This is a genomic window from Alteromonas sp. G4i13 (assembly GCF_054960505.1).
The window spans coordinates 1-57,671 of record NZ_JBHNYX010000007.1 but is presented as its reverse complement, the minus strand read 5'-3'; the positions used below and the strand labels follow the sequence as shown (position 1 = coordinate 57,671).

Sequence of the window (57,671 nt, the reverse complement as noted above, 5' to 3'; positions counted from 1 at the left end):
GGTCCAAAAACTCTCCGTCATAGCGGGTGTTTCTGTGCTTTTTCATTTCTAGTTTGGCATCGCGAGGGCTCATTTCGATACCGCTCATTCTGCCGGTTACTAAGCGCCAGTAATCTCGGGCTATGGCCAAAATACGCGCGCCAGCAGGAATTTCTTTTGCAACTTTGTTATACAAGCCTGAGCCATTATAGTGCTCGAACTGAAATTCAATAATGTCAGAAACTTGATGTAGTTCGTGCGCCGGAGCAAGTATTAACGCAGCCTGCTTGGTTTGCGATAGATAGTTTTGCTGCTGTTGATATTTAAGCTTTGAAAATGGCGCCTTAAAATCTTCGCTTTCAAGCCCTAGTAACCCAAGCTCGCAGATAAGGCCCGCATAACGCACCTGTTTGATTTCTTCTTTCTCTAACCGAGCAATACGCGCTAGTTTTGATGCCAACTCGCTAACCTCAATGGCAAACTTACCATTAATGTCAGGGTTAATGCTTATCACGTTGAACAGCACTTGCTCCATTGCAAGGTTGTGTTTTTCGATTTTATTTAGCGCCGCTTTTATCTGGCGCGTGCGCTTTTGAACCACTTGTTCTAGTGAGGCATTTACGTCGCGTAGCTTTTTATTTTGCAGTCGTGTTAGTTTTTGTAGACGAAGGTTTTCCGCCTTTAACTTAACGCGTTCTAAGCCTTCTTCTACAACAGCAATAAGCTCTTGGTTGTCCCATGGCTTTTGCAGGTAACGGTGTATCTTGCCTTGGTTTACAGCTTTAATTGTGGACTCAATGTCGGCATAGCCAGTGAGCACAACTCTAAATGTCTCGGGATAATTGATAGCGACCTGTTCGAGTAATTCCGCACCTGACATCTGCGGCATTTTCATGTCAGAAATAACTACGTGAACATCGTGTTTACTCATTAAATCTAACGCTTTGGCGCCACTATCAGCAAGCAGTAAGGTGATGTCCATAGTGAACAGCGCACGCTTAATAGCGCGAAGGATATTCGGCTCGTCGTCGACAAATAGAACCGTGTAGGTCGTGGCTTGTTCCGTAGTAGGCTCTGTCATAAATTATTATCCTTATAAGCGACGTTACAACTATTACACGCAATGCTGCTTGATAACACTATTAGTTGATTCATCCTTCGCTCTCTAATGTTTTATCTGAGTGTGAAACAAGGGGGAGCGCTAACGTAAATATGCTTCCTTCTCCCTCTTTACTGGTGGCTGAGAGCGTGCCGCCATGCTCTTGAGCAATGCCAAACGAAATTGAAAGACCTAAGCCAGTGCCTTGCCCTTCAGGTTTAGTTGTAAAAAATGGATTGAAGAGTTTGTCTAAATGACTTGATGGAATACCGCAGCCAGTGTCTTCTACACGAAGCTCGACAAACTTGCCCGCAGTACAGGTGGTAATAGTTATCTTACCGTTCTTACCCGTGCTCTCTATCGCTTGACCCGCGTTAATGAGTAAGTTGGTAACAACCTGAGAAACCTTGCCTACATTCATGGCAACGTCAGGGACTTTGCCTAAATGCGTTTCAACAGTACAAATATACTTTAATTGGTTGTTCACCATGGCAAGGGTAGTGCGTACACAATCGTTAATGTTGTGCTGCTGCATGTGGTCACTGTCTACCCGAGAGAATAGCTTTAACCCTTTTACAATTTCAGCAACCCGACTTAAACCGTCTCTCGAATCGCTGAGAAGGTCGGTGATATCTTCATTGATAAAGGCCATATCCTGATTAGCTAACATTTTTTCTAGTTCTGATAAGGCAGAAGCACGCTTACCCTCGTCTTGCTCATTAAGTACCGCGTTAATTTGTGAGAATATCATTTGGTAGGTAGCAACGTACTCGCTTAAGGTGGATATGTTGCTGCTGACAAAACCGACAGGGTTGTTAATTTCATGGGCGACCCCCGCTGCTAGCTGGCCAACTGACGCCATTTTCTCAGCTTGAAGTAGCTGTACCTGGGTCTCTTTTAGATCTTTATTGGCCTCTTGGAGTTGATAGTTTTTCTGATGCAGCAATGCGGTTCTATCCTGAACCTTTTCTTCAAGTAGCGTGTTAAGCTCTTTAAGCTCATCTTGCGCGTATTGACGCTGCGCATGTTCTTCTTTTAAACGCTCAACCAGTTGATTAAATGCCTCTGCCAGTTCGCTTAACTCATCAGTGCCGCGCACGGGAACAAAAACATCTTGATAGCTGTTGTTTTTCACTGCATCACCTAAACGTTTAGCGCCTTCGTGTAATTGATGAAGTTGCGACATCAGGTAAGAGCCAAGTAAGTAAGAGCACAATCCGACCAAAATAAATTCTAGAAAAGCCAGTGTAACTGTCCAGTTTCTCACCCTCGATACTGATTCAGTTACTGAAGCAATGTTAAGCCCAATCTCTACATAGCCGTACAAAGTCCTGTTCACCATGATGGGGGCTCGGGTGTCGTAAATACCATCATCAGCGTCCGAAACACTTGTGTCGGCAGTAAAAGGGCGGTTTAGTGCGTTGGTGTTCCCCTTTTCTACGAAAACTCTGCCTAATTTGTCTTTAACTTTGACGTAAGCAATATTGGGGTTGGTAAGAATTTCTGAGACGTCGGCATCTAGAGCTGCAAGGTCGTAGCTTAAAAAGGCATTTTTTGTCGTCGAAACAAAAAGGGCAACCGTGGTGTCGGCTGACTTCTTTATGTTACTATCGACAAGGTCATTAAGTAGCTGAAACACCGTCACAATGAGCACTAGCAGCAAAAGCGCTGCTATTGATGCGATGCCTGTTATTGTTTTTATACGCAACGACAGTTTCATACGAGTCTACTCATAAATGCGGCCTCGATAGCGACGCTATTCCCAATGCTCTCACGTCGTCCCAATCACTGTCGTTTGACGCTATAAAGCCGTTAAACCCAATACCTTTTAAAATCCAAGACTTACTTGTGTCATTCGACAAAGCAAGTAATGCATTAAGAATAGCTTGTCTGTCAGCGAGTGCCATATTTGGATGGGTTGCGATAGCATGAGGCGTATAACCTTTGCTCTTCCAAAGGACACGTAATTCTTGTTTAACGTCGTCAGGTGAACTGTTAAGCGTACGGACAATGCCACCCCCAGCATTGAAAAAGCCCCGTTGTACTGCGAGGTACACAGAGTCATGAGAATTGACGTAGCGCGGTACAAAAGCAATGCTTTTCATCCGCAAGTGAGCGCTTGTGATAATTGTGGCAGCAAACGCAGCTGGCGCTGGGAAGGCTACTTCGGTACCGCTTAAGTCATCCAGAGATCGTATGGGGCTGTCTTTATGTACAACAAGTAAGCCGCGAATTTCTTTATCGCGTTGGCGCGCAAGCGCGCGGTATCCCGCAGATTCATTAAAGACCACAAAGTGGTAGGGGTTCATGTAGGCAATATCATATTTGCCGTCGGCGAGATTCGCCTCGAAGGTGGGAATGTCTTTTGCAGTTTTAAAATCAATCTCAAAACCGGTGTAATTGCTCACATAGTCGATTAAGGGTTGCCATGTTTCAGCCATTTTCTTGGCAGACTGCTGAGGTACAACAGCAAAAGTAAGGGGTTTAGCATTTGTCGGTAATGCGCAAACACCTACAAGCAAACTTAAAAGAGCGAATCGCGATAACCAAGCCATAATGTCACTCCCTTTAAATCGATTTACATCGACATAAACTGCTCAAGGACCATTGTTAAGTCATGATTTGAGAACGGCTTTTGTAAGGTGGCATCAGCCCCTATCTCAAGCGCGCGCTCCAGGCTAATTTCATCGAGTGCCGATATGACCACAATTTTGAGATCTTTATATTTACTTTGATCTCGCGTGAATTCGATAACGCTGTAACCGTCCATGCCTGGCATACTTAAATCAAGGGTCATGACTTTGGGCTCGTATTGGCTCAGCATAATCCCCGCTTGGAAGCCGCCTGTAGCGATATACGACTCATAACCCGCCCGTCTGGCCACGCGCTGAATAGACTTGGCAACTGGCATTTCATCGTCAACAATTAATATTGAGGGCGTGGCAATGCCTTTCAATGAATCGGGAATTGGCATGTCGTGTCGTTCAAGAAAGGCGACAAAATCTTCTACTAATACTCTGTTGTTTCCACGCCCAGGAAGTTTGAAGCCTTTCAGCTTACCGCTTTCGATCCATCGAATTACGGTGCGCAGATTTACATCGCAATACGAGGCTATTTCGCCTGAGGTCAACGTTTTCATATCTATGCCTTGTAGATTTATTAATCGAAATTATAGACGCTGAACAGCGAAGGGACAAAGTAGACAAAAGGATGAAATGTGACATTTGTGACAGCGCTTAGTAGAGGTGGCTGTGTTGTTCAGTTTTTATGAGGGGCATCAAGAAAAACGGTGCAGCGGCATTCATTGAATTCGTAAATATAGGCAATAATCATGATCCATGCACGTTAACGGCAAGTAAGTTCAAAATAGGTCAACAGTGGCTAAAACAATAGCTTGCTTTTAATCAGCGAAGCCCCATCATTATTCTATCAACGTGTTAAGAGTGAAAAAGATTATGACAACCCCTGCAATTGAAATGGTAGATGGTCTACCAATTTTTTCTGCTATTGAACCTGCCTCTATCAAGCCTGCAATTGAAAAAGCCATTGCGGCGTGCAAAAGCGAAATAGATGAGGTCGTGGCGTCGAAAGATTACTCTTACCAGAATTTAGTGCTGCGCCTTGAAGAGGCCGATGATCGTTTAAGTAAAATATTTTCACCCGTTTCTCATATGAATAGCGTGGTGAGCAGCGATGAATTGCGTGAAGCCCACGATGCGTGTTTACCATTATTATCTGAATACGGAACTTGGGTAGGCCAGCACGAAGGCCTTTACAATGCTTACGCTTCCCTCAAAGCGTCTGACGAATTTGCGACTCTAAGCGAAGAGCAGCAGAAAGTGATTGAAAACGCCGTTCGCGATTTCACATTGTCAGGTGTAGCGCTTCCCGCAGAGCAAAAGAAGCGTTTTGCAGAGATTCAGGCAAAGCTTAGCGAGCTATCATCAACCTTTTCCAATAATGTGATGGACGCCACTATGGGCTGGACTAAACACATTACCGATGAAGCTGAACTTGCCGGTATGCCAGAGTCAGCCCTTGAAGCAGCGGCGCAAGCTGCGCACCAAAAAGACTTACAAGGCTGGTTGTTTACGTTAGACATTCCGTCTTATTTGCCAGTCATGCTTTACGCCGATAATCGCGAACTTCGCGAAGAAATGTATCGCGCCTATGCAACAAAAGCGTCTGATCAAGGCCCTAATGCGGGTAAGTGGGATAACACCGATATAATCAAAGAAACCTTAACGCTGCGTACTGAACTGGCTGAATTGTTAGGTTTTTCAAGTTATGCAGAGCGTTCACTAGCGACTAAAATGGCAGACTCTACCGATCAGGTCATCGGTTTCTTACGTGATTTGGCGGCTAAGTCTAAGCCTCAGGCAGAGAAAGAGCTTGAAGAAGTACGAGCGTACGCGAAAGACAAGCATGGTGTCAGCGAGCTAGCGGCATGGGATTTACCGTATTACAGCGAGAAACTGAAACAGGAAAAGTACACGATTTCTGATGAAATGCTTCGGCCTTATTTCCCTGAAGATAAAGTGCTGTCTGGTTTATTCGAAGTTGTACATCGCCTGTACGGCTTAAAAATTATTGAGCAGCCTGGCATTGATACGTGGCATAAAGATGTACGTTACTTCACCATTACTGACGATGCTGATGTGATGCGCGGCAGCTTTTACCTAGACTTATACGCACGAGCTAAAAAGCGTGGCGGCGCGTGGATGGATGAATGTCGCGTACGTCGTGAAAAAATGAATGGCGAATTGCAGCTACCCGTTGCGTACCTTACCTGTAATTTCAACGCACCTGTAGGGGATAAGCCAGCGCTATTTACCCACGATGAAGTGGTGACCATGTTCCATGAGTTTGGTCATGGGATCCATCACATGCTTACTAAAATGCGCGTAGCGGGTGTGTCCGGTATTAACGGTGTGCCATGGGATGCGGTTGAACTGCCAAGTCAGTTTTTAGAAAACTGGTGCTGGGAAGAAGACGCACTTAACTTTATCTCTGGTCACTATGAAACTGGCGAACCGCTTCCTGCTGATTTACTGGAGCGTATGCTTGCTGCACGGGATTACCAGTCAGCGATGCAGATGGTACGCCAGCTTGAATTCAGTCTTTTCGACTTCTTACTGCATAGCGAAAAGGGCAGTGAGGTAGACGTACAGGGCACATTGGATAAAGTGCGTGAAGAGGTGGCCGTGGTCATTCCTCCATCGTTTAACCGTTTCCAAAACGGCTTTGGTCATATATTTGCAGGTGGATACGCAGCGGGCTACTACAGCTACAAGTGGGCTGAGGTGCTTTCTGCCGACGCGTACAGCAAGTTTGAAGAGGATGGCATCTTTAACCGCGATACGGGCAAAGCGTTCTTAGAAAACATTTTAGAAATGGGCGGTAGTAAGCCTCCTATGGACTTGTTTGTTGCTTTTAGAGGGCGCGAGCCGCAAGTTGACGCTTTGCTTCGTCACAGCGGTATTAAAGGCTAGGCACACATGAAAGAGTCTAAGCTAGAGTCTTTTCAATCTATCTACCGCCGAGCGTGCGAGCGCAAAGGCGGTGAAAGGGTGCTTGAAGCCATGCTCCAAGCACCACTTTCTAAAGCGCAAATTGAAGCAATTCCTGACGACCGCTTTTTAGCGGCGATGACCAAAAAAGTGTTCCAGTCGGGCTTCGTTTGGCGAGTTATTGAGCAAAAGTGGCCCGACTTTGAAACCGTATTTTTCGGGTTCGACATTGATAAAGTGTTGTTGATGCCCGATGAAATGCTAGAGCAAAAAGCGTCAGATAAGCGCATTGTTCGCAACTACAAAAAAGTGATGACAGTGCGTGACAATGCCATGATGATCAAAGACGTAGCCCTAGAGCACGGTAGCTTTGGTAAGTTCGTAGCAGGCTTTGAAAAAGACAATATCACTGAGCTTTGGGCGTTTTTGAAAAAACGCGGTGCGCGATTGGGTGGCAACACCGGCCCCTACATGCTTCGTGCACTCGGCATAGACACGTTTTTATTCTCTCGTGACGTGGAAGATTACTTGCGAAAGAATGAAATTATCGACGGTGGCTTAACCTCGAAAAAGTCGCTGTCGGCGGCCAATGCGGCATTTGCGCAATGGCATGAGGAAAGCGGCCGTTCTTTGCAAGAGATCAGTGCCATTGTTGCCTATAGTTGGGGCACAAACAATCAGGTAGCGTAGAGCAAGCTGCTCTAGTCTTCTAAACAAGCGAGCTTGTGCCTTGCAGGCTCCGCTTTTGTGAAGGTCAAAGGCTTGATTTACATCAGGAGACAGTCAGGCATAAAGCTTTTGCTTGAGCACACAATCCTATACACTTCGGCATTAATAAAAATATTCAAATTACAGGACTGTCATGAGCGACAATCAAACTCCCGCTACGCAAGCAGACTCTGCAATCGACAATGCTACTGAGCATACAACGCACTTTGGTTTCAAACAGGTGGATAAAGGGCAAAAAGCCTCTTTAGTTGCTAATGTTTTTGACTCTGTTGCAGCAAAGTACGACGTAATGAACGACCTTATGTCGATGGGAGTGCATCGTTTATGGAAGCGTTTTACAATAGACTGCAGCGGTGTCCGCGCGGGCAATAAAGTATTGGATATTGCCGGTGGTACTGGCGATTTAACTGCTAAGTTCTCTCGCTTGGTAGGCCCTACAGGGCGTGTAACCCTTGCCGATATCAACTTGTCTATGCTGAAAGTAGGCCGCGATAAGCTTCGCGATCGCGGCTTGGTAAGCAACATCGATTATGTGCAAGCTGACGCGGAAGCACTGCCTTTCCCCGACAACCATTTTGATGTGGTGACCATGGCATTCGGTCTTAGAAACGTAACGGAAAAGCAAAACGCGCTAAATTCTATTTTTCGCGTGTTAAAACCAGGCGGCCGTTTACTGGTATTAGAATTTTCTAAGCCTACGTCAGAGCAGCTCAGCAAACTTTACGATATGTACTCGTTTCACATTTTGCCAAAAATGGGTCAGCTAGTGGCGAACGATGCAGAAAGCTACCAATACCTTGCGGAAAGCATACGTATGCACCCAGATCAAGAAACCTTGAAGGGGATGTTCGAGCAGGCTGGCTTTGAGCAATGTGATTACCAAAACCTGACTGGCGGTATTGTAGCGCTACATAGAGGTTATAAGTTTTAATGCCTACTTCTGCGCTGGTTACCGCAACGGCTGAATCGGTTTTAAACAAGTTGCTGTCTTTAGACGAAGACAGCGAAGTAAGGCTAAAAGCGCTTGCTGGCGCCAGGCTTACCGCGTTCATTTCGCCGCTTCCTTATGGTATTACGCTGTCGTTTTCTGACCGTATTGACGTACTCAGCGCACAAGGCTCGTTTGAAGACGCCGTCGCGTCCCTTGGGCCGAAAGACTGTTGTATTAAAACGTCGCTACAAACCTTGCCAGAGTTAAAAGAAACCAGCCAGTTGACTCGTCTTATTCAGCAAAAAGCCCTCTTTTTGGAAGGAGAGCTAAATGTTGCTCAGCAAGTCAGTGCATTGTTTCAGCAGCTCGATATCGACATTGAAGAGTTATTAGCACAAAAGACTAACGATGTTATTGCCCATCAGACCGTGAAAACGGTGAAAACCGTGCATGAGAAGTCGATGTCAGCGCTAGCGTCCATGGCAAAGGTATTCGGTAACGCCGTAGTAGAAGAAAAGCAGCTTGCTGCACACAAGCTGGCGGTTATGCACTTTAGTGACGAAGTTAATGCGCTTCGCGATCGAGCAGAAAGTGCCGATGCGAGACTGCGCCGCCTAGAAGAAAAATTTAAGTAAGATTGAGAGAAACAGGCTCATAAATGCGTATTGTTAGGTTATACCGAATTAACAAGGTATTGTTGGAACACGGCTTAGACGAACTTATTCCAGCAAAGTGGTTACCCTGGTACGCGCGGGCTATGCGTCATACCATTTTTGGGGTGCGAAACAAGCACAAGGGCAAGTCAGCCGGCGAGCGTATTACCCTTGCACTACAAAACCTTGGGCCTGTTTTTATTAAATTCGGCCAGATGCTCTCTACCCGCCGAGACTTGCTTCCCCCTGCCATTGCTAATGAACTTGCCCGTTTACAAGACAAAGTTCCGCCGTTTTCATCTGACGCTGCACAAGACATTATCAAGCAAGCGTTGGGACTTTCTGACTTAAGCGAATTATTCAGTGAATTTGAAAAGGCGCCACTGGCGTCTGCCTCTATCGCCCAAGTTCATGCGGCAAAGTTAAAGCATAACAATGAAGACGTTGTGGTAAAGGTGTTGCGCCCAGATATTCGCGATACCATCGTGGCGGACATGGAGCTATTGTTTAGCTTGGCTAACGTGCTTCAACGCTGGCTTCCTGACGGCAGACGGCTGCGTCCTGTCGAAGTGGTTGTGGAATACCGCAAGACCATTGTTGATGAGCTTGATTTACTGCGTGAATCTGCAAACGGTATTCAGTTAGGGCGTAATTTTGAAGGTTCTGACGCGCTTTATGTACCTAAAATTTACAGTGACTATTGCCGCAGTAATGTGTTGGTTATGGAGCGTATTTACGGTCTGCCAATCTCAAATATAGACGCATTACTTACCCAAAATACCAATATGAAAAAATTGGCCGAGCGCGGTGTGGAAGTATTCTTCACTCAGGTATTTCGCGACAGTTTTTTCCATGCAGACATGCACCCGGGCAATATATTTGTATCTACCGAACACCCTGAAAACCCTAAATATATCGCCATCGATTTTGGCATTGTGGGTACGCTCAATCGTGAAGATAAACGTTATTTGGCGGAAAACTTTATTGCCTTCTTCAACCGCGACTATCGCAAAGTCGCGCAGCTTCACGCCGACTCAGGCTGGGTACCGCAAGATACCAATATCGATGAGTTCGAGATGGCCATCCGCACGGTATGTGAACCTATATTCCAAAAGCCACTGGCTGAAATATCTTTTGGTAACGTGCTGCTGCAGCTATTTAATACGGCACGACGTTTCAATATGGTTGTGCAGCCACAGCTTGTGCTACTGCAAAAAACACTGCTGTATATCGAAGGCTTAGGACGTCAGTTGTATCCTCAGCTCGACCTTTGGAAAACCGCTAAGCCGTTTCTTGAAAACTGGATGAAAGAGCAGATTGGCTTTACCGCCATGATGGGGAAGGTGAAAGACAACTTACCTTTCTGGTCTGAAAAACTACCTGAAATGCCAGACCTGCTGTACGACAGTTTACAGCAAATGAAGCGCTTGCCATTGCAACAACAAAGGGCACATTTGGCACTGCTCCAAGAGCAAAAGAAAACAACTCAGACCACTCATTTAAGCGTAGTGGGCGCCACCTTTGTGTTAATGACAGCAATACTACCAATGTACGATTTATCTTGGTATTTCCCTGCAAGTACAGGCGTAATTGGCGCAATTTGCTGGTATTTAGCCTGGCGGAAAGGGCATTAATTTTTGTTACGCTGCGGTGAAATATTTATGAAATCCGTAGTTTATCAATTAATTTGTATATTAATCGTCCCGAAGAGTGTTATAGTGGCTTTGGCTTTTAGCCAAAGTCTTTAAAGAGACGCGATTTTGTATTATTTGCTATATGTTAAACCACTCGAGTTACCCGGTAATTTGTTGTAAGTTGTTTGTCCATTCGTAAGTAAGACCCAATACTCCGCCAATTTAAAGACTCTAAAGAACTTAGTTACACGCGCTTATGCGCAATTTAATACGATATTTGAGGTCTATACGACATGTCTAAAGTTACAGGCACAGTTAAGTGGTTCAACGCTGATAAAGGTTACGGTTTTCTAACTCAAGATAACGGCGGTAAGGACGTATTCGTTCATTTCCGTGCGATCATCTCTGACGGTTACAAAACGCTTCCAGAAGGTCAGCGAGTAGAATTTGAAGTTGAAGAAGGTCAAAAAGGTCTTCAAGCTGCTAACGTGCAAGCTATCTAAGAATTCAAAAACGGCGGTCATTTGACCGCCGTTTTTCTTTCTAATGTCTGTATTTCCACACCCACGCTAAACGCGCGACAAAGCTTTTAGTCCATACCGCTTTTGGTATATATCATTTTTAACGAATAACGCTTTCATCAATAGCTAGTCTACTGCGTCGCTATCGTCATCCTCTCTCGACTACACCACATAAGCACTCGTTCACCCCAATAAATTTGAAGCTCGCAGCATATTCCTAATATCAGTACGCCACGGTATTGCGTAGTCATAGCGTTTAATGCTTTACTCATTACAACGCCCATTTGGGTAATACCAGTCCGCACAGTTAATTACCCACTCAGCGAGACTCAAAGTGTTCGTAATCGCGGCGATAAATACGTCTACAGGGAGTGCTTAATGCGCATGACATCAACTATTCGATCTTCATTGGCCACCGCGCTACTTATTCTAAGTTCAAACCTTGCTTATGCTGCTCAGGCAAATGGACAAGTCGATGATCAGGGTGTTTTAGCAATGGTGCTTAATACCGAAATCCGTATGGCAGACGTCGTGCCTAGCGAAGAAGAACGTAAAAACTTGAAGCAGCAAGCGAAAGACAATTACGCAGGTATGCTTGATTATGTGGTCCGTGTAAATGCGTCTAACAGAATTTATGAGCTTGTTTTAGAGGACTATGCAAAACAAAAAGGCATAACTGTTAATCAAACACTGGTAAGCAAGTTTATCGAGAAGTTTGAAGGTCAGGTTTCAAGTGAAACGGCCACGAAACCCATTAAAGAGATAGCGACCAAGCAGGTTATACAGTTTCAAACAGAAAAAGCGATGTATGAAGAGTTTGGAGGGCGTGTTATCTTTCGCCAGTCTAACCCGCAAATGCCGATTGACGCTTACAATACACTGTTATCTCGTTATCGCGATGCAGGTAAACTTAGCATAATAGACGAGGACTTGCGGGATGCATTTTGGGATGTATTCACGCCTCCCTTTCAATACGAAATTGCACCAGAAAATGTCGACTTTAATCAGCCTTGGTGGCTTTAAATAGCCTCCATAAAAGTAAAGCGCCTGACGTAATTCGCTGAAAAACTAAGAACATGGAAATAAAGGGCAACATCTCACTATGCGTAGTGAAAAAACAAGCGGTATAGACACAATAGATAAAGCCATTTTGGCCATGCTACAGAATAACGCTGACACGCCTGTCGCAGAAATCGCTGAGCAAGTTGGGCTTACGGTAACGCCCTGCTGGCGGCGTATTCAAAAGCTAGAAGAGAAGGGCATAATCTCTAGGCGAGTAGCGCTGTTGCAAGCAAAACACCTGGGCCTTGCGATGACAGTATTCGTTCAGGTAAAAGCGGGCAGACATGATGGTAAGTGGCTGGCAAGTTTCGCCAAGCACGCCGCGTCATTTGATGAAGTTGTTGAATGTTATCGTATGTCTGGCGAATACGATTACCTGCTAAAAGTTCTCGTTACCGATATGGATTGCTTTGATCATTTTTATAAGCGATTGGTTAACGGTATAGAATTTTCCGACGTCACTTCAAGCTTTGCAATGGAGCAGATTAAGTACACAACCTCGGTACCGCTTAACCATATTTAACGCTTAAAAAAATGGGGCCGGTTTGACGGGCCCCATATAAATTAATGATTTTGGTCTTCAACGTGCTGGTCGGCGAATATCTTGGATTTCTTTTTGATTTTACATCCTAAGATACGCTGCGCATTTTTACGGCCGATATAGTGAGCGACTGTGTAGGGGTGCGCGCGCTTGAAGAACCGTGAGAACGAATGGAATACATTTTCCATGGTATTGGCTCCTTCTATTAAAAATTGCCCCAAATAAAATATAGTAATATTACAGTTTGATGTCAACAAAATATTTAACGGTAAGTAACGTTTAAATTTTGATCACACCTTAAGGGTAGACTAGCTAACGCTAAACATCCTTTAGTTATTGGTATACATTGTTCGAGGGAAAGGATCATATTTTGATCGCAGGTTTTCAGATCGAGTTCGTGGGTAGGTGATACTGGTCGCCGCAAATGTCCCACGCATAGAAAAGGCGACGGGAACCGCAAGAAACTCGCAACGTATAGCGTTTAGTATAGCGCTGAATAGAAAGTGAACACCATTGACTTTCAATGATGTTCACTATTGTTTTAAGTAATTGGGATCTGCTGCGATCCCATCAACGAATGCTAGTAGTAAGAAAGCTTCTCTGATTTACCGGAGAATATCTTATATACCATGGCCGTATAAGCCAAAATAATAGGTACAACAATAACTACGCCAACAAGCAAGAAGCGCAGAGAGCTTGCATCACTAAGCGCATCCATCACTGTCATCTGTCCAGGAATGATAAACGGATAGTAGCTTATGCCGAATGCGGTGAAACAAAGTAAAAATACTAGAAGGGCAATAAAGAACGGAAGCCATTCGCCTTTCCCTTGTGCATCAGGCAGTTTTTTAAGCAACACACCACATAGTGCTAGAAGCGCAAAACACGCTACTGGAATAGCGAAAAGCACATAACCCCAAGGAGCAGACAACCATAAATCTCGTACGTCATCGTGTAAGGTTAGGTTTGCGATACTTACCGCGACAATCCCTACCGCCAGTACCCCTAAACCTTTTCTGGCCCAGTAATACGCTTTTTGTTGAAGCTCACCTTCGCCTTTAAGTATTAACCAGCACGAGCCAATAAACGCATAGGCAGCCGTAACACCAAATGCAGCGAGAAGTGCAAAGCCTTGCGCCCAAATATCTGTGCGAAGCCCCGTCACGTATATACCCAACATGTACCCTTGAGCTAATGTGGTTAAAAGCGAACCGTATTTGAATACCATGTCCCACTTACGCTTTTTCACCTGCACAACCTTGGCGCGAAAATCGAACGCTACGCCGCGCAAAATAAGCCCTAATAACATGAAGGTGGCAGGCAAGTACAAGGTTTGTAAAAACTCACTATGGGCTTCAGGGAAAGCAATAAGCAGTAGACCTATGGCGAGCACAAGCCACGTCTCATTAGCATCCCAGTAAGGTCCTATGGAGGCTATCATGTCATCGCGAAACGCTTCTGTTCTTGGCGGAATAAGTACACCCACACCCAAGTCGTAGCCATCTAAAATGGCGTACAGCAATACAGATAGACCAAGTAAACCCACATAAATATTTCCGAGCATTTCTGCTGATACATTTTCAAACATGTTTGCTCTCCTTAAACCGTGCTTGGGTCTGGGTCAGTAGGTTGCATTTTTGCCTTGGCAACTTCGCGCTCTTCCGTAGTTATCTCTTCAATTTCAACGGCTCTTCTGCACATCAACATAAGTGTTCCCATGTATGCAATTAGAAGTACCGTATAGATAACAAGGTAGAGCGTGAACGACAGAGCAATATTCGCCGGTGGCAATTGGGTAACGGCATCAGCGGTTCTTAATACACCGCTTACCAAATAGGGCTGACGGCCTATTTCCGTTACGTACCAGCCTGCTAAGGTAGCAATCCAGCCGCTAAACGCCATACCTGCAAACGTGCGTTTAAGCCAAATTGGGAAGTCTTTGTTACGCATAAGATAAAGACTGCCAAGCCATGACACAGCGAGCATCAACATGCCCATACCCACCATAACCCTAAAACCGAAGAAAACAGGGGCAACGGGCGGATGCTCTCCTTCAAACTCATTTAACCCTTTAATCTCGCCCTTAAGTTCGTGAGTAAGAATTAAACTTGCGCCATAGGGAATGGGAATTTCAAAATGATTCTCTTTGCTTTCTTCGTCAGGAATTGCAAAAAGTAACAAAGGTGCACCTTCAGTGGTCTCCCAAAGTCCTTCCATCGCCGCTACTTTCTGAGGCTGATGCTCAAGCGTATTTAAACCATGCATGTCGCCAGCAAAAATTTGTAGCGGGATTAACACGGCCGCCGTATAGGTGGCGGTTTTAAGCGCGAGCTTAGGCGCAAGCTTGTCGTCGCCTTTAAGCATGCGGTAGGCTGAAAGCCCAGCTATCAGGAAGCTGGCCGTCAGTCCAGACGCTAACATCATATGTACAAAGCGGTAAGGGAAAGATGGGTTAAAGATAATTTCTTTCCAGTTTGTGGCATACACAACGCCGTCGACCACTTCAAAACCCTGTGGGGTTTGCATCCAGCTATTTAAAGCTAGTATCCAGAACGCAGAAGTAGTGGTGCCAAGTGCAACAATAAGGGTTGAAGCCGTATGCAGCCAGTTCGGAACACGGTGTATGCCAAACAGCATGATGCCTAAAAACGTGGCTTCTAAGAAAAAGGCGGTAAGTACCTCATAACCGAGTAGTGGCCCCGCCACATTACCTACTTTCTCCATAAATCCAGGCCAGTTAGTACCAAACTGAAATGACATAGTGACGCCGCTTACTACACCCAAGGCGAAGCTTAGGGCAAAGACACGTACCCAAAAGCGATACATACGCATCCACACAGGGTGACCTGAAATATTAGAGCGCAGCTTAAAGTAAAATAGAAACCAGCCCATCGCCATGGTGATGGTTGGAAACAAAATATGAAAACTAATATTTAACGCAAATTGTAAACGAGACAGCAAGAATGCATCCACAGAAGGCCCCCTTAGTTAACGCTGTTTTTCCCCGGAAGTAGCTTGTCCTTAAGCTCAAGCATACGGCCCACGCCAGAACCCAACTTCATCAACGTGTTTAACTTTTCAGGCCCAAGATTTTGAAGCTCTTCAGACCATGCCGTAATTGATTCGAGTAAATCGTGAATTTCGTTCAGTTTATGTTGTGCATTTGCCTCTTTTTCATTGGCAGGTGCGTCAAGCAACAAATCACGCAGTAGACTCATGGTTGGGTCTATCTCGCGCTTTCTTCGTTCTTCAAATACTCTATTGGCCAATGTCCAAATATCGCCAGCCGGAATAAAGAACTCTTTTCTCTCACCAGGAACAAGATGCTGTTTAACTAAGCGCCATGACTGAAGCTCTTTTAAACCCATGCTGGTATTGCCTCTGGATATGTTGAGTGCATCCGCAATTTCCTGCGCCGAAATGGGCTCTTCGTTTAAAACAATAAGCGCTAGAATTTGCCCAACTGTTCTGTTGAAACCCCAACGACTTCCCATTTCGCCAAAGTGCATTACCGCAGATGTAATTAAAGGCGTCATTTTCATTTTTACCTTCCAGAAGTTTCAGAAATTACTGAAAGTTTAGTTATTAGTTTGATCAAGATCAATAGAAAGAGAATAAAAATAAGAAAAATTTAATGGCGAGGAGCTAATTACCCGAATTTAGGATGACCCAAAATAACGCAACGAATGCTTGATGTATTTGAGTAAAAAAACGTTTCAAATCCAAAAGAGTGCTAAGTGATAACGTCTGATGGAGGTTTGTTTTCTTTCCATCTTTATGTTTTGTTCGTGATGAGGGAGCACGGCCTTTAATAGGAACTGAGTTTACTCAAAACATGGATTTTTGACCTCTTGGTTAATTATAAAGCTTAACTCTGAGATGTGGTTCAATACGTGAGTATTGATTTTTATACCAATATGAAGGTGTGGGTTTTAAATAATATCGCTCGATAATAAATCTAATGATTCATACAGCTAACTAAATTTGGGGGTTTAGTAATTGCTATAGGGGTTTACCCCTATCCTTGTTGTCTTATCCTTATGTCTACTGTCTTTACACTTTTCAACGCGTTATGGTCTGCTTTGCTCAGTAACTCTATATAAAATAAAGAGATATTAGTTTTTGTTTATTAATAGTTACTGCTTTCTATCTGGCGAGAAGTTAAATCTTGTACTAGTTTTCAGGTTTTATCATTTGAATGTATTCAATGGTTTTTTACGTTGAGTTCGATGAAAACAAGCATGAAGTGATTACAACTGAACCCGATAGCTAACTGTTTTAAAAAGAAAAAAACGAATGAAAGGAAAGGCATGATCCGCACATTGTCCAAAGCCATCATCGGTACTTCATTGCTCTTAGGCGCATTGCAAAGCGCGCAAGCAGCAACCCCTGTCATCACAAACTCACCGCCGCAAAGCGCGTTTATAGGGGAGTCATTTTGTTACGACATACCGTTAATTAACTCAGGTACAACAGGGTATGGCCCTTATCTTCGCGTTATTCATGATGCTGACTTAACATTTAACGGTGCGACGTTTATAGGAAGTAACAGCGCTACGGTTAATGTAGGCACGTTTGACACCGTTGCGAACAACAATGAGCTCGAAGATCCTATCATTGCGCAAACCGTTGCGGGCACTGAAGGGTTCAGTTTTTCAACGGTAGATATCCCAGTGGGCTCGGTTGTAACCAATGGCCCTGATCTAACTACAAATGTTTGTTTCACTATAGACAGCAATGCAACGCCAGCGGAAGCGTTTGCTATCGAGGTAACGCCTGTTTATGAATTTGGTGACACAGCAACAGGTGATAACGGCCCAATAGTAGGAACAACGCAAAGTGCGTCGGTTGAGGCAGCCCTCTACCAAGTAACTACGCAAAGCTCTGCTGCGGAAAACGAGCTTGCTGCGGGCCCTAGTTTTTCAGCAACCGTTACACATACGGTAGATGTTGCAAATGGCCCTACGATAGACAGCTTACAGTTCACAGATGTTTTAGACAATGGTGTTCAGTATAGCGCTCAAGCTACGATAACTGGTGGAACTGGGTGCGCTATAGATAGTGAACCTTCTACATCCAGTACTGGTGGCATTTTAGATGTTTCGTGTGCTTCTGCTACGGGAACAAGCAGTGCAAATGATGTGCGCGTGAGCTACCCCATGCATTTTATTAATGTCCTGAATGCGCAGCAGTGCAGTGCGTCAAGTATTGTGCATCCGCTTGACTTTAATGCGAGTTTTAACGGCAATGGGCTTACCCAGGTTTCTAGCAGTGACACGGTTACGGCAAAGCATGTTGCAATACAGCAAGGTGTAAATACAGGGGAGTCAAGTCCTGGCAACACACTTACCGTTACTAACTCAATCCAAATTTCTGATTACGTATCGGTAGACTCTTTAATTCTTAACGACACCATAGCCGATGGCGTCGATTTTTCATCTGATATCACGGTTAACTATGGTGGAAGTACGTTTAACATAACGAGGCCTGCTTCAAGTACTGATGCCAGTCAAAATGAGGCCATCACTTACAACGTTACTAACGCAACAGGCACGCTTCCGGGGGGAAGCGTTTTGACGGTTTCTTACACCGTAGATATTCAGCAAAATTACGTTGGTGGTTACACAGGGGTTGATAGTAATGCCCCTGTCGTTGCTAACGATTCACTATCGTTTTCTCAAAGTGCACAATATAACGTAGCAAGTGGTGCGTCGAGCTGCTTGGAAGGCTCAAGTGCTTCGGTCTCTATTGAAGGTATTCGTACCTCTAAATTTCTTGTTGACGGTAACGGCGATACAACCACACAACTATTACAGTACGCACCGGGTGAAAGCGTTACCTATCGTTTGCGCATGGATATTCCTTCTGGCGATACTAACGACATTGTATTTGTAGATTTTCTTCCTTTGCCCGTTTTCTTAATCCCAGAAACGACTGTCGATACAAATTCAAATATTGCGAGCAACACCAGCTTTTCTTATACCGCTGAAAATACGGTAACAACCCTCACACCTACAATCACGGTATCATCTGCTGAAAACAGCGTAACGTTAGACTGGGGCAGTATCTCAACAACCCAAGCTGAAGTACTAGAAGTTGATTTTACCGTTGAGGTAACCGATAAGCCCTATGCTGATGGGTTGGAATTGGCGAACTTATTCCAAGGTACTTCGACCAATACGCCTGATGCAATCACTGCCGATCTTAAGTCAGCTAAAATTCTTGTTCGTGCTCCAGAATTGACCGTTTCACTTGCTACTTCTGCAGGAAATGTAGATGCCGGAGATACGATTCAGTACACCTTAACAGTAACTAACGAAGGTGGTGCTACATCATTTGACACCACCGCCAGTGTTCCTATCGTTTCTGGCGTGGCTTCGCAGAGCCTTGTATCTGCAACAGTCGATGGGAATGGTGTAGCCTTGGGCAGCGGCTCACTAGCAGATGGTACTTACAGCATACAGAACCTCGCCGCAGGTGAAGTTTACGTGCTTACTTTCACTCAAGATATTGCACAAACTGCAGAGCCTAACGATGTCATCACGTCTGAAGCGACGATTGATTGGGCTTCTGCACAGGGGCAGGCTGCGACCTTTGATCCGCAGTCAGATGACGCATTTGTCACCGTTTCAGATATTGCTATTGCTTCAACAATAGTAAGCCCCACGGGGAATGTTGTGGTAGGTGATACCGTACAGTATCGGGTAGACGTGACTTTGCCAGAGGGCACAACGAATGACTTAACGGTAGATATGACGCTCCCTGCTGGCTTTGAATACAGCAATACGTTAACGGTAAATTCAACAGGTTTTGACGGAACCGTAAGTGCCAGCCCAACCGTGACATCGTCTGGCACTGTCGCTAGTGGGCAAACGGTTAGAGCTGTGTTTAACGGCAGTACAACCACTAATAATGATAACGATCCAAGCGATAATACATTTTCAATTACGCTTGAAGCCTTGGTGCAAGACGTCACACAAAATGCCGCTACAACGTCAACGCAAAGCAAGCAGTTACAGGTAAATGCGGGAACCAACAATACCACCAACAATGCGTCAGCTACGTCAACTAATCAGTTTTCAGAGCATGTATTAAGCGCAACAACAAGCGTGGCGCCAAGCTCTGGCGTAGAAGCAGGCGATACGGTAACCGTAACTATAGATGTTGAAAATACAGGTACAGCTACCGCTTATGATGTTGAAGTGGTCAGCAATGTTAATACTGATATTTTCACAAATGTAAACGCAGGAACAACCCCAACTGGTTTTACGTATGCACTTCAAACTTCACCAGACAGAGTAACCTATTCAGGTACGGAGCTTGCCGCTGGTGATAGCGTGCAGTTCACTTATACTGCTGAAGTAAAAGCAGGTGCACAGACTGGTTCCTCTTTTGATATTACCGCGCAAGCTACAGGTGATAGCCAAACAGGCGATCAAGCCGTTGAGCGTGACTCTCAGTCCAGTAGCACAGGTACCACGGCCACAAGAGCAATTTCAGCTGACAATATTACGTTGATAGCTTCTTCAGAAACTTTTACGAGTGATTCAGGTACTCGTGAATCGGCTATAGGGGAAGTGCTTACCTACGCGTTTACAACTGTCGTACCAGAGGGACAGACGCTAGAAACTGCTAATCAGGACATTATCGAAGTTATTCTGCCTGCTGGAATGGCCTATCAAGCGGGCACTGCCTTAATTCGCGGAACATTTGATACGGGCTTTACGACGTCAAATGGTGTGTCAATTACTGCGTCAGATACAACTATTACCCCGGTTGTCAGTGGTCAGTCTGTTATCTTCGACTTGGGTGACATAACAAATAATGACAATGATGCAGGTGATGAAAGTATCACAGTTACACTTAGTGTGCTTACCTTAAACACCAGTAACAATAACCGTACAAACAATAAAACGGTAACAGGTGAAGTAAACTACTTTAATCAAAGCAGCACAAATCAAAGTAACAATGCGACGCAGAATATTCGTATTGCCGAGCCAAACCTAACTGCTACAAAAACAGCTTCGCCATCAACTGTAGATGGTGGAAGCGAAGTAACATTCACCGTTACGTTAACAAATACGTCGGGAATTGCCGTATCGCGTGCGCATGACTGGTACATCAGTGACAACGTGCCCGCGCGGTTTAACAGTGTGGCATTAGATAGTGCAATATATTATCCAGAGGGAGGGGCAGGCATTGATGTAGCAGCCTGTGCAAGCATCAGTGTCAACGAGCTAACGGTTGAGTCTGATAGCTGCGCAGTTAGCGACATTGATTACCTAGCAGCGGGTGAAAGCGTCACCGTTGTGTACACTGCTCAGGTCAATTTTGATATCGCATTTGAAGAAACCGTCACCAATACCGTCGCAACCTCAGCAACGTCTTTGCCTGGTGCATTTGGTACTAATAATGCTACGCCAGGCGCAGCCGGTTCAGATACCGGTGAGCGTACTGGTAGCGGTGCTAATAACGACTCAGGTCAAAACGTTAACGATATCGCTGATTCTGCTATGGCATCAGTTACCGCCAATGCGCCCACGCTTACGTTAACGACTACTGCAGCCGGTGCTGCAATCGGAACTGTGGTTGATTTAACCGCAAGTTTCTCTATTCCAACTGGTACAACAGACAACTTTGTTTATACGTTAGATCTTCCTTCAGGCTTAACGTATACCGGCGACGCCATCACCATTACGACACCAGTGTCAGATTTCACCAGCACAAATACACCTAATACCACTCCTGGTGAAGGAACCGATCCGGTCGTGTTGGATTTTGGTACCATCACCAACAGCGCTTCAACGTCTCAACAAGTCACTATTGCAGTACCTGTTGAAGTTGCCAATATCTTAAGTAACCAAGGTGGAATAACGCTAACTAGTACCGGTTCACTTAGCTACCAAGACGTGAGCTCGCCAGCACCTTCTGCGAACGTTGACGTGGATGTTATCGAGCCGAATTTATCTATTACGCAAACCATCATTGCAGGTGCGACATCAAGTGATAGCGGTGATACGGTAACGTATCGCACAGTGGTAACCAACACGGGGAATACAGCAACCGCGTACGCCGTTACCTTTGAAGATGTGATGCCTGCAGAATTACTTGGAGGGCCAGACGGCAGCGGTTCTGGTGTTACCTTCTCTGCAATAACCCTGACCAACCCAAGTGATGAAGCTGTATTAACAGGCACGAACACAGCACTGACCGCAAGTGATGTTAGTGAGACTACTACGACCAACACTGGCGATACGCTGTCGGTTGCAGCATTCGACCTACCAGCACTTGCAAGCGTTACCGTCGAATACAGCGTTGTAATGGCCAACGAAGCAAGCGCTGGTGAAACGCTAACTAATTCAGTTGAAGCGACCTATAACAGTCAGTTGGACGGCAGTGGGCTAAACGGACGTAGTGGCGCAGATGGCACAGACGACGATGATGACACTGCGTTAAATAACTACCGTGAAACAGCTAGTAGTAATGTGACGGTAGATAACACACTGGCTATTCAATCTGCACTTAATGCTACACATAGCGATAATGATTTCGCAGTGGGTGAGTCGGTTTCTATTGATGCGCGTATCGATTTAGTGGAAGGCACAATTAACGGTGTTTCTATTGTAAATACGCTGCCAGCGGACATTCGCTTTGACAGTATTAGTATTAATAGTCCAGCGCAAATCAGCTATGACGGCGCTGCGACCGCTTCGGTGTCTGGCAATGATGTCACGGTTGATTTTGGCACTGTGAGTAATACCGCTGATGGCAATAGCGCAAATGATTACATAACGGTTACCTTTACCGGTGTAGTAGAAAACGAAGTAGGCAACGCGCAAGGTACAACACTTACAAACAGCGCGAATGCATCAGGCGGCGGCGAAAGCGCAGGTCCATCTACTCTTGAGATCGATATCGTTGAGCCAAATCTAGACTCAACAATGACGCTCGATAAAACCTCGGTATCGTTGGAGGATACCTTTACCCTAACTATCGACCTAGGCCACACCTCTAGTTTTGCTGACGCGTTTGAAACTTCGTTTAACATTTCGGTGCCTGATGGTCTTACTTACGTGGCAGATAGCTTCATGGGGCAAGGTACGATAGATGATACGACGCCTACGCTACTTGTTGTAGATATGGGCAGTATCACGCTGGTCGAAGGCAGTAAGCAAGTGACAACGCAGTTCACTGTAGATAGCGACGCTGATGTGGGTAATGCGCTTTCAATTGGTTTGACTAATGGTGCGTATAGCTCAATGAGCGGTGACACAGCTGACGAACGTGATTATAGCTTTGCTGATTCTATTAACGTGACAGGTGATATCGCCGCATTCATCGGTGCAACCCAGTCAGTTACTCTATCTGACGATATCAATGGCAATGGATTTATTGATGCCGGTGATACGGTACTCGTTACCTCAACGCTCACCAATGAAAGCGATAGTGCCACAGCCACTGATGTTGTATTTACTCACGGGATTCCTGTAAATACAAACTATGTAGCAGGGTCCGCGACAACGACGAAAGGCACCCTTGATGATATTGCCAGCATCACAGTAAATGTTGGCGATATGGCATTTGGTGAATCTGAAACCATTACATTCGAGTTGCTTGTTGATGCCAATGTGGCTAACAACACGTTAGTCTCGCTACAAGGTAGCGTAGATTCATCTGACACAGTAGCAGAGCCAACTGACGCCGATGGTAATGATGTAAATGGCGACCAAGCAAACACTTTCAGAGTGGGCACACCAGCAAACACAGCAGATTTAGATATTACTCAACTGGTACGTCTATCAACCGATGCTGATACCAATGATGTAATTAGCCCTAACGATACGCTAACTATTACGTACTTACTTGAAAATACAGGTAGTCAGGCGCTATCAAATATTGCCCTAAGTGACGCTATTCCCACAGGTCTTACTTACGTTGCTAATTCGGCGCAGGTAAGCGGTGGGCATACGGTTAGTGTAATTGGTAGTTCATTGAGCGCAGACTTTATCACGCTAGCAGCTGGTGCCAGCGAAACAGTTTCTCTTGATGTCACCATCGACTCACCGCTGGTTGATTTTAACGGCAATGCCGCAAACGAGAGTTTCTCGCTACAAGGTGAAGCAACCAGTGATGAAACCGACACTATCTATGCCGACAATAACCGTGCAGATAGTGATGGCTTCCAGCCACTTACCTTCAGTGCATCAACGGGCGCAGGCACGCCAGAACTAGAGATTATTCAATACTATGAACTTGTTAACGATGTAGACGGTGATGGGGTTGTTGATCCAGGTGACAGCGTACGCATTTACACCGTGGCAACCAATCAAGGTTCAGCGATTGCAGAAAACGTTTCGTTTACTCAGCCGGTTAATGCAGGCTTAAGCGTAGTAGCTAATACAGCTGTTACTAGCCAAGGTGTTGTAGTAAGCGAAACGCCATTTGACGTAAACGTGGGCGGAATTGCCCCAAGTGAAACGGTAACCGCTTCTGTGGTGCTAACGCTAGATGCTAATGCAGCTGACAACACCGTATTTTCAGTTCAAGCGTTGTTTAGCGGTGACAACCTCGGTGCCAACCAGTTAAGCGACAACGACAGTAACGCTTCTGATGGCGAGAATGCTCTGCTTATTCCGGTTACTTCACAAGCGCAAACCGTATCTGCGCCAACCTTTGCCCTTACCGATACCAGTGATGGTGGTACATCTGGTAACAACTTTGTCCAGGGCGAAACACTAACCCTTACACAAACTGTTACTGTACCTAAGGGGACAACAGACGATTTAAGCTTAAGCGTTACCTTACCTGCTAATGTTTCATTGCTCGCAGGGGCGGGGGAACTTGCTCGTACCTTTAATACTGGCCTTTCTTCAGGTGTCAATCCAGCAAGTATTAACAGTGCTGCTAGCGGCACAGCGGTTAACGTGAACGGCAATATTAGTGTGTCTAACAATACGCTAACGCTTGATTTAGGCAGTATTGTAAATAGCGATAATGATGGTGACACTGAAACCTATGTGTTTAGCGTTGAGCTAGACACCAGCGCTCTAGTGCCCAGTGCGGCTACCCAAGATTTAACTATTTCTTCTGCGCTTAGCTACGTTGATGGCGCAGCTCAGCCTCAGTCATTAAATGCTAACGACGTGACGGTAACCTTACTTAACCGTATACCATCAGCGAATGATGATAGTTTCACTGTAGATGAAGATACAACCAGCAATACGTTAGCGGCCCGTAGCAATGATAGCGATGCAGACAGCGGTCAAAGTATCATCATTACCTCTGTAGCTACGCCAAGTAACGGCGGTACGGTAACTACAGATGGCGCGAACTTGATTTATACGCCGGCAGCTGATTTCTTCGGCACCGAAACCGTGCAATACACCCTTACCGATAGCGCAGGCGGTAGCGACACCGCCACAGCAACATTTACGGTAAGCAATGTTCAAGATGCGCCTGTAGCACAGGCCGACTCAGCCAATACCACTGAAGACACACAAGTGGTAGTAAATGTCTTGGCAAATGATTCCGATGTGGATGGCGATTCACTGTCTATCACAGCAGCTAATTCTAGCAACGGTGCGGTTTCGTTTGCGGGAAGCAACATCACCTTCACGCCTGCACAAGACTTTAACGGTCCAGCACTTGTGACCTATACCATTTCTGATGGAAATGGGAACAGTGATAGCGCGAATCTAACGGTAGACGTGCAAGCAGATAACGATGCACCGGTTGCCACAAACGACAGTGCGAATACTAACGAAGATAATGACGTAATTATTGATGTGTTAGCTAACGACAGTGACGTAGATGGCGATGCCCTAAGTGTTACTGCGGTGTCGGCAAGCGCTGGTGCGGCCTCCGTAAATTCAAATGGCGATGTTCTTTATACGCCACCGGCCGATTTCAATGGCCCTGTTACACTTAATTACACGGTTTCTGATGGAAATGGCGGAACCGATTCAGCTTCTGTATCGGTAACGGTTAATGCAGTAAATGACGCGCCAATAGCTAACCCTGATTCAGGGACGGTGAACGAAGACAGCAGCGTAATTATTGATGTTTTGACTAACGATACTGACGTAGATGGCGATGCGTTGTCGATCACCAATGCAACATCGCCAAATGGTTCAGTAACCTTTAGCGGAAACAATATTACCTTTACACCTACGGCCGACTTTAATGGCGCAACAACCGTAACTTATACCATTAGTGACGGTGCAGGTGGTACGGCATCAGGTACGGTGACTATTAATGTTACTAACGTCAACGATGCACCAGTGGCAAGCGACGACACGGCCAGCACGAACGAAGACACAGCGGTAGTTATTAATGTATTGGCTAACGACACCGACATTGATAACGATGCATTAAGCGTATCAAGTGTATCGGCAACCAATGGTAGTGCAGTAGTTAATGGCGATGGCAATGTGGTGTTTACGCCTGCGGCAGATTACAACGGCAGTGCCACAGTAGCCTATACGGTAACAGACGGTAACGGCGGCAGTGACAATGCGTCGGTGTCTGTAGCTATTGCAGCGGTTAACGACAACCCAATCGCTAATCCAGATACCGCAAGTGTCAATGAAGACGAGTCGGTTAGCATTAATGTACTTGCTAATGATACCGATGTTGACGGCGACAGCTTAAGTGTGGCGAGCGCCTCTGTGACAACAGGTAGTGTGCAGGTTGTAGGTAACCAGGTGAACTACACGCCAGACGCTGACTTCAACGGCAGCGCCACTATTACTTACACCATCGAAGATGGTGCTGGCGGCAGCGCTAATTCAACGGTGGCAGTGACGGTTGTAAACGTTAACGATGCCCCCGTTGCGAATAATGATACAGCTAGCGTTGATGAAGACAGCAGCGTTGTGGTTAACGTTATTGCTAACGATACAGATGTAGACAACGATACCCTTGAGTTAACTGCTGTTAATGCTAGTACTGGTACGGCGACCATTAATAGCGATGGTAATCTTTTGTATACGCCGGATGCCGACTATAACGGTGCTGCAACAGTGACGTATACCGTTTCTGATGGAAACAGCGGCTCTGATTCAGCAACAGTGTCAATTACGGTAAACCCAGTAAATGACAATCCGGTGGCTGTGGCAGATACGGCGAGTGTACAGGAAGACGAAACGGTAATTATTAATGCGCTTTCAAACGACAGTGATATTGACGGAGACACGTTGCAGCTGTCGGCTGCAAGCAGTAGCCAAGGCACTGCAACCATTACCGGCGATAATACGCTTAGCTTTACGCCAAGTGCCGACTTCAACGGTACAGCCACGATAACTTACAGTGTATCTGATGGCGCTGGTGGTAGCGCATCATCCACAGTCACCGTTACGGTTGCGCCTGTTAACGACGCTCCAGTAGCTAATGATGACGCCGGAAGAGTTACCGAAGACTCAAGCACTACGCTTGCTGTATTAGACAATGACACAGATGTTGACAATGATGAATTGAGCGTAACATCTGCTAGCGCATCTGAGGGGACTATTACAGTTAATGCAAATAACAGTGTGACCTATACACCACCTGCTGATTTTGATGGGGCGGCAACGGCCACCTACACTATTTCAGATGGAAATGGCGGTACCGCCACTGCAAGCATTAGCTTTACGGTAGAAGGGGTGAACGATGCTCCTATCGCTTTGGATGACACCGCTGTTGTTGATGAGGACGCTTCAGTAACGGTAGCTGTTCTCGCCAATGACTCTGATATAGATGAAGATGTGCTTTCAGTCTCAGCCGCCTCGTCAGCGCAGGGTAGCGCAGTGATCACGGCAGATAGCCAGGTTACTTTCTCGCCTAATGCTGATTTTAATGGAGAAGCGACAGTGTCATACACGGTAAGCGATGGCAATGGTGCCACTGATACAGCAACGATTACTGTTACCGTTAACCCGGTTAATGATACACCGGTAACGGTGGATGATACGGCCACAGTCGAGGAAGATGGCTCTGTTGCTGTCGACGTACTCGCGAATGACTCTGACATTGATGAAGACGTACTGACTATTTCAGACGTAACCGTTGACGAAGGTTCAGTAGCTATTCAAGGTGGCCAAGTAAGCTACACACCAGATGAGAACTTCAATGGTACAGCAACCATTACCTACACGGTTTCTGATGGCAATGGAGCAACAGCTACAGGTACGCTTGTTGTAACGGTTACCGCTGTTAACGATGCACCTACACTTGCTGATTTCACTGCTGCAACGAACCAAAATGAAGCGTTAACCATCGATGTTATCGCCAATGTTGAAGATGTAGATACAGATGATACGCATACTATCGTCAGCGCCACATCTTCAGACGGCACGGTTGAAATCGTTGACGGCAAACTGGTTTATACGCCGTCTGAGGATTATTCCGGCGAAGTAACCATCGACGTTTGTATTCAAGATGCTGAGGGCGAAGAGGCTTGTGCGCGTATTACCGTTACAGTGGTGTATACAAACATAGGTCCAGTAGTTGAAGATTTTGAATTCACTATTCAAGAAGGAGATAGCCTTCCGATAACGCTAATGGGCACCGACGCAGACGAAGACGTTTTAACGTTTGAATTGGTAACGTTGCCAACAGGTGAAGTGTTAGGTTCAGCCCCTTCTTTGCTGTACGTTACCCCAGAAAATTACAACGGTACGGTACTGTTCAGCTATAAAGCGAACGACGGTCAAGAAGATTCGAACACCGCCAATATCACAGTGAATGTGGTGGCCGTGAACGATGCGCCTGTGGCGGTTGCGGATACGGCTGCTACATTAGACGACACAGCTGTAGAAATTGACGTACTAAGCAACGACCTTGACGTTGAAGGCGATGCATTATCAATACTTGGCGCAACAGCGGATAGCGGCAGTGTCGAAGTTGAAAATGGGATACTTGTCTATACGCCTGCGCTTGGAACGCAAGGCGATGTTCAAATTACTTATACTATTACCGATGCAAGTGGCGCAACATCGCAAGCAAGTGTAATAGTTACTGTTAGTGCCTCTGAGCAAACTGCTCAAACCTTCCCAGTTGTCGAAGCACCAGCGGATATTGAACTTGATGCCACAGGATATCTAACAGAAATTGCACTTGGTAATGCAACAGCTGTAGATGCAGGTGGTAACCCAATACCAGTAACCTTATTGAACGGTCAAACCCGCTTTACGCCAGGGCTACATACCGTTTACTGGCAGGCAACTGACGATGAAGGCAATACGACAACGGTTAGTCAAACTATCCGCGTAAACCCTCAAGTGTCTTTAAGCGATGACGGTGTTGTCACCGAAGGTGGCGCAGCAAGCTTTGATGTACTGCTAAGCGGTAATGCACCTAGTTACCCAGTAACAGTGAGCTACACGGTTTCAGGTACTGCAGATACTAGCGATCACGACCTTATCTCTGGCACTGTCACCATTGAAGGTGGCACACAGGCCACAGTTAAATTCAATATTATCCCTGACACGGTTATCGATGACGGCGAAACGGTAATCGTAACGCTAAATGAAAATGTAAATGCCGGAGAAAAAGCGTCGCAGACTACCACAATTGCAGAAACGCCTGTGGCCCCAGTTGTAGCGCTGTCAGCTGAGCAAGGTAATACGACAACGTTAACTGTTGGCCAAAATGATGGTTTAGTCGACGTACTAGCGGCTATCAGTCACACCAATCCAGCCGCTGATTTTATCTACGACTGGAGTAATTCAGCACCTGAACTTACTAATGTTTCAAATGATGATGGCGTATTTACATTCGACCCTGCTTCAGTAGCGCCAGGTGTTTATGCGGTTACGCTACTTGTGGCAGACAGTGATAACCCAGCGCTTGTAAGTTCACGCACAATTTATATTGAGGTGGTAGAAACGTTACCTGAGCTTACTGGTGCAGACACTGACGGTGACGGTCTGCCAGATAATATCGAAGGCACAGGTGATGCCGACTTAGACGGTGTTCCTAACTACTTAGATAGCATTGCGCTTTGTTCTTTAGCGCCAGAAATTGCAGGTGAAAGCGCGCAATATCTTGTTGAAACAAACGCTGGTGCATGTGTAAGCGCGGGTGAATACACTCGTGGCACTTCAAATGCTGGCGTATTGCTACTTGCTGATGATAGCGCAGTAACAAGTCGCATTCCGACAGATACGGAAGCTAACAATGTTGGTGGGTTGTTTAACTTCGACGTGGTGAATAATCAGTCTAATCAAGCACAGTTTGATGTGGTTATTCCGCAGCGCAATGCCGTACCAGAAGACGCATTTATGCGTAGCTGGACTGCTGAGCTAGGTTGGTTCGACGTTATTGCAGACGGCGACGCAGTGATTTACTCAGCACCAGGCGCACCAGGTTTCTGCCCTGTCGTTAATAGTAGCGAATGGCAAGAAGGTCTGGTTGCAGGTAGCTGGTGTGTGAAGCTGACGCTCATTGATGGCGGAAGTTACGATGCTGACGGTACAACCAATGGAGCGGTTAGCTTTGTTGGTGGAGTAGGAACATTTGTTAATGGCAATACACTTCCTGACGTTCAAGACGATCAGCTGGCTATTAAGCTTAACGAAGCGGTAGAGGTTGACGTACTGGCTAATGACACAGATGCAGATGGCGATGCACTTACGCTTACCTCAGTATCGGCTGATTTTGGAACGGCGACTATTGTTGATGGATTAGTGTCATACACGCCACCGGAAGGTTTCGTAGGCACAGTAACGGTTACCTATACCGTGTCAGACGGTATGGGCGGCACGGTAACGGGTACCTTGGTGCTAACCGTTGCTGAGAACAATATCCCTGTTGCAAATGATGACAGCTTTACGTCTCAAGAGGACGAGGCGGTAACCTTGGATGTGCTGTCGAACGATACTGATGAAGACGGCGATACGTTAACCATTAGCGAAGTAATAGCCTCAACCGGCAATGTAATTTTACTGCCAAGCGGTGAGTTAAGCTATCAAGCACCTGCTAACTTTAACGGTGTGGTCACTATCGACTACACCATTTCAGATGGTCATGGTGGAACTGATACAGCGCAGGTAACCCTAACTATCGCTGCGGTGAACGATGCCCCTGTTGCAGTTGATGACACTGCGAGTGTTACCGAAGATGGCAGTGTTACAGTAACCGTACTAACAAACGATAGCGACATCGACGGCGATGTACTAACGGTAACAATGGCAAGTACCGACAACGGCACTGTGGTTATTAATACCGGCACTACGGTTACCTATACGCCTGAGGCCAATGCCAATGGTGAAGCAACATTCACCTACACTATCAGTGATGGCTTCGGGGGGACTGACACCGCGACGGTAACGATGGTCATTGTTGCCATTAATGACGCGCCAGTAGCAAATAACGACCAAGCTAATGTAAGTGAAGACAGCAGTGTAATTATTAATGCACTTGCCAATGACGCTGACATTGACGGCGATACGTTGATCATCACGGATGCAACGGCTAATTCGGGCACGGTAACCATCGGCAGTGAAGGCAACATTGTTTACACACCGCTACCTAACTTTGTTGGAACGGCGATCATCACCTACACCATTTCAGATGGGAATGGCGGTGAAGCGACTGCGCAAATTACGGTGACGGTTGAAAATGTAAATGATGCTCCGACTCTTGAAGGTGCGGAAGTATCTACTAACCAAGACACGCCGCTCAGCATCAATGTGTTAAATGACGCCACTGATATCGACGGCGATACGTTAACTATTGCTAGCGCCGAAGCCACAAACGGCACCCTAGAAATCGTCAATGGCGTTGTGACATTTACACCTGCAGATGGTTTCCACGGTACTGCTACCATTACGGTATGCGTAGCTGACCCGTCGGGCGCGCAAGCGTGTGCGACCTACACGGTAACGGTAATCGACACTAACGATGCCCCTGTTGTGTTGAACCTAACCTTTACGATGGAAGAAGATGCGACTCTGCCCATTCAGCTTCAGGGTAGTGACGCAGACGGCGATGCGCTAACCTACCAGCTGGTAACATCACCGGACGGTGAGCTTGTTGGTCGTTTACCTAATGTGTTGTACGCGCCGGACGCGGACTTTAGCGGCACAACTACATTTACCTTTACAGCAAATGACGGTGAAGAAACTTCTAATGTAGGCACGGTGACCATCAACGTAAATCCAGTGAACGACGCGCCGGTTGCCCGCGATGATGCAATCAGCTTGGGGAACTACAATCCTGCAGAAATTGATGTACTAGCCAACGATTCTGATGCAGACGGGGATACGCTTCGTATTATTGGTGCGCGCGTTGAGTTAGGTGATGTTTCTTGGTCAGACGATTCGCTTACCTATACACCACTTGAAGGCTTCGTAGGTGAAATCGTTATCGACTACACCATCACCGACCCTCAAGGCGAGGTAGCTCAGGCATCGGTACTGGTAGATGTAATGGCAGATGACTTGGCCGATCGCCCGGTTATTGAAGTGCCAGAAGACGTGTTCGTAGATGCCAATGCGCTATTTACCAAAATTGACCTTGGCGTAGCCTCGGCGGTCGATAAATTTGGTAATCCATTGCCTGTGTCATTGGTTGATGGGCTAATCTTCTATGAGCCGGGTAATAATACGGCTTACTGGCAAGCGACTGACGAAGACGGCTTAACCTCTGTGGCAAGTCAGGCCGTACGCGTACGTCCTCTTGTTTCCATCACTAAAGATCAAGTTGTACTGGAAGGCCACGAAGTAGAATTTGGTATTCACTTAAACGGCACGTCACCGGTTTATCCGCTAGAAATTCCATTTACGGTAAGCGGTACGGCAGACAGCGGCGATCATGACTTAGTCGATGGCATCATTGTGATGGAGTCGGGTAGTGATAAAACGGTGAGCTTCAATGTTTTCCCTGATGCGGATATTGAAGGGACTGAAACCATTATTATCGAGCTTTCAGATGTGTTGAACATAGGTAACAAATACATTCACGAAATAACTATCCGTGAAGATAACGTGAACCCAGATGTTGACCTGTTTACCGAGCAGGACGGCGAGTCAAGAATTCGGGTTATTCCTACAGGCTCTGACGTGTTGGTAACCTCTCGAGTTGACCACCCAGACCCAACCAACGAGTACGAGTTTGTGTGGACATCACTGGATACAGATATTGCTGATAGCGATAACGTGAATGACACCTTTACGTTTGACCCAAGTGGTCTAGAGATTGGTGTGTACCGAATCCGTGCAACGGTCACCGACGCAGATGACACAGCCTTCACAGACTCGGATACTTTGTATATTCAAGTAGTGGATGCACTACCATCGCCTACTGAACTTGATAGTGATGGTGACGGTGTACCGGATGTTGTGGATGGTCTTGCCGATAGCGATAGAGACGGTATTTTAGATTACCTAGATCCAACGCCTGAATGTAATGTGCTTCCGCAAGAAGTGGCGTTTGTTGACGGCTACATGGTAGAAGGCGACCCAGGTGTTTGCTTGCGCTTAGGTAACTTCTCTGTAAGTAGCGAGCTCGGTGGCGCGAAAATCATAGATGGTGATATTGCGGGCGATGATGACATTGTCCCTGACCCAGAAGCGACAAACATTGGCGGCATTTTCGATTTCATCGCCTATGGTCTACCTGAGGCCGGACAAACGCTGAACATTGTTATGCCGCAGCTTAAGCCAATTCCTGCGAATGCGGTCTATCGTAAGTTTACGCCTGAAAACGGTTGGGTAACGTTTACGGAAAACGCAAACAACCGTTTATGGTCAGTTCAAGGTGAGCCGGGCTACTGTCCTCCGCCGGGCGGCGACTACTGGACCGAAGGGCTAACCGAAGGGCACTGGTGTGTGCAGCTCGAAATTCTAGATGGTGGCGTTGATGATGACGACGGTTTGGTGAACGGTACGATTGTTGACCCAGGTGGTGTAAGTGTCATGTTTAATGGCAATACACAACCCGTGGCAAATGACGATGCAGTAACTATCATTGTTGATGAGTCTGTAACTATTGAAGCCTTAAGTAACGATGCAGACCCTGATGGCGATGACTTGCGTATTACCTCTGCTACAACCACGTTCGGCACAGCTGTGATAGCGGGGGATACCATCGAATACACGCCTCCACTTGGCTTTATTGGCGAAGTGATTGTTAATTATGGTATCAGTGATGGAAACGGAGGTTCAGACCTGGGTGTAATTACGGTAACCATTATTGGTAACAATCCTCCACAGGCTGTAGACGATACTGTAACGATAGACGTTGACCAATCTGTAACCGTTAACGTGCTTGCCAACGACTTCGACGAAGATGGCGATAGTATTCGTGTTGTAAGTGCCCAGGCATCAATCGGTAGCGTATCTGTTAACCCTGACGATACATTGACCTTTACGCCGCCTGCTGCATTTACGGGCAATGCTGTAGTCACCTATATTATTGAAGATACACAGGGCGGAACGAGCGAGGGTAGACTAACCATTACTGTTCAACCCGTGACCGTTAGAATTGAAAACTCTGGCGGAGGCGGTGGTAGCATGAACGCTATGCTGCTGATGTTACTGGTATTTGTTATGACACTGCGCCGCTTATTAGCGGCGCAAAGAAAGGGAGTAAAAGCGTGAGCGTAGCTAAGATGAATAGAACTTTTAGGTATGGGATTGTTAGCGCTGTTGCAATGGGAGCAATGTTTTCATTTCCAGCCATGGCTCAGCAATCTAATAAAGAAAGGGATGCTTCCCCTTTTTTAGCTAGCAAAACTCAATGCTTATCTGAAGAGGATGCCTCAAAACTTTCTAAAGAATATGAAAAGTGCACGGCTAAACAGTTTTTCATAAGCGGGAGTTGGGGGAGCGCATCAGGAGATTTCAAGGAAAGGGATGTACAACAAGAAGCCGCAGAGCTAGGCTTTGATGTCTTCGACATAGATATTGATGACACCCGCAGTGCGTGGAAAGCGGTAGTAGGTACCAATATTACCGAAAACAGCTTTATTCAAGTCGGTTATACCGATTTAGGTGATGTATCGGCAGCATTTTCAACCACGACCAACGAGCCATCTCGCTTTTTCAGCGAGACATCGCGTATTCGCCCAACATCAGTAGATGGCTATACATTAAGTGTAGCCTATCAGTTTTTACGTCATGAGGACTGGTTTTTACATGCGCATGTGGGCTTATATTTTTGGCAAGGTAATTACGATTCGTTAGATGTGTTTGAGGATACAGCCCTACTTCAAGACGTTGATGATGAAGGCACGGATTTGTTCTATGGCATTGGCGCTAACTGGCGTATCCACGATGATTGGGTTGCAACGATTGAGTATGAACGTTACGACATAGATGATAATGCTACTGACCTCGCGTCCGTTGGCATTAGCTATTTGTTTTAATATTTGCGGTCTAAGGCCTAAACTACTCGCAAACAAACTCAAGGAAGGGAGGGGAAACGCCTCTCTTCCTGAGATCTACTTTTCCGATATAACATGCTTTCTCAGCCATAAGTTGTTATCGTGTGGGTTACTCTACGGAACACACGACGAAAGCTTGCTTTCTTGATACTTGGCGCAAAGTAATGCAAACAATTGACAATACCCCTACAACGCTTCAAAACTGTGAAGATGAAGCTATCCACTTGATTGAAAGCGTACAAAGTTTTGGGTATGTCATAGCCATTAACCCTAGTACCAAAAAAATTCAGGTGGTGAGCGAGAACATCAATGACATGTTCAACGTAGACGTCGTTCCCGGTGAAACACTTATCACTGAACTGATTGACATTCCCTCTCCTGAAGCGCGCACATTCCAGACTATTCACGATGCTGTAAAAGGCGGAAATGTACGCCACGCCTACCAGTGGAAGTTTGCTGAAAATGCGCTCCATCTCAAAGATTGGGAGAAAGAGGGCAGTGGTGTTGCCTTCGATTCAAATGGCCTGTTGGTTATAGAGCTTGAGCCAACCCCTCAACTAAGCTTTGAGGCGGCGCAGCAATGGGTGCCAATGGATGTAGATATTCGCGCATTGTTACCCAATGTCGATGACCGCGACTCCATAGGGGATGTTGCCGATGCTATCGCTCAGGTATTTAAGCAATACATAGGTTTCGACTCGGTCATGGTTTATCAGTTTGACAAAACCTACTGTGGTGAAGTGATTGGTGAAGCCGCAAGTGCAGATTCTCGCTCATTCAAAGGGTTGAAGTTTCCCGCTTCAGATATCCCTAGTCAGGCCCGTGAACTGTATCTAAAAAATCGAGTGCGCTGTGTCTACGATGTAGAAGAGCAAGTTATAGGCCTTAAGCCTTCGGTTAAGGAGGCTGAACGTCCGCCATTGGATTTATCAATGTCAATGGTTCGCTCTGTTTCGCCTATGCACATTGCCTACCTTAAAAATATGGGGATCCGTTCTTCATTTTCAGTTTCGCTTGTTTTTGAGGGTAAGCTGTGGGGATTGTTAGCATGCCACAACAGTGAACCTGCTTACATCGACCAGAAGAAACGTTTAGTTTGCGAATCATTAGGTCACCTTTATGCCTGGCAGCTTCACACGAAAGCACTGCATAAAAAGAAAGAGCAATTTCAAATTCGCCAACGCAAGCTGAACTATATTGTTCATCAGCTTACTTCATTCACGAACCCGCTTGAGGCCATCACGCAGAAAGAAGGAGACTTACTGGATGTTGCTGATTCGTGCGGTATGGCGGTGGTTACCCCTACGGGCAACTATCTGGTTGGTAAGACTCCCACAGAGAAAACCTTGGCAAAATTACTCGAAAAATTTGCCATTAGCGGCTCTGAGCAGTCCATTGCCATAAACCGATTAACAAATGAAATTTTAGATAGCGGCGACCTAAACGGCATTCGAGGCATGTATATTTCCTGCGTGTCTTCAAAACTGGGCTACTACACGGTTTGGTTTAGAGAGCAGAAAGACAAGACCATACGTTGGGCGGGGCGCGATGCGGCCAGAAAAGATATTGGAAAGTCTCTTACCCCTCGTAATTCGTTTGATATGTATTTGCAAAGTGTCGCTGATGAATCGGTAGAGTGGACCGAAGATGATCAACTAATCATTGAAGGTTTTGACCATCTGTTTATACCTTACGCGCTAAGCTTAAAAGCGTCGCTCGATAAGCAAATTAGTAAATTAGAAGAGCTGGATAAAGCGAAAGATCAGTTTCTTGCCAGCATTTCTCACGAGCTACGTTCACCACTTAACTCTATTGTGGGGTGGACCGATTTAGCGCTTATGGATGTCGGCAATGTGGACAGAATGACTGATGCCCTTGGGGTGATAAAGCGCGCGGCATCAACTCAGGCAGCACTGATCAACGACATTCTCGATTTATCTCGTATTATTTCAGGCACGATGAAGCTCAGTACCCATTCGCTTAATATTGCTGGTTCTATATCTGAAGTTGCCAAATCTTTCGAGGCTGGGTTTGCGAGCAAGAATATTCAGCTATCGATAAATTGCGAAGACGATCACACGCAAATTCTGGGTGACAATCTCCGTATAAAACAGGTTATCAATAACCTGTTGAGCAATGCGCTTAAGTTCACGTCGAAAGGCGGTACTGTGCATGTAAGAGGTCGAAGAGAACATTCGAACTACCTTTTCCGCGTTAAAGACAATGGCAAAGGTATGACGCGCGAGCAGCTATCTCATGTTTTCGAACGTTTTTATCAGGGCAAAAACGAGCACAACAAACATGGGTTGGGCTTGGGCCTGTCTATTGTGAAAAGTTTAGTAGAGATGCACGGTGGTGAAATTTATGCTGAAAGCGACGGACCTAATACAGGAACAACGTTTTACGTAACGCTGCCTATTGCGCCGCTTAATTTGCACGACGACATTATTGAAACTAAGAACTCTGAAATTAGCGACCTGACTGAGTCTTTGCGTTTGAACGGCTTACGGATTTTAGTCGCAGAAGATGAGCAAGACGCCCGTGATTTCATAAAGCTATTTCTAGAATCTAACGGCGCGCGAGTTAATGTTGTGAAGAACGGCCTGTTAGCATGGAAAGAAATTAACGATATGCCAGAAGCCTTCGATCTTCTGCTATCGGATATTGGTATGCCGGAAATGGACGGGCTGGGTTTAGTTTTAAAAATAAGAGCCAGTGAAATACCAGAAATTGCAAAGCTTAATGCCGTAGCACTGACCGCTTATGCCTATACATCTGATCGCGTTAAAGCACTTAAAGCTGGCTTTAACAACTATGTGTCAAAGCCAGTCGATGGCGAAGAATTGCTGACTATTCTGGAAATGTACTTGCCAGAAACGACACACTAACGCAGCCGACTCCCCGTCTTTTTTGCAACCTTTGATCAGCAGAATTGCGAAGATAGAGCGCGAAGATAGAGCGTTAACAAGGCTGACGCATATCTTTGAATAGGCCGTTTAGTTTAAGCAACGACAGGTATGCTTTGTAGTGTAGAAGTCGCGTAGTCGACTTCGTGTTTCTCTACCTAATTTAATGCCTTTCAACGCTCATTGCTTTCAAAGTTCACCGAAGTCAAAATTCATCTACCAGCGGCGAAGCAATTGTTGGTAGGTGGTTTTATCTAACAGCGACTCGCGGGGCGACGAACTTTCTGCATCGGGAAGGGCTGCACGCGCTTCCTCAAGCGATGCATATCTATCCCCGTCAATATAAAACGCGCTGGCTTCAGATGTAGGTTTACCGTCAAGGGAATAGGCGGTGTTTAACAAGTCTGACGTGGTAGTTATGTTGCTGTGCCCGATAAAGTCGGCAACGCCATCGCCATTCACATCTTTGGTGAGCCAAGCTAACTCAAGTGGCTGATTTAATTCCCCCGAATTCTGCATTGTCGACACAGCTTGATTGAATTGCGCAACAATCCTTTCAGCGTTAGCAACATTTTTGCTGATAGCTATTTGAAATCCGGTTTTTGCTAGAGGTTTTGCTGAAAAGTGCAGGGTTTCTTCATTATCGTTAGCCAGCAGTATGTTTAGCTCTCGCGCAAGCAGCTGGGTGGTAATTAAGTAAGGCGCTCTATCGTCGGCAAGTTGGCGAAATGCATCAAAAGTAGTGGGGTTGCGTGACCACTTTATATCTTTCAGCAGTCTGAATGAGGGCGTATTCGCAAAGCGATTTTCAATAGCGACCCGGTTGTCTTTTAAATGAGGAAAAAGCTTTATTGCCTCAACGTCCGCCTCTTTGCTTACCGCGTAAAGGTAAATGGGTAAGTAGATATCGGATAGAACATAGTTGCTGCTATCCTCGCCCAAATTAACGTAGGCAAATTCACCGTCTAGCTTACCTGTCAGTACAGAACTGCCCAAAAAAGCTTGTCGCATAACCTGAAGTTGGATATCCAACTCCGCCTTCTGAAACACCTTTTCGAGCAGTGTGTTAACTCGAGCAGGCTCCCCATCGTCGCTTATGTAGGTCTCGAAGGAAGCTGCACCTAATTTGGTAGGGGCGGCATGTAATTGCGAAATATTTAAACAACAAAGGGCTAGGCTTATGCCTAATAAAGAAAGACGTTGAGTGAAAATAGAGAGCGAGAACGCGCTGAATCTTACCAAAGGTGAACTCCGAACTGCCGTCATACATTTACTACACTGTAATGCAGTTAGTCGCTTAATTCCAATAAACACGTACTGGCTTAAATTAACAAAATGTAAGCGACATCAATATATTGAGTGTAGTGTCCACGTTTATATTAGCTTTTATTAAGTAAAGTCATTCGCGACGATAAGCCGGTTTCACTACCAGCTTAACGTCACGAACTTGATTGCATGCGTAATTGGGGGCGTAATTGGATGCGTATAAGCGCGCTCAATATAGGCGCTCAACATAAACGCTCAATTTAAACGCTTATTCTCCAAAGCTTCCCGCAGGACCTGGATAAACCACTACGCTTTCAACACCGTCCTTGTTAACGCTGGCTACGCCAAAGAAGTAGTTGTCGATAACGACGTTCTCAAGCATGGCCTCGGTGACATTACCCACATATTTACTGTATTCCCATTGCGGAGCATCAGTATGACGCCAGTATACTTTGTACCCTTTAAGTTGAGGGTTCTCTTCCGCGTCTAGTGCATCCCACTTTAAAAATGTTGAAGGTTGAACTGCACCGGCAATTTCTACATTTGCAGGTGGATTCGGTGCCCACGCCATTGCAGCAAGTGAAACAGCATTAAGGCCAGTAAGTTTGGCAGCGTAATCAAAGTCGACGCCATCCAAGGTGTCACCATAGGCAATACCGTCTTCTACGCGAAGGTCTTGATGCTGGCGGGTGTAGTTTTCGTTAGTTTCCATAATACGAATACCCGGGTAGCCCAAGTCGTTGAACGGGCGGTGATGGCCGCCACGACCAAAACGGTCCAAGCGATAAATCACCATCGTGTCTAAATTCTCAATATACTGATCGGCAATTTTATCGATGTAACGGGCAAGGTTACGGCTTGGTGAGTCAACTTCACCCCCGGTGAAACGTCGCATGCGTGCTTCCTTATCCGTTTCGGTTACGCGTGTACCTTCAGCAAACAAGCGAGCGGTGGTGTTGTTAATCACACCGTTAACCCCTTCGATATTGCCTATCATGTCATTATTGAGCACGGCTTTAATTCGCCAGCCGTCTTCCTTGGCTTGGTTTGCCATAATACGCCCGCCGAAAAGCCCTTGCTCTTCACCAGATAAAGCAGCATACACGATACTGCCGTTAAACTTGTATTTGGATAGTACTCGCGCAGCTTCAAGGGTACCGGCAACACCAGAGGCGTTGTCGTTTGCCCCTGGTGAGTCAGAGGTGAAGTCCATTACATCAGACACCCGTGAATCGATGTCGCCTGACATGATGACGTAACGGTCTGGATCGGTGGTACCGCGTTGTATCGCGATAACGCTAACCACTTCTACTGGGTCGGGAATACGTTTTTCTCCGCTGATGACTTCCGACTGGTAGTACACTTCTAAGCAGCCACCACACTCGGCTGAAATTTTATCAAATTCAGATTTAATCCAACGTCGCGCAGCACCAATACCACGAGTATCGGACTCGGTTTCAGAAAGGGTATGGCGTGTACCAAAGTTCACCAGCGTAGTAATGTCTTTTTCAATGTTTTCAGCGGAAACATTTTTGGCAATATCATAAAGTGCTTGCTGCTGCTCGCTTTGTGCGTGAGCGGAGAATGACGCTGTGCTACTTACCAATACAGCTGATGCCAGTACTTTCGTTAATTCAGTTCTTATTTTTGCACTTATACTAGCTAGTGCGGGTCGGTTTTTTATCATTGTTATCTCCTGTTTTTATTTTTTCACCATAACGAATACGTGGCAAAGCTACAATTAGAGTAAACGTGTTTAATGGTTGGTCATCGCAAGGCATCGCGATTGAAAAACGGAGTAAGACGTTGGGAATGAAAAATGACTTTAAAAAAACAAAAAAGCCGGCATTCGCCGGCTTTCAGAATATGGGTTTACGCTAGCGCTTAAATAAACGCAAACGCGTCGCCAAACAGGTTCTCAACTTTTAAGCCGCGTTGTGTAAAATCATCGCGTACGACTTTGGCCATTTCAAAGCGACCTGCTACGTAAACCTGAATATTGGCAAAGTCAGCGTGGTCTGCCATTACCGCATGGTGTACCCAGCCCGTTCTGCCTTTCCATTCGTCGCATGCAAACTCTACAACCGGCACAAAAGTGAAGTGTTCGTTAGCTTCAGCGAGCTCAGTTAGCTTGTCAGCTAAATACAAATCAGCCGCGTGTTTTCCACCCCAATAAAGGGTAAGTGGTGTCTTGTCGCCGCTGTTAAGATGCTCTTGCAGAATAGAGTAGGTATATGAGAAGCCAGTACCACCAGCAATAAGCACCATAGGCAGGCCATTACTTTGCAAAAAGGCATTGCCATTGCCCACATTTACAGTAATTTCGCCATCCGCACGCATGCGCTCTAGCACTTCACCAGCGTAGCTGTTGCCAGGCTCTGCGCCAATGTGTAATTCAATGCGGCTATTATCAAATGCGGCATTGGCAATAGAAAATGGACGCATATCTTTTTCGCCCATTACCACCATGGCGTACTGACCCGCCTTAAACTCAACAGGGCTTTCTGGCGTTAATTCAACTTTTTGAACCACTTCGGTTAAAGGCGTGATGCTTGCAACCTTACACTTAATTTCTGACATGTATTCTCTTCTAACCTTCTTGCTTAGCGTGTCGCCTTTTCATGCGCTTAAAAAAAAGCGCATGCTTCAATACAAAATAAATAGCGCTAAAAATAGTCGCTACATAATACCAAGACTGTCCCAAATATCATCAACGCGTTTCTTAACGTCTTCGTCCATCACAATAGGTACGCCCCATTCTCGGTCGGTCTCGCCCGGCATTTTATTGGTGGCGTCCATTCCCATTTTAGAACCTAGCCCTGAAACGGGGGACGCAAAATCCAAGTAGTCGATAGGCGTATTTTCTATCATTACCGTGTCGCGGGCTGGGTCCATACGGGTGGTGATAGCCCAAATAACATCGTTCCAGTCACGCGCGTTGACGTCGTCATCGCACACTATCACAAATTTGGTGTACATGAACTGGCGCAAGAACGACCACACACCCATCATCACCCGTTTCGCATGCCCTGGATACTGTTTCTTCATCGTCACCACTGCCATGCGATAAGAACATCCTTCAGGCGGTAAGTAGAAGTCGACAATTTCAGGGAACTGCTTTTGCAAAATGGGCACAAACACTTCGTTTAGCGCAACACCTAAAATAGCTGGCTCATCTGGTGGACGGCCTGTATAGGTCGAATGATAGATAGGATCTTTACGATGGGTAATATGAGTAACGGTAAATACAGGGAAGTCGTCGACTTCATTGTAGTAACCGGTGTGATCTCCATAAGGGCCCTCAGGTGCTGTTTCATCTTGTGCGATATAGCCTTCAAGCACAATCTCGGCACTGGCAGGTACTTGTAAGTCGTTACTAATAGACTTAACTACTTCGGTTTTATCACCACGTAGTAAGCCCGCAAAAGCATATTCAGAAAGGGTATCTGGAACAGGAGTAACTGCACCTAAAATGGTAGCGGGATCTGCGCCAAGGGCCACAGATACCGGGTAGGGTTCGCCTGGGTGTGTTTGACACCACTCACGAAAATCAAGGGCGCCACCACGGTGTGACAACCAGCGCATAATAAGTTTGTTTTTGCCGATAACCTGCTGACGGTAAATGCCCAGATTCTGGCGCTTCTTATGCGGCCCTTTAGTAACACTCAAACCCCATGTTACCAAAGGCGCAGCGTCACCCGGCCAGCAGCGCTGTACCGGAATTTTCGATAAGTCTACGTCGTCACCGGTAAGCACCACTTCCTGACAAGGGGCTTTTTTAAGGACTTTGGCAGGCATATTAAGCACCTGCTTAAATACTGGCAGCTTCTCCCAAAGATCTTTCAGCCCCTTAGGCGGCTCAGGCTCTTTCAAATAAGCCAGTAGCTTGCCTACTTCACGCAGTGCTTCAACAGACTCTTGACCCATGCCCATAGCTACGCGCTCTGGTGTACCAAACAAATTTGCCAATACGGGCATGTCGTGATTTTTAGGGTTTTCAAATAACAGCGCAGGGCCACCGGCACGCAACGTCCTGTCGGCTATTTCTGTCATTTCAAGGTCGGTATCAATGGGCTGGGTAATGCGTACCAATTCACCTTTAGCTTCTAGCTGGCGAATAAAGTCGCGTAAATCTTTGTACTTCATCAGTGCAGGTGCATCCACAAACTCAATTTATGGCAAGAATATACTATTTAGCGCCAAAGTCCGATCAGTAAGCGCCGTGTTTACACGATTAAACGTTTTACAGATAAATTACGCTTTACAGAGGTGCCATTTGGGTGTGATATAAGAAAGCGTTAAAAATATTAACAAATCTAGGGCTAACAGTGCTTTGGTGTGTTCGCTTCGGTATAGGTTGTTACCATAGTGCTTTGCCGAGGTGTTTTACAGTGGCCAGCGTGCTAAATCCCTACTAACCCTTTTGCCTAAGGTGGTTACATGAGTTCATTCGATCAGGACATGTTAGACGAATTAAATTTGTTACTGAAGTTTCCAACAGACAGCCTACTTCAAGGTTTAAAAATTCATCACGATGCAAGCCAAAGCATGGTGAACGCAGCATCCAGGCTATACTCCAAAGGCCTAATCACCCAGCCAGACGGTGGTTACCTAACTGATTTAGGTATTGACCTAGCAGATCACGCCCGCCATATCCAATCGGCCATGTGCCCACGAAAAAGTAGTCACTAAAAGCAAGATGCTGGCGTACGGTTAAATGCAGGTGGTCAACATAAAGTTGAAAGCAGATATGAGCTGGCCGCAGACGCTCATGTGTCCATTCGTAAAGAAAAGTATGTCTTGGTTAAGATAATCTATAATTAGTCGATACCTTAACTAAGACATTGTAATCAACACATACTCTTTTGCTATGAAACGTATTCTACACACAGCCTTATTTATCTGCGCGACTGTCACCGGCTTTTCCGCTCATGCTCTTGAAGGGGAAACGATTGAAGAGCTTCGCGCAGTTCAGCTTTACAGCCAAGATGCCTTAATCGATATGATTAATGCTAATACGCATTTAGACAAAGTAGTGGCTGATCGATGCCAATTAGTACAAGACATTGAAGCGCGTGCCAACGTGTTGAAAGTACCGGCCTACCAGTTTTTATGGGGAGATATGCTGGCATGGGGCGTGTGCGTAGACGCTGAACCTGCCCGTGGTATTGGCTACATGGAAGATGCCGCGAATCAAGGTTTGCCAGCAGCACTAGAGCAATTGGGGCGTTACTATGCAAAGGGCACGCTTGTGCAGCAGGATAAATCTCGCGCCGTAGTGTATTTGCGTGAAGCCGCTGCGCTTAAAAACCTAAAAGCGCAAATTCACTTGGTTGAGTTGTTTTTGGACGGTTATGGCAGTCCTTACGATTATGAAGACGCATACCACTGGCTTTATAACTCGGTGACCAACGATAAAAAGCAGCATCAGCAAATTGCGTCTTACCTCGCTCGCTTAGAAAAATTAATGCACCCGAAAGCCGTGCGAGAGGCAAAGCGGCCTTTAGATAGTTAAAAGCCACAAGCGGCGAGGTGATAACGAACACCTGCAGGCAACTAAAATCTTTAGGGCAGAAAGGCTGGCAAACAGAACAAGCCAGCTTCTGCAAAAGCGTATTTATGTCCGTAGCACATCTATGTCTTTACGTAGGCTTAACGCTTACGCCAGCCAGTAAGCATAGGGCGAACTAACTGAATATTACCCATACGTTGTACAGCAAACACGGAAGCAATATGCACCAACACACAGCCGTACAATACATCAGCCATAATGCTGTGTATCCATTCCAGCGTACTATTGCCAAACAGTGCATCTATTTCTTCCATCATAAAACCGGTAATACCTAAACCCAGCAGTAGCGTGATAACGGCCATTATCATTAGCCAGCCGAAAGGGTTGTGGCCATGGTGAGTGGGAATTTTCTTTTGTTTTACGTGCTGAATATGTTCAGCGAAGGCTTGTTGACGCAATGATACTTTAGAAAAGCTTGCGTATTCAGTAGCAACCCTTTTACTTCCGTCGAATTTGGTGGATAAAATGCCCCAGCCAATCCTTATAGATATGAGCGCTACCGCCATATAACCGGCTATTTCATGATAAAGGCGACCTGGCTCTACAATAAAATAGTTGGTCACAAAGGTAACGACAAGGCCCCAGTGGCACACGCGCACAATCCAATCCCAAATATAAATATCTGAACCCGTGTCTTTAGCTTTGTGCATTACGTGACTTTCTCAGGGTAAAACAAAAACGCTGCAATAGTTTGCAGCGTTTTTATCAAGTTTTAAAGCAAGCGTTCGATGAACCGTTTGCTAAACAGAATTTACTGCATTTCTTTTTTAACAATGCTGCCATCAACAGGGTTAAAGTAAATCTCTACTTTGTTCTCTTCTTTATCGAAGCCGTAGATTTCGTAGCAGTTACCGCCTGTCACTTTAAATTCGTTGATTTTGTAGCCTTGCGCTAATAGCTGAGCCTGAAACGCATCTTGGTTTTGCCATTCAGCTTCCGGCGCAGTAGTACACTGAGTGGTGCCGTGCTCTGCACTACATGCGCTTAATAAGGTCGCGGCGCCAATAGCCGTAGCCATCATTAGTTTTTTCATTGCAGTCTCCGTTTCGCTTTTTATTTAAAAGTTCTTTCTACCCTACTTAAATATTGTACTGACATTGTTCTTTTGTGCATAGAGGTTGCACAACTTTGTTGTACAGAATTGAGTTCTGTTTGGTTTCATAAACGGGGCACAGAATACTTGTCACAAAATTGCCTCCGACATGTCACGGATAGTTCATCGAACCGTCTCAAAAGCGCTCTACATTCTTTTGCTTCGATAATTCTAAAAGGTAAGCAATGTCGCCAATCTATAGGCGAAATGCTTATAAAAACACACAAAACATACTGTAAGCACACAAAAGGAATGATTTGATGCGTCCTCTGTACCCACGAACGGTTTATCCACGCTCTATGCTTGCCACAACAATTGCATTTGCACTATCAAGCGCCGTAATTGCACAAGAAGTAGCGCCCGACACTGAAAACGAAACTGACTATATAGAAGAGATTACGGTAACCGCACAAATGCGTGAGCAGTCCGTTATGGATGTGCCTGTTACTATGGATGTAATAGGTAGCGAGTTCTTAGAGCGCACCAATATCATGGAACTTGATGAGCTTTCTCGTATTTTACCTAACGTTCAAATTCAAGAGCAGGCCGTAAGCTTACCGTCTTTTAATATTCGAGGCGTGACTGACGACGTATCTTCGGTGTCGGCAACGCCTCGCATCTCTGTATATCAAGATGGCTTTGATATCAGTAAAAAGACGGTAGCCAGCGTCGCGCTTTTTGATATTGCGCGCGTAGAGGTTTTAAAAGGCCCCCAGCCAACCTTGTTTGGTGTAGCGGCAGCCAATGGTGCGGTGAGTATTCATTCTAATCTTCCCACCTTCGAACAAGAAGGCAAGGTGCAGGTTGGCTATAACTCAGAGCAAGGGCAAGAACTTGAATTCATGTATAACCAACCTATTAACGACAACCACAGTTTTCGTATAGCAGGTCTTTATCGCGAAATGGACGGCATTGTAGAAAACAATGCCTGTAGCGCAGATTCCTATTACGGTAATGCAAATATGTACAACCATCTTGGTGAAGAAGTGCCGTGCAACAGCGAAGATCTTCAGGGTGTTTCAGTACAAGCACTACGTGCAACATGGCGAGCGAATTACGATCAGCTTGAAATCATTGCGCGCGCAGCCATGGAGTATAACGACCAGCCGGGCATTGCCTTCAAATCAGGCTCTATCGCCCCCAATGGCGGAGATACTAGCCCTTTTACTGATGCTGAATTTAGTTTAGGCAGTGAACTAGGCATTGAACGAACGCTTCAAGCTTATGACTTAACCGTAAACTACGATTTCAACCAAATGCTCAGTCTGCATGCCGACGCATACTATAAAGATGTAGAAGTAAGCGAAGGTTTTGATGCTGATGGTTCAGCGTTGCGTATTCAAGATGCCTATTTCGATAACGATGCCACGCTTAAAGGTGCGTCAATGCGTTTAGTGTATGACTCGGGTGATAAATTGGCCGCGTTTGTAGGTGCGTCCATTACTCAAGACGATTCTATTTTGCCCTACTATGTGATGGTAGACCCATTTGTACGTGGTACCTTCGATGCGGTAAAAGCACAGCTTGAGGCCACCTCAAACATTCCGCTAAATCAGAATATCGCTACTGACGCATCGTTAGAAGAAATAGAAGCACTGCGTGCGATGTTAGTGTCGCAACTGTTTAATGAAGATGGTTCTCCTATTTCTAACCCTGCACTGCCGCCTATTATGATACAAGGGCCGTTTATATTTGAAGCTGAACTTGATATAGCGTCTTATGTTGCTGAAGTGTCGTATTTTGTTACCGACGACATCAACATTACTGCTGGCGTGCGCTATATAGACGAAACACGTTATACCCGTAATACTTATACTACTGCAGATGGTGCATTTACGTTCGATGCCGAGCGCGATTTTGACGATACCCTGCCGCGCTTTGCCGTAAGCTATGATATTAATAACAACTGGAACGTATACGCGAACTACGCAAGGGGACGACGTTCACCAGTTGTGGATGCTAACGCAGGTGGCGTTAATGTGACTAAACCTGAAATAGTAGACAGTTACGATTTAGGTATTAAATACCAAAGCGCGAACTTCCTGTTCTCAGGTGCTATTTTCACCTACGAATACAGCGATTATCAGCAAAGCTTTACCGACGCAGAAACCTTACAGTCTATTACTGTAACGGTAGGCGACTCGACCATGTCGGGTATTGAAGGCATGGCGACCTATAACTACAGCGAGACGCTGACGCTAACAGCAAGCCTTGGTTTCCTTGATGCCGAATTTGCAGACAATACTGCTGATGGATCTGAGTTCCAATACGGTGGCAATAAGTTCCGCTTAGCGCCAGAAGTTAGCGGCGCGATAAACATCAACAAAGTATTCAATATGGACAGTTTTGACATTGATGTTAACTGGCTTACCAGCTTCCAGTCAGAAGTGTTTTTTGAAAGCAGCAATTACCCTGGTCTTTCTCAAGATACTTACTCACTGACTGATGTATCGGTGAAGCTGCTTCAAGACAACAGCAAGTTTGCCTATGAGTTTTACGTGAACAACCTGTTTGATAAAGAATTCTTGATTGATGCTGGTAATACGGGCGGTGGATTGGGTATTCCTACCTTCGTACGCGGGATGCCACGCATTGCTGGTGTGCGTGTTTATTACGAGTTCTAGAAGTAAAGAGTAAGAGAGTACCTATTCCCGTCAATATGCCCCTATTTTGATGGGAATAGGACGTAACTTAAATTGTATGGATTACAAGAAGGAGTATCAGAGGCTCTGATTTTAGTTGGTACAATTTAACTATAATGTCTTGCACTCTGTCTTTGTTGATGAATAGCAAAGAAGACATTGAATGCTAGTGCAATTACAATAAAGATTCTCAGAGAACCTCGGAGAATCTACATGCCTTTAAAAGCTACCTCAGTGAGATTAGATGATGAAACACTTGCACGTGTAGGCGAAATGGCTAAGGCGATGGACAGACCTAGGACGTGGCTGATGGCCGAAGCCATCAAGCAGTACGTTGCTCGCGAAGAGTGGTTTATCCAAGAGGTGGAAAAAGGAGTGAAAGCCGCTGATGAGGGACGCTTGACCGACCATACTGATGTCAAAGCTAAGTGGGAGGCTAAGCGTGCAGCTCAAATGGACTGATCTTGCAGGTACCGATTTAGAGAAAATTGAAGCTCATATTGCTCAAGAAAATAGCCCCTCTGTAGCTATTGACGTTGTCATGAACATTATTGATAGTTCGCACCTAGTCTTATCAGAACATCCTAGAGCAGGCCGCCATGGCCGATTGAAGAATACGCGGGAACTTGTGATTAATGGCCCGCCGTTTATCGTAATATATCGAGAAAACATCATTACAAATTGCATCGAAATACTACGTGTTCTTCATGATGCTCAGTAATAACCGAGCGCAGATTAAAAACACACTATTTGTTCAAAGCACTAAGCTCGTTGTGAGACTTGTAAGGTAGCGTTTGTAGCCTTTAACTTTATAAATAACGTGTATAGGCTCAAGCCTATACACGCTTATAAAATTGTAGAAAGCTATGCCTTAATCTCAAAGCTATGCGTGTTAACCACCTTTCCAGCCTTGGTCAAAATTGCATCCACATAGTGCCACGTGGCTTTTGCGCTGTCTTCGCTAACGGTCAATGTCATAAAACCGCGCTGGTGAAGATTACAGTACTGCAAATCTTCAATTAGAAGCGGTAGGTCGTCTGCAAGCGTTTCTGCCATTTCATCATCCATGCTTAAGTAATGTTCCATACCGGGTGATGTCACGCCTGGTGTGGCAAGTTCAACCCCTACCTCTTTACCATCTTTAAGGGTTAATTTATTATGCCAAGCATTATGTGTATCACCTGCAAGGGCAATAATTGGCTTGCCGATGGACTTAAGCTGCATCAGCACCTGTTCCCGCTCAACAGGGTAGCCATCCCACGCGTCTAGGTTATATGGCATTACGGTATTAATAAGCGCCTGCTCTTGCTCACTGAGTGCGCCACCTTGCATTTGTTTGCGTTTAATATTCGCGAGCCTATGTACATGGGCAGGTATTGCTTTGCGTTCAACGCCGTTAAAAATAGATACAGGGAAAAGCATGCGGCCTATTAATAGCTGTTGCCCTAACACCTGCCATTTAGCCTGGCTTTGCTGCATAGACGAATGTAGCCAGTTGCGTTGGGTTTCACCGAGTAAGCCGCGGTTCGGGTTGCCGATGTCTTTCATAAAGCGCGCTTGGTCAAACGCTTTAGTTTCAGCATCGCGATAGTTGGCGTATTCAAGCTGTTTGTCGCGGGCAAGAACGCGGGTGTCGAGCATGTATAAGTCAAGAAGTTTACCAAAAGTAAACTGACGATAAATTTCTAAGCGCTCGGTGCCAAACGGTGGGCGAATAGGTAGCCATTCATAATAGGCTTGAACGGCCGCTGCACGGCGTGCATAAAAATCGCCTTCATCAGCTTGGTGATTTTCCGCGCCATCCTTGTAGGTGTCGTTAGTGATTTCATGGTCATCCCACACAACAATAAATGGCTTGTTTTGATGCAACGACAGCAAGCCTTCATCTGTGCGATATAGCGCATAGCGATTGCGATAGTCGGTTAGCGTATAAAGCTCGGTATCGTTATCTGGCGCATAGGTCCTGCCAATTTCCTTGGCGTGCTCAGTTGCGTAACCTTCACCATCGTACTCATAAATGTAGTCACCAAGGTGTAATACATAATCGATGTTGTCGTCTTTCGCTGCTTCCATGTAAGGCGTGAAAAAGCCAGCGGGGTAGTTGGAACAAGAAAATATGCCGAACGTGACGTTAGACACATCGGCTTCAGGTAGCGTACGGGTTTCACCCACTGGGCTTGTATTATCAGCGCTTTTAAACCGGTAAAAATAACGGCTTGCTGGGGTAAGGCCTGTTACGTCTACCTTTACGGTAAAGTCATGCGTTGCTTTAGCTTCAACTATCCCGCTACTTACCACGTTGGCAAAATCAGCATCGCTTGCCATTTCCCATAAAATATTGGCTTTTGCTAAACCCGAGCCTGACTCTGTTGTCGGGGCGGCGCGCGTCCAGATAATAACGGCGTCTTTTAACGGGTCGCCACTAGCCACACCATGGGTAAAGGTAGCGTTAGTTTGCGGTTGGCTATTTGCTGAATTGCTCACTGTGCAGCCCGCTAGCCCTGTAGACACTGCCACGCTCGCACCTGCGAATGACGACAGCTTTATAAACGTTCTTCTATCCATATGCCTGCTCTTTATAAGTTTGTAAGGTAACTGGTGATGTCATTGTTTTGTTGAACGCTCATGCAACAAAAACCCATTTTTATACTGAGTGTTTGTGACATAGAGATGTCAGGCTTAGTTGAATCAATAACAGTACGTTAGATCGAAGTTTACGTTTTAGATTCTGGTTAATATATGAACATCTTTTTGAAGCGAAATTACCTCTGTGGTAATCTTATGGGTAGTTGGATGGCAATTGTAAGCTTTCTACATCAAAAGCTACTTTCAATGTGGCTCTCTGATTACGATGAATGGCTGCCGTTAGCATATCGTCATGAAGTCTGGAACGCGTTGTTCGATTTAGATGCTGCCTCACATGTATCAGATTTGCTAGATATCGGAGCAGTAAGCCCTGAAGGAAGCGCCCTTTGGTATGTGACTATCACGGTGAATAATGTAGAACCTAGAATCTAGAACCTAGTGGCGCGGTAACTTGCTATTTTAACGATGGTGACTGTTTCAGCCTTGATTACAGAGAGTACAACCCATGAAACAAAGCATGCACATAGGTATTGAATATCAAGATGACCGGGGCAAAGCATTAATTGATACCGGAGAGCGAGGTTCAAGGCCCGAACATCTTAAAAGACCTCATCCAGGTGAAGTATTCAAACGCAGGTGCATGTCGAAGTCACCCTTGAAGCAATCAGAGATTGCGCAATGTTTAGAAGTCTCATGCAAACATTTATCGCGATTCGTCAACGGCCATTCAAGTTTGACTATTGAATTCGCACGTAAGCTTGAAGCCGTAAGTGGGATAAGTGCTCAGGCATGGATGCATTACCAAGTCGCTTACGACTTATATAGGACAGCAAATAATAAACCCAGCTTACAATCTATTTATTAACTGTTATTTCAGCTATCGGGCTCATCGCCGTGATACTTGGATAAGCCGGACTTACCAAACTTTTTTATCTGCACCTACACTAAAATGGGCTACTTTGGACAGCGGCGCTATCTGCGCACCTAGCTAAGTAATTTTCCAAATCCTGTGGGCCCGAAGAACGCACAATCTTTTACTGCAAATACTGTTATACTGTGCAGCAAATAACCACATGAACCAAAAATGGTTTGTGTGTCTAAACAATCATATTTATGTTTTCTACAGGGCTTTGAAGAACTAAGCCACAAACGAAAACACGTTGAACAAAATACGAAAGGTAAATTTAAAATACATGAGTGATGATCCGCATTATCAGCGCGAGAAAGAGAAGTACGAAAATCCGGTAGCCAGCCGCGAATATTTAATGAGTTTATTAAAAGAGCACGACAAGCCGTTGTCGTTTCTTGATATCTGTAACTTGGTGAACGCCTTCGACGAAGAAGCGCGAATTGGAATTCAGCGCCGACTACGTGCCATGGAGCGCGAAGGTCAGGTGCAATTTACCAAGCAGAAAAAATACATTCTCCAAAACCGTGATGAACTCATTAAAGGCAGAATTATTGGTCACCGTGATGGCTACGGCTTTTTGCGTCCTGAAGATAAGAGCGGTGATTTATTTATCAGTGCTGGGCAAATGAACCTGTTCCTTCACGACGATGTGGTAGAAGCGCGCATTAGCGGAACCGATCGCCGCGGAAGAAAAGAAGCGTTTGTTACGCAAGTCATAGAGCCACGCAGCGAGCCAATTGTTGGCCGCTACTTTGTTGAACAAGGTTTTGGCATGGTTGTGCCAGATGACAGCCGGTTGCAGCACGAAATTGTTATTCCACCAGAGAGCACACACGGTGCTCGAATGGGGCAGGTGGTTGTGGTAGAGCTTACCCAGCGTCCACGCCGTAAAATGAGTCCGGTGGGCAAAATTGTTGAAGTACTTGGTGAACATATGGCGCCAGGTATGGAAATAGAAATGGCACTTCGTACGTTTGATATTCCACATCAGTTGCCTAAAGGCGTAACCAAGCAAGTGGAAAATCTAACTGACCAAGTGCCCGAAGAAGCCAAAGAAGGACGCATCGATTTACGCCAGCTTCCGCTGGTCACCATCGATGGTGAAGACGCCCGCGACTTCGATGACGCAGTATATTGTGAACCGCTAGACGATGGCGGCTGGCAACTGTGGGTAGCCATTGCCGATGTAAGTCATTATGTAAGAACAGGCTCAGCCCTTGATGATGAAGCGCAGCAACGCGGTAACTCGGTTTACTTCCCTGACCAAGTAATTCCAATGTTGCCAGAAGTACTGTCAAACGGCTTATGTTCACTAAACCCTGAAGTCGATCGCCTATGTATGGTGTGTGAGATGACCATCAGTGCAAATGGTAAACTAGAAGAATTCCAGTTTTACGAAGCAGTCATGAACTCACACGCCCGTTTAACCTACACTAAAGTGTGGAATATTCTGCAGGGCGACAAAGAACTTCATCAGCGTTACGAGCCTCATGTACCTCATCTACGCAATCTTCACGACTTGTACCGCGCGCTTAAAAAAGCCCGTGCCAAGCGCGGAGCCATTGAGTTTGAAACCCAAGAAGTGAAGTTCGTATTCAACGCCCAGCGCAAGATAGAAAATATTGTGCCGTTGGTGCGTAACGACGCACACAAGCTTATTGAAGAGTGCATGATCATGGCAAACGTAAGTGCGGCGCTTATGCTTGAAAAGCATGAAGCGCCAGCGCTGTATCGTGTGCACGACAAACCAGACGCCGACAGGCTGACTGCATTTACCAGCTACTTAAGTGAAATTGGTATCCCGCATCGCATAGTTGAAGACGCGGAGCCTGCCGCATTTACCGATGTGGTGCTTAAAACCCGCGGTCGAGTGGACGAAGAACTAATTCAAACCATGTTGCTGCGCTCTATGAAGCAAGCGGTTTACGACGGTGACAACGTAGGTCACTTTGGTTTGGCGCTAGAAGCTTACGCGCACTTCACGTCACCTATCCGTCGCTACCCAGACTTGGTCGTGCACCGTGCGCTAAAAGGCATTATTGCCAAACAGCAAGGCAAAAAAGCGGTAAGTGGCGCGAAAAATTACACTGTTGAAGAAATTGAACAGTTAGGTGAGCAGTGTTCTATGACGGAGCGCCGCGCCGATGATGCCACCCGCGATGTAGCCGACTGGCTTAAGTGCGAGTTTATGCTCGACCACGTCGGCGACACTTTTGAAGGTGTGGTCAGCTCGGTCACTAACTTTGGTTTATTTATACGTCTTACCGAATATCACATCGACGGCCTAGTACACATTACATCGCTAGATGATGACTATTATCACTATGACGATGTAAAACAAGCGCTGGTTGGTGAGTCGGGCCATCGCCAGTTCAGGTTGGGTGATACGGTTGAAGTAACCGTAGCAGCGGTCAACCTTGATGAAAGAAAGATTGATTTATTACTCGATAAGTCTATGCTGCGCGGCACTAAGGGTAAGAAGGTAAAAGTGAGGTCTGCGAAAAAGGCTTCAGATAAACCTACTCGTTTTGATAACAAATCACGCTCTGACAAAGGCTCGCGTTCTGATAAAAAAGGGAACAAAGGCAAAGGCGGCTCAAGCTCGTCTAGTCGTAGCGGTGGAAAATCGTCAAGTCGCGGCAGCGCCAAAGGCGGTAGTAGCGGCAAAACACTGTCATTGAATAAAAGAGGTAAGCGTTAAATGGCGCAGCAAGAATGGTTATACGGTTTACATGCCATGCAGTCGGTACTTGAAAAAGAACCCGAGCGTGTAATGGAAGTGTTAGTGTTAAAAGGTCGCAATGACGAGCGCCTAACCAACATTGTTAACCAAGCCCGTCGTTTCGGTATTTCCGTTCAGTTTTGTCAGCGCAAAGCGCTAGATGACAAAGTAAGCGGTGAACAACACCAAGGCGTGGTAGCAAGAGCGAAACCAGCCCGCGTGCTAGATGAAGCTGACTTAGACAAAATTTTAGAAAGCGAAGCGCAGCCTTTAATCTTGGTACTAGACGGTGTTACCGACCCGCATAATCTAGGTGCGTGCCTGCGTACTGCAGATGGAGCAGGGGTGAACGCGGTAGTAGTACCGAAAGATAAATCAGCAAGCTTAAACGGCACAGTAAGAAAGGTGGCCTGTGGTGCAGCTGAAGTGGTTCCACTTATTCAAATCACGAACCTGGCCAGAACCTTGAAGCACCTTCAAGATAAAGGCCTTTGGATTGTTGGCACAGCCGGTGAAACCGATAAGACCCTTTATGATGTAGACCTGAAAGGCCCAACTGCATTAGTAATGGGGGCTGAAGGTAAGGGCATGCGTAGGCTCACCAAAGAAACATGCGATGAGTTGGTGAAGCTCCCTATGGCTGGCAGCGTGACAAGTTTAAATGTGTCCGTAGCAACCGGCGTGTGCTTATACGAGATCGTAAGACAGCGCAGTTTATGAGACAAAGTTGCTAGAATTGAGCCTCTAATGAGTTTTCAATTGGTTTTTAAAAAAGCGTGTACCTTTGGGTACACGCTTTTTTTATATTTAAGTAAAACTTATAAAGAGTTTAATATTTTGTTACATTTGAATTTGTGAAATTAATGTTAATTATAGTTTTTTATTCCTACCATGAATCTGCTCGTAATACACATTTGGCGCGCTCTTCATAAGTTGTGTTGTTTTTTGTGCATTTTTAAAGGTATTAAAAATGCTCACCAGGGTTAAGGCAACATACTCAACAGCCTGATTCGCCGCCTAATATGAGCTCTGTAAATAATTGGTAATACCGTTTATTTGCATACCTGACAAACGGGTAGGTCGTTGCAACGCAGTTGCGTCGGTTGTCATGGATGAGCTTTTCGTATGAGGTAATGGTTATACCTGTATGTCATTTAATAACAAATAGCTTCCAAAGCACGGAATAAAACAGTGTTGAAGTTAATAAGACAGATAAAACAGGAAATAAATTTTGAACTCAAAATTAAATAAGAAACACACATGTCTAACAGCAGCTGCTCTAGCTGTATCACTTGGCTTAATGGGTAATTCTGCAATGGCAGCAGGCGAAGGTCTGGTAAAAGTTAAAGAAAAGCCTCAAACCCTAAAACAAGCACTAGGTAAGCGATTGACTGTCGATCGTCTTGTCACCACTGACCAAGAGCGTTACATCATCAAGTTCAAAGATGAGATGACCAGTGAAACGGTTGAAGTGAGTGCATTAAAAGGTAAAGGTCAAATCTCAAGTGCCAAAGTAAAAGGTAAAAAGCCTTTCGATATTGCGTCTGCTAAATCAGAAGTGAGAAAAGCAGGTGGTGCAATTAAGAAAGAGCTTAAGAAGCATAAAATGGTAGCGGCTACGATGAGTAAGTCAGCGCTGAACAAGCTTCGTAAAAATCCAAACGTAGAAAGTATTGAAGTGGACGTTCGTCGTAAGCCTATGGCGCAGACCACGCCTTACGGCTACACAATGGTTCAGGCTAATCAATTTGCACAGTCAGATACTACGGCTCGCAAAGTATGTATCATCGATACAGGTTACAACCTGGGTCACCCAGATTTGCCTGGAACAAACGATGGCGTTACAGGTCAGGCAAATAATAGTGCTGTAGGTAACTGGTATAACGATGGTAACGGTCACGGTACCCACGTAGCGGGCACCATTGCAGCATACGATAATAACGAAGGTGTAGTTGGTGTGTATCCTGGCGTGGATATGCATATCGTTAAAATCTTTAACGACAATGGCCAATGGACTTACGCATCTGACCTTATCGATGCTATCACCCAATGTCAGGATGCCGGCTCGAACGTTGTTAACATGAGCTTAGGTGGCGGCAGTTCGTCAACTACCGAGCGAAATGCAATGCAGAGCTTCACAGATGCAGGCATGTTGTTAGTTGCGGCGGCAGGTAACGACGGTAACAGTGCGAAGTCTTACCCTGCTTCATATGATGCAGTAATGTCAGTTGCGGCAGTAGACTCAAACGAAAATCGTGCAAGCTACAGCCAATATAACGATCAGGTTGAAATTGCCGCGCCAGGCAGTGCAGTTCAGTCTACCTATCCAACAAATACCTACGCTTCACTCAGCGGTACATCTATGGCGACGCCACACGTAGCTGGTGGTGCAGCACTAGTGTGGAGTTATTTCCCGCAGTGTTCAAACAACCAAATTCGTAGTGCACTTAATGCAACGGCCGAAGATAAAGGCAGTGCGGGTCGTGATAACTTCTACGGTTATGGCTTAATGCAGCTTGCTGATGCCTACAATTACCTTAACACCAACGGTTGTGCCGGTGGCGGTACTGGTGGCGGTGGCGGCTCTGAGCCTGGCGTAGAACCAGTATCAGGTCAGCTAACCGGCCTTTCAGGTACGCGCAGAAACTGGGACCGCTACACTTGGACGATTCCTGAAGGTGTAACGCAGATGACTATTCGTACCTCTGGTGGTTCAGGCGATGCTGATCTATACGTGAAGTTTGGCTCACAGCCAGAAACGAATAGCTATGATTGTCGTCCTTATCAAAATGGCAACAGCGAAGTATGTACATTCGACGCGCCAGCGTCAGGCACATGGCACATTGGTATTCGCGCTTATTCGTCATACAGCGGTGTGACACTATCATACTCATATGAGTAAGTAATCCCGTCTCCCTAAGACACAGTTAAAGCCTGCTTATGCAGGCT

The 57,671-nt window shown here is 45.8% G+C and carries 36 protein-coding genes (1 of these 36 running past the window's edge); 21 read left to right on the top strand and 15 right to left on the bottom strand.

All coding sequences use genetic code 11. From position 1 onward, the window contains the following. The 4 genes from nosR to ACFI6J_RS04855 all read right to left on the bottom strand — a co-directional run. A protein-coding gene (nosR, locus tag ACFI6J_RS04870; RefSeq protein ID WP_014977555.1) for a response regulator c-di-GMP phosphodiesterase, NosR family crosses the window boundary here: on the bottom strand, window positions 1–1,060 show its 5' portion. The gene continues 248 nt to the left of window position 1, outside the view; 1,060 of the gene's 1,308 nt are visible here — the first part of the coding sequence; it begins with the start codon at window positions 1,058–1,060; the stop codon falls past the left edge of the window. A gap of 70 nt (window positions 1,061–1,130) precedes the next feature. Further along, window positions 1,131–2,798, bottom strand: coding sequence for a HAMP domain-containing sensor histidine kinase (locus tag ACFI6J_RS04865; protein WP_014950946.1), 1,668 nt, complete (start codon window positions 2,796–2,798; stop codon window positions 1,131–1,133). A gap of 10 nt (window positions 2,799–2,808) precedes the next feature. Next, entirely contained in the window at window positions 2,809–3,633 is an 825-nt protein-coding gene (locus tag ACFI6J_RS04860; RefSeq protein WP_156086997.1) for a phosphate/phosphite/phosphonate ABC transporter substrate-binding protein, read from the bottom strand. A 23-nt stretch (window positions 3,634–3,656) separates the two neighbouring features. Then, window positions 3,657–4,217, bottom strand: a complete 561-nt coding sequence (locus ACFI6J_RS04855; RefSeq protein WP_014977552.1) for a response regulator — start codon at window positions 4,215–4,217, stop codon at window positions 3,657–3,659. Between the two features lie 316 nt (window positions 4,218–4,533). Here ACFI6J_RS04855 and prlC point away from each other — a divergent pair, with 316 nt between their 5' ends. The 8 genes from prlC (at window position 4,534) to ACFI6J_RS04815 (ending at window position 12,641) form a co-directional block, all read left to right on the top strand. Continuing rightward, window positions 4,534–6,570, top strand: coding sequence for an oligopeptidase A (prlC, locus tag ACFI6J_RS04850; protein ID WP_014977551.1), 2,037 nt, complete (start codon window positions 4,534–4,536; stop codon window positions 6,568–6,570). Between the two features lie 6 nt (window positions 6,571–6,576). After that, window positions 6,577–7,278, top strand: coding sequence for a DNA-3-methyladenine glycosylase I (locus ACFI6J_RS04845; protein ID WP_014977550.1), 702 nt, complete (start codon window positions 6,577–6,579; stop codon window positions 7,276–7,278). 172 nt (window positions 7,279–7,450) lie between these two features. Continuing rightward, window positions 7,451–8,248 carry a bifunctional demethylmenaquinone methyltransferase/2-methoxy-6-polyprenyl-1,4-benzoquinol methylase UbiE gene (ubiE, locus tag ACFI6J_RS04840; RefSeq protein WP_014950941.1) on the top strand — a complete coding sequence of 266 codons (798 nt, stop codon included), beginning with the start codon at window positions 7,451–7,453 and terminating at the stop codon, window positions 8,246–8,248. Continuing rightward, a complete protein-coding gene (locus ACFI6J_RS04835) occupies window positions 8,248–8,883 on the top strand; it encodes a ubiquinone biosynthesis accessory factor UbiJ (RefSeq protein WP_348670295.1) in 636 nt (211 codons plus the stop codon). The genes ubiE and ACFI6J_RS04835 overlap by 1 nt, the downstream gene beginning before the upstream one ends. Before the next feature lie 23 nt (window positions 8,884–8,906). After that, window positions 8,907–10,535, top strand: coding sequence for a ubiquinone biosynthesis regulatory protein kinase UbiB (gene ubiB, locus ACFI6J_RS04830; protein ID WP_462585755.1), 1,629 nt, complete (start codon window positions 8,907–8,909; stop codon window positions 10,533–10,535). 293 nt (window positions 10,536–10,828) lie between these two features. Then, a complete protein-coding gene (gene cspE, locus ACFI6J_RS04825; protein WP_012519905.1) occupies window positions 10,829–11,038 on the top strand; it encodes a transcription antiterminator/RNA stability regulator CspE in 210 nt (69 codons plus the stop codon). A 396-nt stretch (window positions 11,039–11,434) separates the two neighbouring features. Beyond that, window positions 11,435–12,079: a hypothetical protein gene (locus tag ACFI6J_RS04820; protein ID WP_462585753.1), complete on the top strand. Its 645-nt coding sequence runs from the start codon at window positions 11,435–11,437 to the stop codon at window positions 12,077–12,079. Window positions 12,080–12,158: 79 nt separating this feature from the next. Beyond that, on the top strand, window positions 12,159–12,641 hold the full coding sequence (locus ACFI6J_RS04815; RefSeq protein ID WP_014950937.1) for an Lrp/AsnC family transcriptional regulator: 483 nt from the start codon (window positions 12,159–12,161) through the stop codon (window positions 12,639–12,641). Window positions 12,642–12,682: 41 nt separating this feature from the next. Here ACFI6J_RS04815 and ACFI6J_RS04810 read toward each other — a convergent pair whose 3' ends face one another. The 4 genes from ACFI6J_RS04810 to ACFI6J_RS04795 all read right to left on the bottom strand — a co-directional run bounded on the left by ACFI6J_RS04810 (window position 12,683) and on the right by ACFI6J_RS04795 (window position 16,201). Then, a complete protein-coding gene (locus ACFI6J_RS04810; protein WP_014950935.1) occupies window positions 12,683–12,847 on the bottom strand; it encodes a hypothetical protein in 165 nt (54 codons plus the stop codon). Between the two features lie 392 nt (window positions 12,848–13,239). After that, complete coding sequence (locus tag ACFI6J_RS04805; RefSeq protein ID WP_348670291.1) at window positions 13,240–14,247, bottom strand: cytochrome d ubiquinol oxidase subunit II; 1,008 nt, start codon at window positions 14,245–14,247, stop codon at window positions 13,240–13,242. Between the two features lie 11 nt (window positions 14,248–14,258). Beyond that, entirely contained in the window at window positions 14,259–15,632 is a 1,374-nt protein-coding gene (locus ACFI6J_RS04800; RefSeq protein ID WP_348670290.1) for a cytochrome ubiquinol oxidase subunit I, read from the bottom strand. A gap of 11 nt (window positions 15,633–15,643) precedes the next feature. After that, a complete protein-coding gene (locus tag ACFI6J_RS04795) occupies window positions 15,644–16,201 on the bottom strand; it encodes a GbsR/MarR family transcriptional regulator (protein WP_014999724.1) in 558 nt (185 codons plus the stop codon). A 768-nt stretch (window positions 16,202–16,969) separates the two neighbouring features. Here ACFI6J_RS04795 and ACFI6J_RS04790 point away from each other — a divergent pair. The 3 genes from ACFI6J_RS04790 (at window position 16,970) to ACFI6J_RS04780 (ending at window position 37,913) form a co-directional block, all read left to right on the top strand. Next, window positions 16,970–34,240, top strand: a complete 17,271-nt coding sequence (locus tag ACFI6J_RS04790) for a tandem-95 repeat protein (protein ID WP_462585751.1) — start codon at window positions 16,970–16,972, stop codon at window positions 34,238–34,240. After that, complete coding sequence (locus ACFI6J_RS04785) at window positions 34,237–35,007, top strand: outer membrane beta-barrel protein (RefSeq protein ID WP_156086989.1); 771 nt, start codon at window positions 34,237–34,239, stop codon at window positions 35,005–35,007. The genes ACFI6J_RS04790 and ACFI6J_RS04785 overlap by 4 nt, the downstream gene beginning before the upstream one ends. A 182-nt stretch (window positions 35,008–35,189) precedes the next feature. Next, window positions 35,190–37,913 carry an ATP-binding protein gene (locus ACFI6J_RS04780; protein WP_075177826.1) on the top strand — a complete coding sequence of 908 codons (2,724 nt, stop codon included), beginning with the start codon at window positions 35,190–35,192 and terminating at the stop codon, window positions 37,911–37,913. 234 nt (window positions 37,914–38,147) lie between these two features. Here the strand turns inward: ACFI6J_RS04780 and ACFI6J_RS04775 are convergent, their stop codons facing one another. The 4 genes from ACFI6J_RS04775 to ubiD form a co-directional block, all read right to left on the bottom strand. Beyond that, window positions 38,148–39,173, bottom strand: a complete 1,026-nt coding sequence (locus tag ACFI6J_RS04775; RefSeq protein ID WP_156087375.1) for a substrate-binding periplasmic protein — start codon at window positions 39,171–39,173, stop codon at window positions 38,148–38,150. A 292-nt stretch (window positions 39,174–39,465) separates the two neighbouring features. Next, entirely contained in the window at window positions 39,466–40,884 is a 1,419-nt protein-coding gene (locus ACFI6J_RS04770; RefSeq protein ID WP_101566059.1) for a M28 family metallopeptidase, read from the bottom strand. Between the two features lie 197 nt (window positions 40,885–41,081). Further along, entirely contained in the window at window positions 41,082–41,777 is a 696-nt protein-coding gene (gene fre / locus ACFI6J_RS04765) for an NAD(P)H-flavin reductase (RefSeq protein ID WP_049586742.1), read from the bottom strand. A 99-nt stretch (window positions 41,778–41,876) separates the two neighbouring features. Beyond that, the gene (gene ubiD / locus ACFI6J_RS04760) at window positions 41,877–43,343 is read right to left on the bottom strand and encodes a 4-hydroxy-3-polyprenylbenzoate decarboxylase (RefSeq protein ID WP_014950926.1); all 1,467 of its coding nucleotides are present in this window, start codon (window positions 43,341–43,343) and stop codon (window positions 41,877–41,879) included. Between the two features lie 294 nt (window positions 43,344–43,637). On the opposite strand from ubiD, the gene ACFI6J_RS04755 reads away from it, so the two are divergent. Both ACFI6J_RS04755 and ACFI6J_RS04750 read left to right on the top strand, forming a co-directional pair. Then, window positions 43,638–43,889 carry a TIGR02647 family protein gene (locus tag ACFI6J_RS04755; RefSeq protein ID WP_014950925.1) on the top strand — a complete coding sequence of 84 codons (252 nt, stop codon included), beginning with the start codon at window positions 43,638–43,640 and terminating at the stop codon, window positions 43,887–43,889. Window positions 43,890–44,067: 178 nt separating this feature from the next. Beyond that, entirely contained in the window at window positions 44,068–44,712 is a 645-nt protein-coding gene (locus ACFI6J_RS04750; protein ID WP_014977534.1) for a tetratricopeptide repeat protein, read from the top strand. Window positions 44,713–44,849: 137 nt separating this feature from the next. Here the strand turns inward: ACFI6J_RS04750 and ACFI6J_RS04745 are convergent, their stop codons facing one another. Together ACFI6J_RS04745 and ACFI6J_RS04740 are read right to left on the bottom strand one after the other, a co-directional pair. After that, entirely contained in the window at window positions 44,850–45,419 is a 570-nt protein-coding gene (locus ACFI6J_RS04745) for a cytochrome b/b6 domain-containing protein (protein WP_156086988.1), read from the bottom strand. 101 nt (window positions 45,420–45,520) lie between these two features. Then, entirely contained in the window at window positions 45,521–45,802 is a 282-nt protein-coding gene (locus ACFI6J_RS04740) for a PepSY domain-containing protein (RefSeq protein ID WP_156086987.1), read from the bottom strand. A 320-nt stretch (window positions 45,803–46,122) separates the two neighbouring features. Between ACFI6J_RS04740 and ACFI6J_RS04735 the strand changes: the two genes are divergently transcribed. The 3 genes from ACFI6J_RS04735 to ACFI6J_RS04725 all read left to right on the top strand — a co-directional run bounded on the left by ACFI6J_RS04735 (window position 46,123) and on the right by ACFI6J_RS04725 (window position 49,225). Then, window positions 46,123–48,486: a TonB-dependent receptor gene (locus ACFI6J_RS04735; RefSeq protein ID WP_156086986.1), complete on the top strand. Its 2,364-nt coding sequence runs from the start codon at window positions 46,123–46,125 to the stop codon at window positions 48,484–48,486. A gap of 231 nt (window positions 48,487–48,717) precedes the next feature. After that, window positions 48,718–48,966, top strand: a complete 249-nt coding sequence (locus ACFI6J_RS04730) for a CopG family ribbon-helix-helix protein (RefSeq protein WP_156086985.1) — start codon at window positions 48,718–48,720, stop codon at window positions 48,964–48,966. Next, window positions 48,947–49,225, top strand: a complete 279-nt coding sequence (locus ACFI6J_RS04725) for a type II toxin-antitoxin system RelE/ParE family toxin (RefSeq protein ID WP_156086984.1) — start codon at window positions 48,947–48,949, stop codon at window positions 49,223–49,225. Before ACFI6J_RS04730 ends, ACFI6J_RS04725 begins: the two co-directional genes overlap by 20 nt. Window positions 49,226–49,368: 143 nt before the next feature. Here ACFI6J_RS04725 and ACFI6J_RS04720 read toward each other — a convergent pair whose 3' ends face one another. Next, a complete protein-coding gene (locus tag ACFI6J_RS04720; RefSeq protein WP_156086983.1) occupies window positions 49,369–51,069 on the bottom strand; it encodes an alkaline phosphatase D family protein in 1,701 nt (566 codons plus the stop codon). A 228-nt stretch (window positions 51,070–51,297) separates the two neighbouring features. On the opposite strand from ACFI6J_RS04720, the gene ACFI6J_RS04715 reads away from it, so the two are divergent. From ACFI6J_RS04715 to ACFI6J_RS04695, 5 genes are all read left to right on the top strand, one after another. Beyond that, entirely contained in the window at window positions 51,298–51,522 is a 225-nt protein-coding gene (locus ACFI6J_RS04715; RefSeq protein WP_231506577.1) for a hypothetical protein, read from the top strand. Window positions 51,523–51,595: 73 nt separating this feature from the next. Beyond that, complete coding sequence (locus tag ACFI6J_RS04710; protein WP_156086982.1) at window positions 51,596–51,955, top strand: HigA family addiction module antitoxin; 360 nt, start codon at window positions 51,596–51,598, stop codon at window positions 51,953–51,955. 328 nt (window positions 51,956–52,283) lie between these two features. Further along, window positions 52,284–54,701, top strand: a complete 2,418-nt coding sequence (gene rnr, locus ACFI6J_RS04705; protein WP_462556617.1) for a ribonuclease R — start codon at window positions 52,284–52,286, stop codon at window positions 54,699–54,701. Continuing rightward, the gene (rlmB, locus tag ACFI6J_RS04700) at window positions 54,702–55,442 is read left to right on the top strand and encodes a 23S rRNA (guanosine(2251)-2'-O)-methyltransferase RlmB (RefSeq protein ID WP_462556614.1); all 741 of its coding nucleotides are present in this window, start codon (window positions 54,702–54,704) and stop codon (window positions 55,440–55,442) included. Between the two features lie 511 nt (window positions 55,443–55,953). Then, complete coding sequence (locus ACFI6J_RS04695; protein ID WP_039226695.1) at window positions 55,954–57,624, top strand: S8 family serine peptidase; 1,671 nt, start codon at window positions 55,954–55,956, stop codon at window positions 57,622–57,624. Window positions 57,625–57,671 lie beyond the last annotated feature (47 nt).

Coding starts and splice junctions, on each gene's coding strand:
- ACFI6J_RS04865 (WP_014950946.1), bottom strand. CDS start 2,798: ATGAAACTGTCGTTGCGTATAAAAACAATAACAGGCATCGCATCAATA.
- ACFI6J_RS04860 (WP_156086997.1), bottom strand. CDS start 3,633: ATGGCTTGGTTATCGCGATTCGCTCTTTTAAGTTTGCTTGTAGGTGTT.
- ACFI6J_RS04855 (WP_014977552.1), bottom strand. CDS start 4,217: ATGAAAACGTTGACCTCAGGCGAAATAGCCTCGTATTGCGATGTAAAT.
- prlC (WP_014977551.1), top strand. CDS start 4,534: ATGACAACCCCTGCAATTGAAATGGTAGATGGTCTACCAATTTTTTCT.
- ACFI6J_RS04845 (WP_014977550.1), top strand. CDS start 6,577: ATGAAAGAGTCTAAGCTAGAGTCTTTTCAATCTATCTACCGCCGAGCG.
- ubiE (WP_014950941.1), top strand. CDS start 7,451: ATGAGCGACAATCAAACTCCCGCTACGCAAGCAGACTCTGCAATCGAC.
- ACFI6J_RS04835 (WP_348670295.1), top strand. CDS start 8,248: ATGCCTACTTCTGCGCTGGTTACCGCAACGGCTGAATCGGTTTTAAAC.
- ubiB (WP_462585755.1), top strand. CDS start 8,907: ATGCGTATTGTTAGGTTATACCGAATTAACAAGGTATTGTTGGAACAC.
- cspE (WP_012519905.1), top strand. CDS start 10,829: ATGTCTAAAGTTACAGGCACAGTTAAGTGGTTCAACGCTGATAAAGGT.
- ACFI6J_RS04820 (WP_462585753.1), top strand. CDS start 11,435: ATGCGCATGACATCAACTATTCGATCTTCATTGGCCACCGCGCTACTT.
- ACFI6J_RS04815 (WP_014950937.1), top strand. CDS start 12,159: ATGCGTAGTGAAAAAACAAGCGGTATAGACACAATAGATAAAGCCATT.
- ACFI6J_RS04810 (WP_014950935.1), bottom strand. CDS start 12,847: ATGGAAAATGTATTCCATTCGTTCTCACGGTTCTTCAAGCGCGCGCAC.
- ACFI6J_RS04805 (WP_348670291.1), bottom strand. CDS start 14,247: ATGTTTGAAAATGTATCAGCAGAAATGCTCGGAAATATTTATGTGGGT.
- ACFI6J_RS04795 (WP_014999724.1), bottom strand. CDS start 16,201: ATGAAAATGACGCCTTTAATTACATCTGCGGTAATGCACTTTGGCGAA.
- ACFI6J_RS04790 (WP_462585751.1), top strand. CDS start 16,970: ATGATCCGCACATTGTCCAAAGCCATCATCGGTACTTCATTGCTCTTA.
- ACFI6J_RS04780 (WP_075177826.1), top strand. CDS start 35,190: ATGCAAACAATTGACAATACCCCTACAACGCTTCAAAACTGTGAAGAT.
- ACFI6J_RS04770 (WP_101566059.1), bottom strand. CDS start 40,884: ATGATAAAAAACCGACCCGCACTAGCTAGTATAAGTGCAAAAATAAGA.
- fre (WP_049586742.1), bottom strand. CDS start 41,777: ATGTCAGAAATTAAGTGTAAGGTTGCAAGCATCACGCCTTTAACCGAA.
- ubiD (WP_014950926.1), bottom strand. CDS start 43,343: ATGAAGTACAAAGATTTACGCGACTTTATTCGCCAGCTAGAAGCTAAA.
- ACFI6J_RS04755 (WP_014950925.1), top strand. CDS start 43,638: ATGAGTTCATTCGATCAGGACATGTTAGACGAATTAAATTTGTTACTG.
- ACFI6J_RS04750 (WP_014977534.1), top strand. CDS start 44,068: ATGAAACGTATTCTACACACAGCCTTATTTATCTGCGCGACTGTCACC.
- ACFI6J_RS04745 (WP_156086988.1), bottom strand. CDS start 45,419: ATGCACAAAGCTAAAGACACGGGTTCAGATATTTATATTTGGGATTGG.
- ACFI6J_RS04740 (WP_156086987.1), bottom strand. CDS start 45,802: ATGAAAAAACTAATGATGGCTACGGCTATTGGCGCCGCGACCTTATTA.
- ACFI6J_RS04735 (WP_156086986.1), top strand. CDS start 46,123: ATGCGTCCTCTGTACCCACGAACGGTTTATCCACGCTCTATGCTTGCC.
- ACFI6J_RS04730 (WP_156086985.1), top strand. CDS start 48,718: ATGCCTTTAAAAGCTACCTCAGTGAGATTAGATGATGAAACACTTGCA.
- ACFI6J_RS04720 (WP_156086983.1), bottom strand. CDS start 51,069: ATGGATAGAAGAACGTTTATAAAGCTGTCGTCATTCGCAGGTGCGAGC.
- ACFI6J_RS04715 (WP_231506577.1), top strand. CDS start 51,298: ATGGCAATTGTAAGCTTTCTACATCAAAAGCTACTTTCAATGTGGCTC.
- ACFI6J_RS04710 (WP_156086982.1), top strand. CDS start 51,596: ATGAAACAAAGCATGCACATAGGTATTGAATATCAAGATGACCGGGGC.
- rnr (WP_462556617.1), top strand. CDS start 52,284: ATGAGTGATGATCCGCATTATCAGCGCGAGAAAGAGAAGTACGAAAAT.
- rlmB (WP_462556614.1), top strand. CDS start 54,702: ATGGCGCAGCAAGAATGGTTATACGGTTTACATGCCATGCAGTCGGTA.